The sequence below is a fragment of the Hyphomicrobium sp. D-2 genome, from assembly GCF_029872155.1.
Lineage (GTDB): Bacteria > Pseudomonadota > Alphaproteobacteria > Rhizobiales > Hyphomicrobiaceae > Hyphomicrobium_A.
Genome location: NZ_JARXLA010000008.1, coordinates 974,624 through 1,032,294, shown reverse-complemented (window position 1 = coordinate 1,032,294; position 57,671 = coordinate 974,624). Strand labels below are relative to the sequence as shown.

At 62.0% G+C, this 57,671-nt stretch carries 47 protein-coding genes, 1 tRNA gene and 2 pseudogenes (2 of these 50 running past the window's edge); 20 read left to right on the top strand and 30 right to left on the bottom strand.

Going from position 1 to position 57,671, the window contains the following annotated elements:
- From QEZ49_RS17190 to QEZ49_RS17180, 3 genes are all read right to left on the bottom strand, one after another.
- Positions 1-481 carry the beginning of a multicopper oxidase family protein gene (locus QEZ49_RS17190; RefSeq protein WP_280388556.1) on the bottom strand. 1,103 nt of this gene lie to the left of the window's left edge, so only the first 481 of its 1,584 coding nucleotides appear in the window; the start codon lies at positions 479-481; the stop codon falls past the left edge of the window.
- Between the two features lie 496 nt (positions 482-977).
- Positions 978-1,053, bottom strand: a tRNA-Glu gene (locus tag QEZ49_RS17185).
- Positions 1,054-1,137: 84 nt separating this feature from the next.
- Positions 1,138-1,701, bottom strand: a complete 564-nt coding sequence (locus QEZ49_RS17180; protein ID WP_280388555.1) for a hypothetical protein — start codon at positions 1,699-1,701, stop codon at positions 1,138-1,140.
- Positions 1,702-1,750: 49 nt separating this feature from the next.
- On the opposite strand from QEZ49_RS17180, the gene QEZ49_RS17175 reads away from it, so the two are divergent.
- From QEZ49_RS17175 to rpoH, 5 genes are all read left to right on the top strand, one after another.
- Positions 1,751-2,779, top strand: coding sequence for an RluA family pseudouridine synthase (locus QEZ49_RS17175; protein WP_280388554.1), 1,029 nt, complete (start codon positions 1,751-1,753; stop codon positions 2,777-2,779).
- Positions 2,780-2,809: 30 nt separating this feature from the next.
- Complete coding sequence (locus QEZ49_RS17170) at positions 2,810-3,337, top strand: type II toxin-antitoxin system antitoxin SocA domain-containing protein (protein ID WP_280388553.1); 528 nt, start codon at positions 2,810-2,812, stop codon at positions 3,335-3,337.
- Positions 3,327-3,659 carry a hypothetical protein gene (locus tag QEZ49_RS17165; RefSeq protein ID WP_280388552.1) on the top strand — a complete coding sequence of 111 codons (333 nt, stop codon included), beginning with the start codon at positions 3,327-3,329 and terminating at the stop codon, positions 3,657-3,659. Before QEZ49_RS17170 ends, QEZ49_RS17165 begins: the two co-directional genes overlap by 11 nt.
- Before the next feature lie 632 nt (positions 3,660-4,291).
- Positions 4,292-4,936 carry a hypothetical protein gene (locus QEZ49_RS17160; protein ID WP_280388551.1) on the top strand — a complete coding sequence of 215 codons (645 nt, stop codon included), beginning with the start codon at positions 4,292-4,294 and terminating at the stop codon, positions 4,934-4,936.
- Between the two features lie 431 nt (positions 4,937-5,367).
- Entirely contained in the window at positions 5,368-6,264 is an 897-nt protein-coding gene (gene rpoH / locus QEZ49_RS17155; RefSeq protein ID WP_280388550.1) for an RNA polymerase sigma factor RpoH, read from the top strand.
- Positions 6,265-6,378: 114 nt separating this feature from the next.
- Here the strand turns inward: rpoH and QEZ49_RS17150 are convergent, their stop codons facing one another.
- From QEZ49_RS17150 to QEZ49_RS17125, 6 genes are all read right to left on the bottom strand, one after another.
- Positions 6,379-7,683: a hypothetical protein gene (locus QEZ49_RS17150; RefSeq protein ID WP_280388549.1), complete on the bottom strand. Its 1,305-nt coding sequence runs from the start codon at positions 7,681-7,683 to the stop codon at positions 6,379-6,381.
- Between the two features lie 820 nt (positions 7,684-8,503).
- Positions 8,504-9,838, bottom strand: coding sequence for an N-acetylmuramoyl-L-alanine amidase (locus tag QEZ49_RS17145; protein WP_280388548.1), 1,335 nt, complete (start codon positions 9,836-9,838; stop codon positions 8,504-8,506).
- A 316-nt stretch (positions 9,839-10,154) separates the two neighbouring features.
- Complete coding sequence (locus tag QEZ49_RS17140) at positions 10,155-10,607, bottom strand: molybdenum cofactor biosynthesis protein MoaE (RefSeq protein WP_280388547.1); 453 nt, start codon at positions 10,605-10,607, stop codon at positions 10,155-10,157.
- Positions 10,608-10,611: 4 nt separating this feature from the next.
- Positions 10,612-10,863 carry a molybdopterin converting factor subunit 1 gene (gene moaD / locus QEZ49_RS17135; RefSeq protein WP_280388589.1) on the bottom strand — a complete coding sequence of 84 codons (252 nt, stop codon included), beginning with the start codon at positions 10,861-10,863 and terminating at the stop codon, positions 10,612-10,614.
- 111 nt (positions 10,864-10,974) lie between these two features.
- A complete protein-coding gene (pgsA, locus tag QEZ49_RS17130) occupies positions 10,975-11,565 on the bottom strand; it encodes a CDP-diacylglycerol--glycerol-3-phosphate 3-phosphatidyltransferase (RefSeq protein ID WP_068464699.1) in 591 nt (196 codons plus the stop codon).
- An 83-nt stretch (positions 11,566-11,648) separates the two neighbouring features.
- Positions 11,649-12,737: an extensin family protein gene (locus QEZ49_RS17125; RefSeq protein WP_280388546.1), complete on the bottom strand. Its 1,089-nt coding sequence runs from the start codon at positions 12,735-12,737 to the stop codon at positions 11,649-11,651.
- Positions 12,738-13,494: 757 nt separating this feature from the next.
- Between QEZ49_RS17125 and QEZ49_RS17120 the strand changes: the two genes are divergently transcribed.
- Entirely contained in the window at positions 13,495-13,743 is a 249-nt protein-coding gene (locus tag QEZ49_RS17120) for a hypothetical protein (protein WP_280388545.1), read from the top strand.
- Positions 13,744-13,972: 229 nt separating this feature from the next.
- Here QEZ49_RS17120 and uvrC read toward each other — a convergent pair whose 3' ends face one another.
- From uvrC to QEZ49_RS17105, 3 genes are all read right to left on the bottom strand, one after another.
- Positions 13,973-16,012: an excinuclease ABC subunit UvrC gene (gene uvrC, locus QEZ49_RS17115; RefSeq protein WP_348534831.1), complete on the bottom strand. Its 2,040-nt coding sequence runs from the start codon at positions 16,010-16,012 to the stop codon at positions 13,973-13,975.
- Between the two features lie 267 nt (positions 16,013-16,279).
- Complete coding sequence (locus tag QEZ49_RS17110) at positions 16,280-17,152, bottom strand: TIGR01459 family HAD-type hydrolase (protein WP_280388543.1); 873 nt, start codon at positions 17,150-17,152, stop codon at positions 16,280-16,282.
- 151 nt (positions 17,153-17,303) lie between these two features.
- A complete protein-coding gene (locus QEZ49_RS17105) occupies positions 17,304-19,265 on the bottom strand; it encodes an EAL domain-containing protein (RefSeq protein ID WP_280388542.1) in 1,962 nt (653 codons plus the stop codon).
- 566 nt (positions 19,266-19,831) lie between these two features.
- On the opposite strand from QEZ49_RS17105, the gene QEZ49_RS17100 reads away from it, so the two are divergent.
- Both QEZ49_RS17100 and QEZ49_RS17095 read left to right on the top strand, forming a co-directional pair.
- Positions 19,832-20,578 (top strand): SDR family oxidoreductase, encoded by a 747-nt coding sequence (locus QEZ49_RS17100; RefSeq protein WP_280388541.1) that lies wholly within the window; start codon positions 19,832-19,834, stop codon positions 20,576-20,578.
- 591 nt (positions 20,579-21,169) lie between these two features.
- Entirely contained in the window at positions 21,170-21,358 is a 189-nt protein-coding gene (locus tag QEZ49_RS17095; RefSeq protein WP_280388540.1) for a hypothetical protein, read from the top strand.
- A gap of 47 nt (positions 21,359-21,405) precedes the next feature.
- On the opposite strand, the gene QEZ49_RS17090 is transcribed toward QEZ49_RS17095, so the two are convergent.
- Complete coding sequence (locus QEZ49_RS17090) at positions 21,406-22,611, bottom strand: FUSC family protein (RefSeq protein ID WP_280388539.1); 1,206 nt, start codon at positions 22,609-22,611, stop codon at positions 21,406-21,408.
- Between the two features lie 274 nt (positions 22,612-22,885).
- On the opposite strand from QEZ49_RS17090, the gene QEZ49_RS17085 reads away from it, so the two are divergent.
- From QEZ49_RS17085 to QEZ49_RS17075, 3 genes and pseudogenes are all read left to right on the top strand, one after another.
- Positions 22,886-23,173: a co-chaperone GroES gene (locus QEZ49_RS17085; protein ID WP_280388538.1), complete on the top strand. Its 288-nt coding sequence runs from the start codon at positions 22,886-22,888 to the stop codon at positions 23,171-23,173.
- Positions 23,174-23,322: 149 nt separating this feature from the next.
- Positions 23,323-24,970 (top strand): annotated as a pseudogene (groL, locus tag QEZ49_RS17080) (chaperonin GroEL).
- A gap of 120 nt (positions 24,971-25,090) precedes the next feature.
- The gene (locus QEZ49_RS17075; RefSeq protein ID WP_280388537.1) at positions 25,091-25,756 is read left to right on the top strand and encodes a histidine phosphatase family protein; all 666 of its coding nucleotides are present in this window, start codon (positions 25,091-25,093) and stop codon (positions 25,754-25,756) included.
- Positions 25,757-25,935: 179 nt separating this feature from the next.
- On the opposite strand, the gene QEZ49_RS17070 is transcribed toward QEZ49_RS17075, so the two are convergent.
- Entirely contained in the window at positions 25,936-26,817 is an 882-nt protein-coding gene (locus tag QEZ49_RS17070) for a hypothetical protein (protein WP_280388536.1), read from the bottom strand.
- Positions 26,818-27,290: 473 nt separating this feature from the next.
- On the opposite strand from QEZ49_RS17070, the gene QEZ49_RS17065 reads away from it, so the two are divergent.
- From QEZ49_RS17065 to QEZ49_RS17035, 7 genes are all read left to right on the top strand, one after another.
- A complete protein-coding gene (locus QEZ49_RS17065; RefSeq protein WP_068460540.1) occupies positions 27,291-28,211 on the top strand; it encodes a LysR family transcriptional regulator in 921 nt (306 codons plus the stop codon).
- A 178-nt stretch (positions 28,212-28,389) separates the two neighbouring features.
- On the top strand, positions 28,390-28,899 hold the full coding sequence (locus QEZ49_RS17060) for an NAD(P)H-dependent oxidoreductase subunit E (RefSeq protein ID WP_280388535.1): 510 nt from the start codon (positions 28,390-28,392) through the stop codon (positions 28,897-28,899).
- Entirely contained in the window at positions 28,896-30,467 is a 1,572-nt protein-coding gene (locus QEZ49_RS17055; RefSeq protein WP_280388534.1) for an NADH-quinone oxidoreductase subunit NuoF, read from the top strand. Before QEZ49_RS17060 ends, QEZ49_RS17055 begins: the two co-directional genes overlap by 4 nt.
- Positions 30,468-30,508: 41 nt before the next feature.
- A complete protein-coding gene (gene fdhF / locus QEZ49_RS17050; RefSeq protein ID WP_280388588.1) occupies positions 30,509-33,394 on the top strand; it encodes a formate dehydrogenase subunit alpha in 2,886 nt (961 codons plus the stop codon).
- Between the two features lie 149 nt (positions 33,395-33,543).
- Positions 33,544-34,452: a formate dehydrogenase accessory sulfurtransferase FdhD gene (gene fdhD, locus QEZ49_RS17045; protein WP_280388533.1), complete on the top strand. Its 909-nt coding sequence runs from the start codon at positions 33,544-33,546 to the stop codon at positions 34,450-34,452.
- Between the two features lie 22 nt (positions 34,453-34,474).
- Entirely contained in the window at positions 34,475-34,681 is a 207-nt protein-coding gene (locus tag QEZ49_RS17040) for a formate dehydrogenase subunit delta (RefSeq protein WP_280388532.1), read from the top strand.
- 306 nt (positions 34,682-34,987) lie between these two features.
- Positions 34,988-35,452, top strand: a complete 465-nt coding sequence (locus QEZ49_RS17035; RefSeq protein ID WP_280388531.1) for a YbaK/EbsC family protein — start codon at positions 34,988-34,990, stop codon at positions 35,450-35,452.
- 107 nt (positions 35,453-35,559) lie between these two features.
- Here the strand turns inward: QEZ49_RS17035 and QEZ49_RS17030 are convergent, their stop codons facing one another.
- From QEZ49_RS17030 to QEZ49_RS17020, 3 genes are all read right to left on the bottom strand, one after another.
- Positions 35,560-38,994, bottom strand: a complete 3,435-nt coding sequence (locus QEZ49_RS17030) for an alpha/beta fold hydrolase (RefSeq protein WP_280388530.1) — start codon at positions 38,992-38,994, stop codon at positions 35,560-35,562.
- 2 nt (positions 38,995-38,996) lie between these two features.
- Positions 38,997-40,820, bottom strand: a complete 1,824-nt coding sequence (locus QEZ49_RS17025) for a GMC family oxidoreductase N-terminal domain-containing protein (protein ID WP_280388529.1) — start codon at positions 40,818-40,820, stop codon at positions 38,997-38,999.
- A 66-nt stretch (positions 40,821-40,886) separates the two neighbouring features.
- Entirely contained in the window at positions 40,887-42,830 is a 1,944-nt protein-coding gene (locus tag QEZ49_RS17020; RefSeq protein ID WP_280388528.1) for a metallophosphoesterase, read from the bottom strand.
- 461 nt (positions 42,831-43,291) lie between these two features.
- On the opposite strand from QEZ49_RS17020, the gene QEZ49_RS17015 reads away from it, so the two are divergent.
- Positions 43,292-43,807, top strand: a complete 516-nt coding sequence (locus QEZ49_RS17015) for a polymer-forming cytoskeletal protein (protein WP_068460557.1) — start codon at positions 43,292-43,294, stop codon at positions 43,805-43,807.
- Between the two features lie 461 nt (positions 43,808-44,268).
- On the opposite strand, the gene QEZ49_RS17010 is transcribed toward QEZ49_RS17015, so the two are convergent.
- The 3 genes and pseudogenes from QEZ49_RS17010 to cysQ all read right to left on the bottom strand — a co-directional run bounded on the left by QEZ49_RS17010 (position 44,269) and on the right by cysQ (position 47,880).
- Positions 44,269-45,732 carry a hypothetical protein gene (locus QEZ49_RS17010; protein ID WP_280388527.1) on the bottom strand — a complete coding sequence of 488 codons (1,464 nt, stop codon included), beginning with the start codon at positions 45,730-45,732 and terminating at the stop codon, positions 44,269-44,271.
- A gap of 215 nt (positions 45,733-45,947) precedes the next feature.
- Positions 45,948-46,415 (bottom strand): annotated as a pseudogene (locus QEZ49_RS17005) (DUF1134 domain-containing protein); the annotation flags it as partial.
- Between the two features lie 637 nt (positions 46,416-47,052).
- Positions 47,053-47,880: a 3'(2'),5'-bisphosphate nucleotidase CysQ gene (gene cysQ, locus QEZ49_RS17000; protein WP_280388526.1), complete on the bottom strand. Its 828-nt coding sequence runs from the start codon at positions 47,878-47,880 to the stop codon at positions 47,053-47,055.
- A 307-nt stretch (positions 47,881-48,187) separates the two neighbouring features.
- Between cysQ and QEZ49_RS16995 the strand changes: the two genes are divergently transcribed.
- Positions 48,188-48,829 (top strand): histidine phosphotransferase family protein, encoded by a 642-nt coding sequence (locus tag QEZ49_RS16995; RefSeq protein WP_280388525.1) that lies wholly within the window; start codon positions 48,188-48,190, stop codon positions 48,827-48,829.
- Positions 48,830-49,210: 381 nt separating this feature from the next.
- Here the strand turns inward: QEZ49_RS16995 and QEZ49_RS16990 are convergent, their stop codons facing one another.
- The 10 genes from QEZ49_RS16990 to QEZ49_RS16945 form a co-directional block, all read right to left on the bottom strand.
- Positions 49,211-50,212, bottom strand: coding sequence for a hypothetical protein (locus tag QEZ49_RS16990; RefSeq protein ID WP_280388524.1), 1,002 nt, complete (start codon positions 50,210-50,212; stop codon positions 49,211-49,213).
- A 138-nt stretch (positions 50,213-50,350) separates the two neighbouring features.
- Positions 50,351-50,683 carry a hypothetical protein gene (locus QEZ49_RS16985; protein WP_280388523.1) on the bottom strand — a complete coding sequence of 111 codons (333 nt, stop codon included), beginning with the start codon at positions 50,681-50,683 and terminating at the stop codon, positions 50,351-50,353.
- Positions 50,684-50,962: 279 nt separating this feature from the next.
- The gene (locus QEZ49_RS16980; RefSeq protein ID WP_280388522.1) at positions 50,963-51,262 is read right to left on the bottom strand and encodes a hypothetical protein; all 300 of its coding nucleotides are present in this window, start codon (positions 51,260-51,262) and stop codon (positions 50,963-50,965) included.
- A 169-nt stretch (positions 51,263-51,431) separates the two neighbouring features.
- Positions 51,432-51,644 carry a cold shock domain-containing protein gene (locus QEZ49_RS16975; RefSeq protein ID WP_280388521.1) on the bottom strand — a complete coding sequence of 71 codons (213 nt, stop codon included), beginning with the start codon at positions 51,642-51,644 and terminating at the stop codon, positions 51,432-51,434.
- A 220-nt stretch (positions 51,645-51,864) separates the two neighbouring features.
- The gene (rlmJ, locus tag QEZ49_RS16970; protein WP_280388520.1) at positions 51,865-52,734 is read right to left on the bottom strand and encodes a 23S rRNA (adenine(2030)-N(6))-methyltransferase RlmJ; all 870 of its coding nucleotides are present in this window, start codon (positions 52,732-52,734) and stop codon (positions 51,865-51,867) included.
- A gap of 287 nt (positions 52,735-53,021) precedes the next feature.
- Positions 53,022-53,504 (bottom strand): DNA polymerase III subunit chi, encoded by a 483-nt coding sequence (locus tag QEZ49_RS16965; protein WP_280388519.1) that lies wholly within the window; start codon positions 53,502-53,504, stop codon positions 53,022-53,024.
- A 552-nt stretch (positions 53,505-54,056) separates the two neighbouring features.
- Positions 54,057-54,341, bottom strand: coding sequence for a hypothetical protein (locus tag QEZ49_RS16960; RefSeq protein WP_280388518.1), 285 nt, complete (start codon positions 54,339-54,341; stop codon positions 54,057-54,059).
- 147 nt (positions 54,342-54,488) lie between these two features.
- A complete protein-coding gene (gene der / locus QEZ49_RS16955; protein ID WP_280388517.1) occupies positions 54,489-55,850 on the bottom strand; it encodes a ribosome biogenesis GTPase Der in 1,362 nt (453 codons plus the stop codon).
- 275 nt (positions 55,851-56,125) lie between these two features.
- Entirely contained in the window at positions 56,126-57,451 is a 1,326-nt protein-coding gene (locus QEZ49_RS16950; RefSeq protein ID WP_280388516.1) for a PQQ-like beta-propeller repeat protein, read from the bottom strand.
- Positions 57,452-57,527: 76 nt separating this feature from the next.
- Positions 57,528-57,671 carry the end of a tetratricopeptide repeat protein gene (locus QEZ49_RS16945; RefSeq protein WP_280388515.1) on the bottom strand. Its footprint extends 717 nt past the window's final position, so only the last 144 of its 861 coding nucleotides appear in the window; the start codon falls outside the window, past its right edge; it ends in the stop codon at positions 57,528-57,530.

Sequence of the window (57,671 nt, the reverse complement as noted above, 5' to 3'; positions counted from 1 at the left end):
CGTCGCCATGCTTGTGCGCGTGCTCGTGCTTCACGATTCCGCCTGCCGGCGGCACCAGCATGTAGATGTCATCTGCCGGCTGCACGGGCGGGATGGCCATGCCGTGATAGTGCACGTTCGACACCTGCCTATGCTTGACACCGAGGTCCGACTGACCCGTCTCGTTGACGAACTTCAGGCGCAGTTCATCGCCGCGGCGCAGCCGCAGCACCGGCGGGATATAGAGGTCGTTATAGACATTGGTGAGGAGCGTGCGCCCCGCGACCTCAACCCGCGCAGGCTTCGCCGTGAGCGTCACGTCGAGCACGCCGTTGACTGGTCGCAAACTGGGAGGCTCGGCGATCTCGGGGCCTACGGCTGAAACTTCGGGTAGTAGCGATGTGCCAGGCCGCTCCTTAAGCGCCGCGCGAAAGATCCCGAAGGTAAGCAACAGGCCGATTATCCAGACAGGAATCAGATAGCGCATGCCGCGACCTGTCATCGTTAGAACTCCGCGGATATCGTACACCGAGCATAGATACGGGAGCGCGATCCTCGTTGTACCCGGGGTTATTGACGTCGCGCATCGCTACTTGCCGTCAGGTATGCAGGGCGCGCGATCAGCCTCCCCAAGTTGGAATGCAAATTCTATACTACGATTCTCAACATTAATGTCCAATGCCGCATGGGCTGCGCGCTCAAGCTCCCGACCGAGCAGTTCGCGAGTTCAATGCCCATCATTGCGGGAGGCTGTTGAACCGCCGCCAAACTGATGTGGTAGCAGTCACCACCCTGCCCGTGTCGGTGAGGAGGTCGGTCGCGCGTTACACGAAGGCTGCTGAGCAGAGAAAGCTCGCCCGCTCGGCGATGGATCGCCTGGTGCGGGAGCAGCATGGCATCCCAACGTCGGGCCATACGGAAGGTTTGGGATTTGGGGAACGAGTTTGGGAAAAGCGACCCAAGATCCCCCTGAGATATCAAATTCTCACACGAATGAATGGCGCCCCGTAGGGGACTCGAACCCCTGTTCCCAACGTGAGAGGCTGGTGTCCTAGGCCACTAGACGAACGGGACAGCGCTGAGCGAACCTATATGGGACTAAGCCCCCAACAAGCAAGCCGTTTCTTTCAAGATTTGTGACGACCGCGCGCCATCGCGTCAATCGGGCGCGCGCGTTACGTCAACGATCGTCAACGGCCGTCCAGACGCCAGATCATAAACGGCAATGCCTTCAGCGCCCGCGCCCTCGAAATGAACCGCCAGACGGTCACCCGATATGGAGACGGAACGGATCACCGCACCCACTGGCAAGCTCAAAGGGGCAACAGTGGCGGGCAGCCGGGCGGTGTGAGCAGCCGACGAGGCGCCGGCCGATGCAGCTCCGGGATGAGCGGCGGAAGCTACACCCCCAGGAACGGTTGCAGCGTCACCGGTAGCGGCACCGGCGCCTGCTCCGGAAGGCATGTCGGATGCTGCCCCTGCTCCGGGCGGAACGGCAAGCCGGGGCGCTGGCGGCTGAACTGCCACGACGGACGGTTGCGCGTCGCGCGCTGACGCGAGATAGATGATGCGACCGGCAATAGCTGCAAGGCCGGCAAAGAGCAGAACCCCCAGCGCCACGACCACGATCTTCATAGTGCGCTGCAGGCGTGCTTCCTCCGGGCTCAACCCCGGAGCGGCGGCCACCGACGCTGGCGCAGCAGTTGTATCAGTCGTTGACATCTCGTCCTCCCGCATCGCGGAGGCCATCCGGAGGCCAGTACGCAAGGCTATGTCCACTGTCGAGGAATCACAAAGCGCAAATTCCCAGCAATTCGCAGTTGCTGAGGAGGAAGAAGGCATCCGCCTCGACAAGCTGCTGGCCCAGCGCATCGACACGTTGAGCCGTGCCCGCATACAGGCTTTGATCCGCAGCGGCAACGTCACCGGCCCCGGCGACAATGCTGGCGCGGCCGACGGCTCCTATCGGGTCAAGGCAGGCGACACCTTCACCGTAACGCTGCCACCGCCAGCACCGGCCGAACCGCAGGGCGAAAAGCTAGACCTCGACGTCGTCTATGAGGACGATGACGTTATCGTCATCGACAAGCCCGGCGACATGGTTGTGCATCCCGCTCCCGGCCATGCCGACGGGACGCTGGTCAACGCCCTGATCGCCCATTGCGGTGACAGCCTGAGCGGCATCGGCGGCGTGCGGCGCCCCGGCATCGTGCATCGGCTGGACAAGGGCACATCGGGCTTGCTGGTGGTTGCCAAGCACGATCAGGCGCATCAGGGGCTGGCGGATCAGTTCGCCGCCCACGGTGAGGATGGCCGCATGCATCGCGCCTATCTGGCGCTGGTGTGGGGCACACCACTGCGCCCGCGCGATACCATCGAGGCGCGGCTGGGCCGCAGCCAGAGCAACCGCACCAAGATTGCCGTGGTGCGCGGGGAATCCGGCCGCCACGCCGTGACCCACTATGAGCGCGTCCACACCTTCGCCACGCAGGCCGGGCCGGTGACGCTGCTGCGGGTGATGCTGGAGACCGGCCGCACGCATCAGATCCGTGTCCACCTTGCCCATGTCGGTCATCCGGTGCTGGGCGACATTGTCTATGGCAGCGGGTTCAAGGCCAAGGCGGCGCGGCTGGGCGAGGAGGCGCAGGAAGCGCTGGCGGCTCTGGACCGGCAGGCGCTGCATGCCGCCGAGCTGGGCTTCGAGCATCCGGTTTCCGGCGAAGCGCTGATGTTCGAGAGCGAGCCGCCGGAGGACTTCCAGCGCCTATTGGATGCGCTGGAGCGCGATCAGAAGGACTAACGCCACAGCAAGCAGTTATGCGCCGACTGCATGCGTTTAAAGCAAAACTTGACTTCTCTTTTGGGAAACATCAAGTCTCAACAAAGGGCAATCCAATTAAAAAAGGAGGTTGCTATGGCAGTTTCTGTCCTATCAGCCGCCAAGCGGGTGGCTCAGCGCTCCGGATGGTCGCTTTCAAATCTTGAGCTCCAAAAGATCATTTATTTGGCGCATATGTTCTATCTTGGGCGGACCGGACAGCCGCTTGTAAGAGGGCATTTCGAAGCGTGGGATTATGGCCCGGTGCATCCCGACCTATATCGAGTGGCGCGCATCTTTGGACGTAATAAAGTGGGCGACGTTTTTCATAGCGCTCCCGATTTGCCTTCTGGCCCAGAGCGACAGATTCTTGATGAGGCGTTTGACAACATCGGCGACGCTGGCGCAGGTCGCCTCGTGAACGCGACCCACCGCCCCGGTGGTGCCTGGGAGCGCAATTACAAACCAGGCGAGCGTCATTGCATTATCCCGACTGCCCACATTCTCGAAGAGTATCAAGGTCTGGGCAATGCCGGATAAGCAAAGACCTGAGTTTGGTGTTATTTTGCCTGACGAACCAGACCCACGAGACGAGCAAATTGCCGAACTTCAAGAGCGCCTTACTAATGAGCGCGACGCCCGCAACGAAGACCGTTTTATATTCATCGCTATAGTCGTCATCCTCTTCAACGTAGTGTTCTTCTCCGTCATGCCTACCTTTGGCGGACCAATAGCGCTCCTAGTGTTAGAGCTCCTCGTTCTCATCCCCCTCGCCAAACGCATGGGCATGGAAGAGGTCGTCCAAATCTTGAGCCGAGCCCTTGATAGGGTGGCGTCCAACGGAAAGAGTGGTGCCGAGTAAACAATCCACTTTTCGGACTGGGCTTCAAGTATCCGGTTTCCGGCGAGGCGCTGATGTTCGAAAGCGAGCCGCCGGAGGACTTTCAGCGCCTGCTGGACGCGCTGGAGCGCGATCAGAAGGACTAGGGAAAGCGCGCGTGGGAGCAAGGTCTAAGCCCGCACCTTTGCTCTGACGGGGATGCATCAGTGTGGGCGACACCACCGACCGCATTGCGTTTGATTGAAACGCATCGACTGCTGCCCGCCTCAGGCATGCACCGGCGGGGACTCCCTACGGGGAGCCGCCGAGCGCCAAAAGAACGCCGGCATCCATGCAGGTCTCAAGAGTGGCCTTCGGTTCCGGTTGCAGCGTGCTTGCCCAAACTGCGCTAGGCGCAAATCCGGAAGCTGGCGTAGATCCCGACCTGCGTCGGGAAGACGTTGAGAAGAGGCATGCGTCCGCATGTGCCGACTTGTAGGTTTCCATCAAAATCGGCGAGCGAGCTACCGCCGATTTGCAGCGCCTTCTGGATGCGTTGGAGCGAGATCGAACGGATTAGGCAAGGCGTGACAGACTGGAGGGCTTCCCGGTGCCTTTCAGCTTGAGCGCGTGCGTACGAGCTTGGCTTTGGTAGCTAGCAGTTTCACAGCGCGATGACGTTCAGCACTGACTGGACGCTCTGCGGCTCGATATTCAAAATTTCGACGTTTCCTGCAGCCACCAATGGTCATTCTGGTCCGTTCATGGGCAGGAAAAGGGTGGGCGCGCTCATGCCCGAGGATGCTCCCAAGACAACAAAAGGTTCGAGAATTGTTGCAGGCGTGATCGCAGCGGCGCTGTGCGCGGTTTTCATCGGCGCTTTAGTGACGGGCTATCTTCCGCACTACCGATATGGCCATTTCAGCAAATCGTCCGACCCGTTGTTTTTTTGGGCGTACACGGGACTGTTTGCAGCCGCGGCAGCATGTGCAGCGCTGTTCGCGCTCGGCTATTTCCGCCCCCCACCACGTGCGGCGTATGTCGCGCACGTGCGGCGTCGAACGGCCAGTGATTTTGCTTTCCTAACCCTGCTAGCCGCCGCTGGATCGGGGTACTACTGGCTGAGCAAATGGCTGGAGAACGCACTCAACCCTATGGGTGAGATGGCAGGTTGGCTCGCCCTTGGCATGCTTGGAATTGCCGCCTGGCCGCCGCTGCTGGCGCCGGGCGCGGCCCGTACTTGGCTGCGTGCCGCTGGTACGATTGCCATCATTGTGGCGGTGACGATGCTTAGCCAGCTGGCGATGGAAAAGCCTTGAATTCAAGGGCTTGCATAGGCACGCAGTGTAGTCCCGAAGCAAAAAACGGGATTTAAGGACAAATCCGCCCGCCGCAGAAAAGCCGGGGTTAGGTCCGTTCATAATTCGACCCGACAGGCCGGACCTTTTAGGCTATGTTACCGATTAGTACCATAGCGGCAACACTTCGGCGCATTTCGCCAAAAGTGCCGGCGGAGGCCCTTAAATCGGCCCTTCCCTGCGCTTGTGAGATGGGCCCAGTGCAACAATATAGCGTTGGGCTGCGTATAGGTAGCAGAGCGGGCACGGCGGGAAACGGCGCGACGGAAATCGCGGCTTCTCCCGTTATGTAAGAGGGATTTGCCACTTAAAGGTATTCAGTACCCTCAAACGGCTACCCGCAAAGGATTGAAAGAGGGACCGCCCGGGGCATTGGGCGGCTGGTAGAGGTTATGGCTAGACTTCCGACTATCGCACAGGGCTCGTTGGGCCTCACACGTTATCTGGAAGAGATTCGCAAGTTTCCAATGCTGGAACCGGGCGAAGAATTCATGCTGGCTAAACGCTGGCAGGAACATGCCGACCAGGATGCAGCGGAAAAGCTCGTCACCTCGCACCTCCGGCTGGTCGCGCGCATCGCCATGGGCTATCGCGGCTATGGCCTGCCCATTGGCGAAGTGATTTCCGAAGGCAACGTCGGCTTGATGCAGGCGGTGAAGCGGTTTGACCCGGACAAGGGCTTCCGCCTGGCAACCTATGCCATGTGGTGGATCCGCGCCTCGATCCAGGAGTACATCCTGCGTTCGTGGAGCCTTGTGAAGATGGGCACGACCGCTGCGCAGAAGAAGCTGTTCTTCAACCTGCGCCGCGCCAAGAGCCAGCTTCAGGCCCTGGACGACGGCGATCTGCACCCCGACCACGTGAAAACCATCGCCACGCGCTTCGGCGTGACGGAAGCGGATGTCGTGTCGATGAACCGGCGCCTTGGCGGCGATTCATCGTTGAACGCACCCGTGCGCGCCGACAGCGAAGCCGGCGAGTGGCAGGACTGGCTGGCGGATGACGCGCCAACGCAGGAAGACGTTCTGGGCGAAGAGCAGGAGCTGGATCAGCGCAAGAATTATCTGACCAGTGCGCTCTCAACGCTGAACGATCGCGAACGGCGCATCTTCGAAGCGCGCCGTCTTTCGGATCAGCCCGCAACGCTGGAAGATCTCTCCAGCGAGTTCGGCGTCTCGCGCGAGCGTATCCGTCAGATCGAGGTGCGCGCGTTCGAGAAGGTGCAGAAGGCAGTGCAGTCGGCCGCGGCCAAGGTGGAAGCGGCACAGGCTGAAGCTGCAACGCACTGATCGACTCGGCAGCGAGCAGGCGCACCAAAACCTGAAAAGCAAAAGAGCGCGGCCGATGAAGCCGCGCTCTTTTTTGTTGGGTTTTGGTGGGCGCGTGAGGCGCGCGCGATGTGATTACGGCGCGGTGACGCGCAGATCACTGACCATCCACGTGTCACCTTCCTTGCTTTCAGCCGAAGCGGCGAGAAGGCCGATGTGACTTGGCCAACGCGGTGCTTCAGTTTTGAAGCTGCCTGCGGGCTTGCCGTTGATTTCGACCGTAACTGCGTTGCCGACGATCTTCAGGCGCATCGTGTTGGTTTTTTTGGAGCCTGCGTTGGCGGCGGCAACTTTGGTCCACGGCACCGGACGCTTGGCAACGGCCTTGCCGTCGGCGATACGGGCGACCGTGAAGTAGCCGTTAGGCGCAAGCACGGCCTGGAAATAATTGCGGCTGTCTTCGGCCCAGAACACGAGCCCGGCATAGCTGGTGGTGGCGTTTGCAGTGTTCTTGGCCAGCTCGAAGTTCAGGCAGGTATCGATGTCGCCAAACACGAACACGCGGTTCCAGCGCAGCGCCGGCAGGCCCGACGGCGGGGTGAACGTTGCCTTGCCGTCGCCGATGCTGAACTGATCGTCCTTTTCGCCCCAGTTGGGATCGTGCACGGTGAAGGGCTCGTCGAACAGCACCTTGCCTGTTCCGCAGCCGGGCGCAACGGGAGCGGAAGCGATGGCGCCTGTAATCAGATGATCATGCGCGCCTGACAATTGCGCTTGCTGATCATCAGCAGCAGCGTTCGCGCTGACCTGAGCCTGCGCGTCGGCAACCTTGAAATCGGAGATCCGCCACGTGTCGACACCGGTCGGCGCGGACGAAGCAACGAGCCCGACGTGGCTCATGCCTTCCGGCGCCTGCCCCCTGAAGCGCGCAACGACAGTGCCGTTGATGCTGACAGCAACGGTCTCGCCCTCGGTGGCGACGCGCAGAGTGTTCTTCTCATTCGGGCCGAGCTTCAGCGTCGAAACCTGCCCCCAGTTCACCGGCGGCGTGGGCACGATGCGCCCGGCGACCTTGCGCGCAACGGTGAACATGCCATTGGGCGAGATCACCGCCTGATAGAAGTTGTCTTTGTCCGTGGCCCAGAACAGCAGGCCAGCATAGCTGCGCGAAGCATCACCGGTGGATGATGGCATCGCGATTGTTGCGCAGGCATCGACGCTTTTCGTTTCCAGACCTGCATTCCAGCGCGCGGTTTGCGTACCAACCTGCGGCGTAAAAATAGCGTCTGTGCCTTCGGTTTTAAATTGCGCGTCGGCTTCGCCCCACCCCGCTGTTCCGATCTGATAGGCGCCATTCGCCTGACCTGCGGATTCAACGCAGGCGGCTGCGGGTGTCGCCAAAATGAAAAGAGCAAGGGCTGTGTGATAGATCCGGAGCATTAGATCCTCGCGGTTGGGGCGATTCGTCGGTGGCTGAGTATGGCGCAGAAAAAGGCCATCAAACGGCCATAGAGCCTCCTTTTTTGTGCATTCGCGATATCCACGCGCATGCAACATTAAATTGCACGGCCGTGTACTCGTTTCTGCAAACGAATCACATACTGTTAATGGTTGAGAGGCTCCTCTCGCAGCTCGATTGCATCGGGTTGCAGTTAAGGCAGCGTTTGATTCCGCGTGCGCGTCAGAGATGGAGGGCCCATTGCCCCTAGACTCTGTGTGCAAGATCAGTCTTCAGACTGGCGCTGCCGGTCGGTGGAACACGTGGCGGGCATGGACAGGGCCGCCCCAGGGAGTGTTCACCGGTCGAGTTGTGGGCCTCCGCCGGCCCCTGTCCGCAAAGCGACATCTCCATCACCGTCACATCCATTGCCGCACCGGCGACGTGCTGTCCTTACGACAGGCCGCATCGATGCGTGTGGTGGATCTTGTTCAGCGTGACAGGTGCATGGAGCTGCCGCACTTACTGGAAGATGGAGTGGCTAATGCTGAAGCGTCTTCACCTCGCGAAGAACCCACGCATCGTATCTTCTTGTACGCGCGTCGCTCACCCGCTTCGGCTTGAACAGGATTGGCTATGGAGGCTGCTCTGGCGCAAGCAACAGATGCGCCCTCCAAGTAGGACTTAATGGGGCTCTAGCCGAGAAGGGTGTGCGATCCGACACTCGGCCACAAAGATTGAAGGCCGGTCCAATGGACCGGCCTTTCTTTTGTGACGCTCCCAAACGGAAAGCTCAGACAAGCGATGTGACCGAGACGAGGCTCACATCGGAAGCTGGGCAAGCTGGTTCGCAAAGTAATTGTCGACGGCGGACTTGATCGAGTCCGAAACCTTGTTACGCCATTCGGAAGACTTGAGCTTCCTGGCATCTTCCTTGTTGGTGACGTAAGCGAGTTCGATCAGCACCGACGGAAACTGCGCGGTCTTCAGCACCCGGAATGATGCCTGCTGATCCGGCTTGTTACGCATCGTGGTGCTGCTGCCCATATTTTCAATGACGGTGCGGGCAAAGACGCTGGTGCGATCGCGGGTTGCATCAACTTCACGGCCAGCAAGATCGGCCAGGATGTTCTGCACCATGCCGACATCTTTTTTGGAGCCGACCTGCTTCACCTGTTCGATCTCGTCATCCGATAGAACATCGCCCGCCACTTCACCCCGGGTGGAGCGACGCAGACTGTTCGCAACGGAATCGCGCAGCGAATAAATGGTGGCACCGCTGGCATTGGTGCTGGCGTAATCGCAATGCACCGCGATGAACAGATTGGCGTTGTGCTTCTCGCCGAATGCAACGCGATCGCCCAGCGGGATGAACACGTCTTCGTCGCGCGTCAGCAGCACCTTGTAGCGGCCCGTGGCTTCAAGTTTCTTGGCCAGCAGCTTGCTGAACGCGAGCGTGATTTCCTTTTCTACCGCGCCATTTTTCATGGCGCCGGAATCGTGACCGCCATGGCCGGGATCGATAACGATAACCGGCTTGAACGCGCGCTCAGCGCGCACATCCGGCGGCACGGCGGGACGCGGCAATGGCGGCTGCAAACCGGCAGCACCCAGCGCATAGGTTGGCGGCGGAATGCTAGGACGCGTTGCTGCGACTTGCGTCGCCGCTATTGGTCCAGCTGCATTTTCCTCAGGCTGCGGAATGCTGGCGGTGATGGGCGTAAAGGAAGCGATCTCGACAACGAGATGCTGATCCTTGCCCGCAGCCGGCTTTTCAATCCGCGCGCTGGAAACAATGACGGGTTGCGTCACGTAAATGATGATGCGCGAGTGCTCCGCGCCTGAAAGACCGGCCTGGAATGACTTGATCAGGCCAACCGGACCTTCCGCCGGCTGCGCAGGAAGACGCAACGACGTCTCCTTCACCTGCACGACAACGCGGTTTGGATTGTTGAGCGAAAACACTTCGAACTCGGTTTGCTTCGGCAAACCGACGACAAAGCGCGTGCGCTGCTCCGGCGCGCTTGCAACCGAAGTGGCGGCAGATGCGTTTGATGAACCGGTGAAGAGGCTGTCCGCGCTCTGCAACAGTTTCTGGGCACCATCCAGCAGTCCTTGCGCCTGCAGCGGAGATTGCGCGCAGAGCAAGGCACACATGCAGAACATGCCGCGGCGCAAGCGCCACGCATTTCTGTGAACCATGACGTCAGACCCCCGTCTACGCGATACAAATTCCAAGTGGTGGGACGGTCAAGGTTGCCTGAAAAGATGGCCTTTTGCGGTCCTCCTTCAGGCATTGTTAGGGTTATCGCATATTAAGCCTTAATATTTCCCTAACGGATGCGTAGTTAGCAGCATCGATCTGCAGAAATTGCTGTGTTCTGAAGTGCGCGCGCAGTGGCGAGTGCGGCAGCACAAATTGCGCCGCCTGCGCGTCACCACATCAATGCGAGTGCAAATCTAGAGGGCCGGATTAACCCCAGCGTCCGGCGGCGTTGTCGTCGGTTTCGCGCGCATCGACCCACGCGCTGTCGCCATTTAGCAGCATTTCTTTTTTCCAGAACGGCGCGCGGGTTTTCAGGAAGTCCATCAGAAATGCGGCGGCCTCAAACGCTGCCTGACGATGCGCCGATGCGGCAATGACCAGCACGATCTGCTCGCCGGGGCGCAGTTCGCCAACACGATGGATGAGCGTTGTTGCCTGCAGCGGCCAGCGCGCGTGCGCTTCAGCCTCGATGCGAGACATCTCTGCTTCTGTCATGTCCGGATAGTGTTCGAGCGTCATCGACGTGATGCGCTTGTCGCCCTCACCTTCACGCACGCGGCCGGTGAACGTGACAACCGCGCCGATATCGGTGCGCGCGCCGATCAGCTTTTCCGTTTCGGCAGCGACATCGAAGTCGTCGGTCTGGACACAAACCGCCACGCGATCAGCCTCCGGTTACCGGCGGAAAGAACGCAACCTCGCGCGCTGTGCCGAGTAGCGCAGAAGGCTTCACATGCGTGCGATCAACGGCTGCGCGAACGACGTTGCGGCGTGCAAAAGCTTCACCGTATTCCGGGCCACGCTGCTCCAGCCAGTCGACCAGATCTGACACCGTTACGACGTCAGATGGCAGCTCGACCGTCTCTGCGTCGCGGCCGATTTTCTCGCGTACCCAGGCAAAATAGAGAAGCCGCACATTGCGCGGAGCAGCGGTCATGTCTCACTCGCTTGCTGTTCTGATCGGCCTTGCAGGCCGGATGCGCGGCGCCATGCATCGCAGAGCACCGCGCCGGAAACCAAAAGCGCTTTAGCGCTCCATCGCGTGCACGACACCGGCCTTTAGATAGTCATAGCCGGTCCACAATGTCAGTAGCGCCGCAATCCAAAGGATAACGATGCCGCCGGTCATGATGCCGGGCACGATCTTTTCGGCCGCGGGGCCCGCCAGCAGTACGCCCAGCGCGATCATCTGCATGGTAGTTTTCCATTTGGCGAGCTGCGTGACGTGGATTTTCACGTTCAGCTCGGCCAGGAACTCGCGCAGACCGGACACCAGAATTTCACGGCACAGGATGATGACAGCGGCCCAGATTGACCAGCCGCCGATGGTGCCATCGTGCACAAGCATCATCAGCACTGCGCCGACGAGCAGCTTGTCGGCAATCGGGTCAAGCATCCGGCCAAGGGTCGATTGCTGTTCCCAAATGCGGGCGAGATAGCCGTCGAGCCAGTCGGTTATGCCGGCGAAGACAAAGAGCGCGAACGCCGACCAGCGCGCAGTATCGCCCTTCAGAAAGAAGAGGCAGGCGACGAGTGCGGGCACGGCCAGGATGCGAACGTAAGTTAATACGTTCGGCAGGCTCAGGTGCATGGATCGGGGTGCAGCAGCTTGTACCATCAGCCTTGGTACACCATCACAACGCGGGTCCGTCAATGGCGCCGACGGGCGGCTAACCATCGCCCCGCGCGTAAAGTGCTAGACTAGCGACATATCGGCGTTTTGGAACGGCGGATTTTGATATCCAGATGAAAATGATCGCGATGGGCCTCATTCGCCTCCGGGCCCAGCACAGTTGTGAAAAGACCGCACGAGCCTTCATGTAACCGTTTGAGGAACATGGCTTCTTTGCTGGTGGCCGGCTTTGGGATAGCGGCCTGGACGTCCTTGGAGGCGGAGCCAGCCTTTTCAGCCGGTGCCGGCGCGGCCTTGGGATCAGCCCCGTTTTTCGGTGTCGCCGCGTCTTTCTGAGGACCGGGATCCGGCTTTTCCTGGGGCGTCTTGCCCGTCTCGCGACGGTATTCGGTTTTCTGCAGGTTGGCGGGCGACTTTTGCCCCGATTTGGCTTCAGCCGCTTCGGCGCTCAGCGGCGGCACCGTCGCCTTGCCCTTCAAACTGCTCGCGGCGCCCGCAACGGCCACCGCTTTGCGGGCCTCGGCCTTTTTCTGGGCCGCAACGATATCCCGATCCGTGGGGCCCCAACCTGACAGCACCTTAACCGTGCGGCCATCGGCCGTGACGAAGGCGGAGATGTCGATGGCGTTGCCGGTGGCGTGCTCGCTGAGGGTAAGCTTCGGGTTGTTGTAGACATTGCGGCACGAGTACGAAGCGCCAATGATGCGCTTGACGCGCGTGCCGAGCACCTTTTCGGCCGAGGGTTGCAGCACCTTCTCGATCCAGTCGTTCAGCGATGCAGCCAGACGGCAGTTCATGGTCGGCGGCGGCGAGAACTCAACCCTGCGCGAGCCGCCAAGGCGGCGCAGTGCCAGCGGCGCAGGCGTGCCACAGGCACCGTTTTTCATCGGTTCGGCCAGCTCGATCTCGGCCGCTGCCGGAGCCAGAACCTGCAGGCAGGTACGCAGTTCCGTGGCAAGCTGTTCGGGCGTCCATTCATCCGGAGGCGGCGCTGCCTTTACGATCGGCACCAGTTCGCGGGTCTCAGAAGCGTTCGCAGCACCGCTGGAACCGGCAACCTGGTCCGTCGCGGCGGCCGTTTTGGGTGTTTCCGCCGCCGGCGGTGGAGTTGCAGCAGCTCGCGGCGCAGCTGTGACGGCAGGGCTGGGTCCGTTCACGTCAATCGCCGCTTGCTGCGACCCACCCGCCTGCTGGGGCGTGTCATCCGGCGCTCGATCCGGCAATAGAGCTGCCGTTCCCTCAGCCCGGCGCAATGGCGTGGGCAACGCCTGATCCTGCACCGACACCGCAGCGGCAGCAGTCCGCTCGCTCTGCTCAAGCGGCAGCCCAGCATCTGGCGGCGGCGGGGAAGCGCGGCGCGCGGCGGCAGATGGGCAAGCGCAACAAAACCCGTGAATGCCGCTGCGGACATCCACGAGGACAGTCGCGTCAATGTTCTGTCGGCCGAAATGCCGCTCGTCATAGCCCCATCGCGTGATTAGCGCCCATCAGACAGTTGCCGCTTTTCCTGAAAGCGCGCCAGAGCGTTGTTCCCCATTGTCCAGCATGGGGCGCAAGCGCGGCAAAAATGCGATTGAACGCCAATTTAGAGACAATCCAAATCGGTCGACCGGCTTGGCACGTCAGAGAAATTTGCCACTCAACGGTTTTTGGATCTACCGCGTGCAGCCTGCCTGACCATGTTCGCAAACGGACGGGCACGGCACTCGCGATGCATCTGAACGCGATGGGTTGCATACATTTTTCCCGCCGCAATTCAACCGTCACACCGCTCGGATAAAACGCCTTTGCGCAGCACACGCCGTGCAATCGACCGACAGTACCCTTGCATCCATGGGGCCGTTGACCGAAACTCCCGGCGCACGCGCACAATTGAACGCTCGCAAATGCGAGCAAAGAAGGGGGGGCATTGTCATGCCTGACTTGCCGTTTGATCTGGCTACCGTCGACTGGATCACAGTCGCTACTTATGCCGGCATCGCATTTCTCGCCGCCATCGTCGGCAACATCATCGCGCTCGGCAATCGCTTTGCCGCGTCGGTGCTGACGGCGCTGTTTTTCGCAGTGTTCTACGTACTGTGGGCCTATTGGATCGCCGACATCGTTGCCCCGAAGGCAGCATCGGCGGTGACCGAACAGCCAGCGGCTACATCGCCCTACTAAGGCGTGATGCGCCCATCGGCGCGGGCGCACAAACCATCTGAATGATTGCGGCTGTTGCCCTGCGGGCAGTGGCTAAGTGATGTTTTTTTCCAAAACGGATCGGCCCTCGAAGCCGTTCCGTTTTTGAAAATTGCAGGTGGCATCAGGATTTACCGCCAGCGATTGCGCTGGTGACGACCGGATTGCGTTAGCGGCAGCGGGGGATTGCGCGACTGCAAGCGGACCCGGGTCAGCTGCGGCGCTCATGGAAGTGATCGTAGATCCGGCGCGCCATTTCCGCTGAAATTCCATCGACAGCTTTCAGATCCTCGACGCCGGCACGCGACACGGCCTTCGCCGACCCGAAGTGGCTCATCAACGCCCGGCGACGGCGCGGACCAATGCCCTCGATCTCATCCAGCGGGCTGGCGGCTATCGCCATCGAGCGACGGGTGCGATGCGAACCGATGGCGAAGCGATGCGCTTCATCGCGCAGGCGCTGCACGAAATACAAAACCGGATCACGCGGCTCCAGCATGATTGGCCGCTCGCGAAACGGGAAATGGAAATGCTCGCGCCCCGCATCGCGATCAGGGCCCTTGGCGACGCCGATGAGGTGAATATCGTTGAGGCCGAGCTCTGACATTACCTCACGAGCAACGGCCAGCTGCCCGGCACCACCGTCGATCAGAACGAGATCCGGCCGATCGGGGAACACATCGTCTTCCGATGCATTTGACTCCGACGTCTCGCCGTCCATTGCTGCCGCCGATGCGTTATCGGCGGCGATCATGCCTGCAAGCTCTGCCGCCTCAACATTTTCCACCAGTCCGGCGTCGGCTTTTCTGGCTTCCTTGTTTTCAGACGCAACAAGACGCTTGAAGCGGCGCGTCAACACTTCGCGCATCATGCCGTAGTCATCGCCCGGCGTGATGGTCTGCGACTTGATGTTGAACTTGCGATACTGGCCTTTCACGAAGCCATCCGGCCCGGCGACGATCATCCCGCCGACAGCGTTGGTGCCCTGAATATGGCTGTTGTCGTACACCTCGATGCGGCGCGGCATCTCCGGCAAACCGAACCGCTCCGCCACACCCTCCAACAGCCGACGTTGCGACGAACTCTCGGCCAGCTTGCGGCCCAGTGCCTCGCGCGCGTTGGCGAGCGCGTGATCGACAATACCGAGCTTGGTGCCACGCTGCGGTACCTGAATTTCAGTTCTGCGCTCGGACTTGATGCACAGCGCTTCAGCGAGCAGTTCACGGCTCGGCACATCATGCGACAGCAGGATGAGACGCGGCACCGGCTTGTCGTCGTAGAACTGCGCGATGAAACTATCGAGCACCTCTTCCACCGACAGCGCGCGATCAGCCTTGGGGAAATAGGCGCGATTGCCCCAGTTCTGCCCGGTGCGGAAGAAGAACACCTCGATGCATGTCTGGCCGCCTTCCTGCGCGGCGGCAAACACGTCCGCTTCCTCAATGCCTTCCGGGTTGATCGACTGATCAGCGGTGACATGCGCCAGTGCCGACAGACGGTCACGATAACGGGCCGCGCGCTCATATTCGAGACACGCCGCCGCTTCCTCCATCAGGCTTTGATACATGCGCCGCACGTTCTGGCTTTCGCCGCGCAGAAAGCGCACCGCCTCGTCGACAAGATGACCATATTCATCGAGGCTGATCTCGCCGGTGCAGGGCGCGGCACAACGCTTGATCTGATGCAACAGGCACGGCCGCGTGCGGCTTTCATAAACACTATCGGAACACGAGCGAAGCAGGAACGCGCGCTCAAGCATGTTGATGGTACGGCTGACGGCACCAGCCGATGCGAACGGACCGAAATAATCACCCTTGCGATTGCGTGCACCGCGATGCTTCAAGATTTGCGGCGCGGGTGTGTCGCGGGCAATCAGAATGTACGGAAACGATTTGTCATCGCGCATCAGCACATTGAAGCGCGGGCGAAAACGCTTGATGAGATTGGCTTCGAGCAGCAGCGCTTCCGCTTCCGTCCGCACGGAAACAAATTCCATGCTCGCGGTGGTGGCGATCATGCGCGCGATGCGATTGGTGTGCCCGCCAAGCCGCGTATAGTTCGACACGCGCGCCTTGAGGCTGCGCGCCTTACCGACGTAGATCACATTGCCTTCCGCATCCAGCATCCGGTAGACGCCGGGCGCGGCGGGCAGCAGCTTGAGATAGCGCTGGATGACTTCCGGGCCGGTCACGACTGGAACCGCAGCACCGTCGCCAGCCGCATCGCCGTCGGCGGCAAGTAGGGCTGAGATGGGCTCGGGTACCAATTCGGTATCAGCAGCATCAACGATTTCCGCCGAAACCGATGAAACAGCAGGCGGCAAGGAAGGCGTCGAAGAAGGCAACGGCTCACGCGCAGCCGCCAGCACATCGGCCGTTTCCGGCTGTTCTGACTGCTGGTCCTTCACCGCGTCGTGCCGCGGAAGACCCTCGTGTTTTTCCTTGTCCGGCATCGTCGATAGATCGGGCTGACAGCGCGCGCAGTCAAGCGGCAGCAGCTGCTTTGCCTGATGTTATGGCTATGGCGCCAGCTTTGCCATTGCCGCCACAGGTCGCCCCGCTCCGGCGGGAAACAGGCGAACAATTGCCGCCTCGTCAAGCGCGCCATCGACATGGACACCGGACGCGATGAACACCGCCCGGATGCCCGCGTTGGCCGCACCCGCTATGTCGGTGCCGATGCCATCGCCAATGGCGAGCAGTCCGGCGCGATCGGAACTGCCGGGCTTAAGCTGTTCAAGTGTTGCGAAGGTCAGATCGTAAATCGGCAGGTACGGCTTGCCGGCATAATCAACGCGGCCACCGATGTCTTCGTAGGCGCGCGCCACGGCACCGGCGCAATAGATCATACGCCCGCCACGCTCCACCCGTAGATCTGGATTGGCGCACACCATGGTGAGGCCGCGGCTGTGACAGCGCGCAAGCAGGTCCGCATAGTCAGCGGGCGTTTCGGTTTCATCGTCATAAAGGCCGGTGCAAACGATGGCCTCGGCGACATCGGCGTCGACAAGCTGAAGATCGAGCCCGGCCAGCGTTGGCAAATCGCGCTGCGGTCCGATGTGCAGCACCGGCCGACCGCGATACTGCGCAATCAGCGTGCGCGCGACATCGCCGGAAGTGACGATGGCATCCCAGCACATTCGCGGCACACCGATGGCATCGAGCTGGGTCGCGACGCTGTCATTCGGGCGCGGCGAATTGGAAACCAGCACGACAATGCCGCCACTGTCGCGGAAGGACTGACAGGCCTTGCATGCATCGTAAAACGGCACGACGCCGTTGTGCATCACGCCCCAGATATCAACGAGCCATGCACCCGTTCCGGCGGCAACCGGCGCGATTGAGGTGAGCAGCGGAATGGCGGGCGGATTTTCAGCGGGCGTGTTTGACATGGCGCTTCACCAGAACAACTCCGTCGCCAAGGGAAGCGAGGGCCGTCTGGTGCCGAAATGACAAAGCGCCCCAGGGCCGCTAAGGCCGTGGAGCGCTTCGTATCAGATCTGGCGTAACGAGCGGTTGACCCGCCCTCGCCAAGCAACCCAATCAGGCTGCGGCGGTACGCGCTGCGTAACCGACGCCAGCAACAGTTTTCGGCTCACCGAACAACGAACCCTGGCCGAGAACGACGCCGCTGGCAGCAACCTTGCCGCGCAGGGCTTCATTGTCGACGCCATTGACGATCAACGTCAGGCCATAGCCGGCCAGCGTGGTGCACACTTCGCTGGCGGGCATGGAACCGCTCGGAACATCGAGACCGGCTATCAGTGTGACGGCATCGACCTTCACAAAGCCGAAGCCTACCTCTTCAAGCCCAGCGAATTCGCCGTCGAAATCGGTCACAGCCTCAATGCCGAAACGGAAGCCGAGGTCACGCATATCGGTAAGCGCGCTCCACTCCGCGTCACCGAACGTGCGGACATCGGCCTGCGCAAACGTGAGGACGACCTCATTGGCGAGGCTCGCGCGCTCCTGATAGGCATCGGCCAGTTCGTCAAGGAAACCATCATTCGCCAGCGACACAGCCGTGATGGGAACGAACAGCGTCGGCTCCCGGCCCTTGTCTGCAAATGCACGGGCGACATCCGCAGCACGGCGCAGGCGCGCGCTGTCCAGCAACGGCAGCAATCCGGCAACCGCAAGCTGAGGCTCACGGGTGGAGGCGGAAAGCGGCACGCCGCGTTCATCGCACGGACGGGCCAGCACCTCGTGATAGTGCACGCGGCGATCCGCGATGCCGACAACAGGCGCAATCGCGACATCGATACGTCCTGCCGTTACCGCATCGGCAAGCGAAGCGATACGTGTGTGCGATGGTGTGATCGGTGGCGGAGCTGCGCCGCCATCCTTCTTTTTCGACGCACGCATTGCGTTGGCGGTCGTCTGCAACGCATTGAGCGAGGCGCGCAGTACGCTTTCCTGACGCTGCGGCGGCAGACCATCGAGCGTCGGCTCCAGGCTGATATCGACCTCTTCGGCGAGGCGCTTGATCATGCCATGCACTTCGTCAAGATCGGCGTCACGGTCGGAGGACAACGTGGGTGGTTCCGCGCGCTGAAGTTCAGGCAGCGACGGCTTGCTGCTCTGGCCGAACGGACGCGAAGCGGCACCAACGGCCGGCGGTGGCGGCGCTGCGGACCAATCCGGCAGCGACGGCGCAGCAGCGTCCAGCTTGAACTTAGGCAGCGGCGGTGCAGTCGGCTTGGAAGTCGCGGTGGCATCCTTGGCCTGCGGCTTGACAGGCGGAAGCTTCGGCGCGGCCTTGCTTTCGAGTTTGGCCGCCAGCGCGCCACCATGTTCAGCGCCGAGCGGAGCACCCGGACGCTCCGACATCAGGCTCGGCTCGCGGGAAGGAACCGGAGGCGTGGCAGGCCCGGCATCGCGGTTGAGAACGCGCGGCAGATCCTGACCGAGCGGCAGCTCCTTCTGCTCTGCCACCGGCAACGGCTTGGGCGGCGGCAGCGGCGAGAACGGCTTGGTGGGCGCTGCGTTTGCAGCAGGCTTGGCGCCCGCGACCAGGATCTTGCCCGCCGCTGTAGCCTTCGGTGCCGGTTTAGCATTGCCAGCGGCAAACAGCTCATCGGGCTTCATCGCCTTGCCGTGACCCAGCGCCTTGGCGTCAGTGCCCAGCGAGGGGATCGGCGGCGGCATTGCGGGCGAACGCTCATCGAACGGCGACGCAGGAGCTGCGCTGGCACGCATTCCCGGCAGACGGTCAGCAGCACCGCCGAAGCCCGCGCGGGCGGCTGGAGGCGGCGTCGGCGCTTCACGCAGACGGTCAACCTCATCTTCAAGCTGCGTGACGGCCTCAAACAGAACCTGCTCATTCTCGAAGCGCCGACGCAGCGCATCGAACAGAATAAGCACAGTGCACAGGGCCGCAGTTGCACCCGCCGCCGTCCAGAACGGCCAGCGGAACTGCAGATAGGTGCCGACGAAAAATGCCGCTGAGATCAGCGCGATGGCTCCCATCACGATGACACGGGCCAAGCCGCTTTGTTTCGGCATTTTACCCTCGCTGTTATCGATGCTCGCCATTTGAAGTGACGCGCCCCCTACCGATTCGTTGCTCTAGCTTGAGCTTTCGTCGGCGCCTGCGCGGCGCAATCCCGGCGCCGATGCTTTCACCAGCTTTCTGGCAACAGGTGCGGATCCATCTGCAACAGCGTGACCCGAAACCCCCACCCTGTGGAGATTTCCCACGCCCTGTGGAAAAATCGATCTCTGGGCCGAGTATTTCAAGGGAGCCCGGCACGCTTTGAGCGCATCTCGGGGTCCGCCATGGGCCCACGTCGCCGCTGCGCCGCAGCATCATCTGTTGTAGGGGCCGAAACAGGGGAATCGGAAGAAAGCGAAAAGGCAAAGCTGGCAATCCACAGCAACCGCTGATTTTTCAGACGTTTTCTGACCCGCCTGGGGATTGCCATCACGCGCCCCAGTCATGCCGCATACCCGCCCAAGGCCGACCGGATTCCCGGTGTCGTTTAGAACTCGTTAGCCGAATCGACGTGGTATCTGTCGTGTCGGGCCGTTCCCAAACAAGTCCCGGCGTATCAAATTAAGAGGGAATGCTCATGCTTATGACGGTGATGGGTCGCGATTCCAGTGCATCCTATTACGGAGAACTTGCCGGCGTTCGCGCGCTGATCACCGGTCTGTCGCCGACGTGCGGGGTCGATATCGCCCGCAAATTTGCCGACCATCGGGCCCGGTTGGTGGTGCATGCCGATGCCATTTCACCCGAGATGGACGCCCTCACCGCGGTGCTGGCCGAGCGGGCCAGCGAGGTGAAACTGTTCACCGACGCCTGTCGCGACACCGAAAGCGCCGTCCGCTTTGCCCAGACCGCAGTGCAGGCCTATGGCAGCCTCGACGTGGTGATCAACCTGGTCGACATTTCCGAAGATGAGATGGCCGCGCACTGCGACATGGCCGACGTTGAAGACCTCGTGGCCGAAAAGCTGACCATGCCGGTGCACGTGACGCGCATCGTTGCCAACCGCATGCGGCTAACTCTCAACGAAGGCATGGTGCTGAACGTACTGAAGCTGCCGGCGCCGCGCACCTATGCGCAGGCCGCGATGGCGGGCATCGCACGCCGTGCGCTCGCAGCCGTCACCCGGGGCGAAGCGCAGCAGTGGGCACCGCAGGGCATCCGCGTCAACGCGGTAGCTCCGACGACGACTGTGGTGGACGAATTCACCCCGCCGACCAGCGAACCGGATATCGCGGCGCTGGCGCTCTACCTCGCCACCAAGCCCGCGCGTTCGCTGACGGGGCAGGTGTTCGACGCCGCCGGAATGGCCCGCCGCGGCTGCTGATATCAATGCGGCACTGGGCCCGGATGGAAACAGAATAAAGGTGCAGCGCGCGTCCACGTCAGGCTTTAGCTTGAACATGCGCGCTGCAAATCAGATTTTCTTGGCGCTCCAGCAATCAACTCTATTGCTTTTGGGCCCGTTCTCAACATAGAGGGGAAATTAGCAGGGGCGTTGCAGAATTCGTCCAGCCTGGCCGTACGGGCTTCGAGAGTACGGACGTCTCAGCGCTGCAGCGTGAGGCCATATAGCGTCCGCATTTGACGCACAAAGGGCAGCGCGTACGCTAGCGCTGTGCCGGCTCCGGGAAAAAATGACCGGATCGACCACCCGATACAGGTGCTTGCAGCAACCTGCCTCGACAGATCTGAGACATCGCACGCACGTCACGATTGCTTGCACTCGTAAGCCACTGGCTTTGCGATGCGCGTCCGCGCGGGGACTTGAACGCCAACTAAAGCATCCCGTCAGCGACGCTCCTCTCTCAGATGCCGTCGGCACTCGCATGTTCCTTCCTCTATCGACACACGCCGCGAACTTTTTCGCGGAGGGCAGAGCAGCACCGCTCTGCCCTTTTCGAGAAAGAGGACCAACATGACCGACGAACTGGGCACAGCAGACCGCAAGCAAACAGCCAGCGCCTTCGATCTGCTGACCTCTCTAAAGGCATTGATCGCAATGGCCGAAGGGCAAGGGCAGGACAGCGATCTCGATAAGCTCAAAAGCTTCGTAGTGGCGCTGGAGCTTTCTGCGCGAACACCTGAGCAAGACAGCAACCAATAACGATACCTACAATTCGCTGACGCCGAAGTCTCACGGGTCAGACGCTTCTACACGCTTGTCATATCGGACGAGGGTGGCTCAACTCCCCTCCGCGCCCCGCTGCCGAAAAGCTTTGCACGCAATAGATGGAATGCGTGCGTGAACGGGCGGAGGAATGGCAGCGTCGTGCCTGCCAGGGCATCGAGTTCGGCGGAGCGGTCAGCCAGATCGCGCAGGTTGAGACGCAACTGCCCCAGCGCGAAATCAAACGCCATCAGCCGGATCACCTCGTCCATCGTCATGGCGCGGAACTGGCCACTCGCCCGCATGTGCTCCAACTTGTGTTCGATCTCTGCCAGCGCGACCTCGACATCCGAAAGATCCGGCGGCGTGTAGTGTCCGCCATTGCCTGCGAGCTGTACGGCCAGACTATCAAGGCCCGTCTTGAGCGCGGCGATGTCCGGCGAAAGAAGCTCAACGGCAAGCGACGGCAGCGGTTGCTGCACGGCGCGCAGCAGCATGATCTCGGTGTGCCACAGGCGGCGAAGCGCGCGCTGGATGGATTCTGGATCGGGGGAGTCGGCGATGTGCCCGGCAACCTCCAGCCGCGCCTCCTTTGCCAGCGCGTTGCCGGAGGCAAAGCCCTTGCGGATGCGCTCGCCAAAACCAGCCGCCTCGTCGGCGCTGAGTGGAACCGTGCCCAGCGCCGCTTCGAGCGTCCGATCCAGTAGCTGGAACAGCGGTGCAATCGAGCGGCTCACGTGTTGCGCATACGCGTTGCCCGCCCGCGAGGGAAATACAAAGAGTGTTGTCGCGATGGCGATCACGCTGCCGATCGAAACCTCAAGCATGCGGTTGATTGCCGACGCGACCGGCGTCGAGACGCTCGGGTCACCCAAGATGACAATGGCCGCCGTGACACAGGCGATGCGTAGCGCCGGACGCTGGGCAGCGAAAAAGGCCAGCACCAGAACGGTGACGGCCAAACCCGCAAACCGCAGTTCGTGCGCGTCCGCCAGCGCGACCGCGACGGCGCCACCCACCAGCACGCCCAGCAAACTGCCGCCGAGGCGCTGCATTGCGAACGCCAAAGATGCGCCTACATTTGCCTGTGTAACGAGGATGGCCGTCATAACCGCCCAGAACCCCTGGGGCAGTCCGAAGGCATCCGTCACCAGATAGGAGAGACAAGCCGCAATTGTGGTCTGGATGGCCTGCCGGACTCGGGGCCAGGTTGCCTCTCCAACGGAGCCAGCGGCAGAGGTATCGGGCACGCAAACGCCTCCAGATTGCAAAATTAGCACGAAAATTAACGGCCCGTTGGTTCGCTTGCCGATATTGGACGGCCTGAGCAGTTGAGCGGCCCGGCCCGGAATGCCCCGAGACCAGTTGAACTTACCCGGCCATTCTTGACAGTCCCCTCACCCGCGCTTATCACCGGCCTGCGCTGGCACTCTATGCTAGACAGTGCTAGCAGGGCCGTATGGCTTACCCTCGCAACGGCAGGGTCACACACCGCCAATTCCGCTATTTGGAGCGATAATTCCCATGAAGTTCCGTCCTCTGCACGACCGCGTCGTCGTCAAGCGCGTAGACAGCGAGACCAAGACTCCCGGTGGCATCATCATCCCCGACACCGCCACTGAGAAGCCCCAGCAGGGCGAAGTCGTCGCCGTTGGCCCCGGCACGCGCGACGAGAGCGGCAAGCTGATCGCAATCGACCTGAAGAAGGGTGACAAGGTTCTGTTCGGCAAGTGGAGCGGCACCGAAGTCAAGATCGACGGCCAGGAGCTGCTGATCATGAAGGAAAGCGACGTGATGGGTGTGCTGGAGTGATCTGACGGCGGGCGCCCTGCGAACGACAGTGTCCATCGGGCACAGCTTGCAAAAGCGCCGGCCAATTGATCTTCCACCGACCAGTTTCCTCCCTCGACGCCGATGCTTTTTCACCGGAAGAGCCGGCGTAATCTCAAGGAATTCTCCACATGGCAGCTAAAGAAGTACGTTTTTCTGCCGACGCCCGCGAGCGCCTGCTGCGCGGTGTCGACATCCTCGCCAACGCTGTGAAGGTCACGCTGGGTCCGAAGGGCCGTAACGTCGTGATCGAGAAGTCGTTCGGCGCTCCGCGCACCACCAAGGACGGCGTTTCGGTGGCCAAAGAAATCGAGCTTGAGGACAAGTTCGAGAACATGGGCGCGCAGATGGTGCGCGAAGTTGCCCAGAAGACCAACGATCTGGCCGGTGACGGCACCACGACCGCAACCGTTCTGGCTCAGGCCATCGTGCGCGAAGGCCTGAAGGCCGTTGCTGCCGGCATGAACCCGATGGATCTGCGTCGCGGTATCGACAAGGCCGTTGCTCAGGTCGTCGAAGAGATCGCCAAGCGCTCCAAGAAGGTGAAGAACTCGGGCGAGATCGCCCAGGTCGGCACCATCTCCGCTAACGGTGAGAAGGAAATCGGCGAGATGATCGCCGAGGCCATGCAGAAGGTTGGCAACGAAGGCGTCATCACGGTTGAAGAGGCCAAGAGCCTCGACACCGAGCTGGAAGTCGTCGAAGGCATGCAGTTCGACCGCGGCTATCTCTCGCCGTACTTCGTGACCAACGCCGAGAAGATGACCGTTGAGCTTGAGGACCCCTACATTCTCATCCACGAGAAGAAGCTTTCGAACCGGCAGCAGCTTCTGCCTGTTCTTGAAGCTGTTGTGCAGTCGAGTCGTCCGCTGCTCATCATCGCCGAGGAAGTTGAAGGCGAGGCTCTCGCAACGCTCGTCGTCAACAAGCTGCGCGGCGGCCTGAAGGTTGCTGCGGTGAAGGCTCCCGGCTTCGGCGATCGCCGCAAGTCCATGCTGGAGGACATCGCGATCCTCACCGGTGGTCAGACCGTTTCGGAAGACCTCGGCATCAAGCTTGAGAACGTGACGCTGGACATGCTCGGCCGCGCCAAGCGCGTTTCGATCACGAAGGAAGACACGACGATCGTTGACGGCTCGGGCAAGAAGAAAGACATCGAAGCCCGCGTTGGCCAGATCAAGGCTCAGATCGAAGAGACCTCGTCTGACTACGACCGCGAGAAGCTGCAGGAGCGTCTGGCCAAGCTTGCCGGTGGCGTTGCTGTCATCCGCGTCGGCGGTGCGACCGAGATCGAAGTTAAGGAAGCGCAAGGATCGCGTCGACGACGCGCTCAACGCAACCCGCGCTGCTGTTGAAGAGGGTGTTGTTCCGGGCGGCGGCGTGATGCTGCTGAAGGCTGGTAACGCTCTCGACGTGAAGGGCGATAACGCCGACCAGGAAGCTGGCGTTGCTATCGTCAAGCGCGCGCTGCAGGCTCCGATCCGCCAGATCGCCAACAACGCCGGCGTTGAAGGTTCGATCGTTGTCGGCAAGGTGCTGGAAGGCAAGGGTTCGGCGTTCGGCTACAACGCCCAGACCGACGAATACTGCGACATGATCGAAGAAGGCATCATCGATCCGGCCAAGGTTGTTCGCGTAGCTCTGCAGGACGCAGCTTCGATCGCTGGCCTGCTCATCACCACCGAAGCAGCCATCGGCGAAGCGCCGAAGAAGGACGACGGCCACAGCCATGACCACGGCGGTGGCATGGGCGGAATGGGCGGCATGGGAATGATGTAATCATTTCCGTTCCGGTCAAAAGCCGAAACAGGTTGGCCGCTCGCAGACATCTGCGGGCGGCCATTTTGTTTGCGCCGCGCACCACAACTCTACTGCACCGAGCCAAACTCAGCCTGAGCCATGAAAGACATCTTCGTCGTCACGCACACGCAATCGCAGCACCACGTCGATGGGCTGGTAGGCGGCTGGCATGACACACCGCTGACCGATAGCGGGCGCGCCGATGCGCAACGCATCGCAGCACATTTGCGGGCGGTTGCCGACAGTGCGGCACAGCCGGAAATCTTCACATCCGATCTGATGCGCGCAGCGCAGACGGCGTCGATCTTTGCGGATGCCTTTGCACCCTGCACGCCGCTGGCGATGCCCGACCTGCGCGAGATCAGCTACGGCCGAGCCGAGGGCAAACCGCAACAATGGCTGGACGAACGGCTAACGCCTGCTCCGGACGACAACCGGCTGGATCATCGCTATGCCATTGCAGGCGCGGAGACTCGGCGCGAGTTCGCCACGCGGATCTATCGCGCCATGGACGGCATCATCGCGCGCCCAGCCGAGTTGCAGATCATTGTCACGCACGGATTTGCGCTGACATTCGTCGTCGCGGCGTGGATCGGCATGCCGTTAGAAGCTGCCGGCTTCGTCAATTTCACGGTGCCGAGCGGTAGCGTCACCCATCTGCGGCAGGACGATTACTGGCGCAATCGCGCCGTTATATCGCTTGGCGATGTCTCTTTCCTGGCGCTCGGCGACTCCGCTACGCGGAGCCGGCCGCCGAGCGCGTAGGATCTGTTTCGCACCTGCGACACCCCTGCGGAGAGCCGGCCGCCAGCGCTGATTGGTGCGCGGAGCCCGCCGCCGGTGCATGACGGTGCGGTTCAACAAATCATGGGCAAGGGGCACTTCAGGCAGCGCGACGCAGTCGAGTTAGTCGCCCCAGCCGCGCGATCTGATCTCGTTGGGCATCAGGACATGGCGGTCCGGTGCTGTCGCGCTGTTGGAACTGCTGTTGTTGAAATAGTACAGCGGTCCAGACGGCTTGGACGTGGCGAACTGCTTGGCGCCGCCGGGGCCTTCCGTGCCGCAACGGCCGGAGCTGCGGCGCGCTTCTCACCGCGCTTCTGCACCGCGACCTTTCCGGCATCGTCAGCATCGGGCTGCTTGTTCAGCACACGGGCCTTTTGTGCGGTTTCAGGCAGCACCTTGCGCACCGGACGCTCAATATTCACAGCACGCCTTAGTGGCGCAGTTTCGGTGGCGGCCGGTGAAGCTGGCGCCACAGGCGCAGCGGCAACGGAGGACTGAGGCGCCGCATCGTCCAGCACGCGCGCGATCGGATCGCTCTCTGCGTCGGCACCGTCAGCATCGCCTGCGATGGCGGACGTCACAGGCTCTTCGATCGGTTCAAGATCAATCGGCGACAGCACATGCTGAACAGCCGCCGGGCCAGCTGGAGTAGCGGCCTGATCAATCGCAGCCGTCGCAGCGGGTGCAGCTGGAACGTCCTGCTGCGTTACATAGCCGGATGCGGCGGCAGGCGGCGTTGCGGTTGGCTGCGGATCGGCATCCCCGTCGAACGCGAAGCGGTGGCTGAGTTCCTCAGCACGCGAACGTGCCGAAGTTGAAGCGGACGTGGAAGCAGCACCGGCATTACCCGCAGGCTGCGAAGGGATCACGGCATCAGCGGCCGGAGCAGCATCGAAACGGTTGCGCCAGGCTTGCTGCAGATCCGGCAGGCGATCGACATCCAGAAACGAAGGCAGCGAGCTGGCGGCATGGTGTGCATCTTGCGTTGGAGCCTGCGCTTCCATCGCATCGGCTGCGGACACAGCAAACCCAATCGCCATGACAGCGGCGAAACCACGACCGCATGCGGCCCGGCACTTTTTCGCGTGTGCATTCATACGCTACACCCCCGGCCGCCAGGACCGGTTGCAGGGGCGCTCCACCCTGGAGCCACCCAGAAACAAATTGAACTGGGCAACGCTGCGCGTCCCCACACCCTGGGGGTCGCCCGCAAATATCGTGCCGCCGTTGGCGCGCGCACCTTAGCGTCTGCGCCGAATGGAGATCGCGGTTTACGAGCCGCATTCGACCGGGGCACAACCCCGGGCTAGACCAGGGTGGCAATATTAAATCACCCAAAGGCAATAACATGACGTTACCGAACGTCTCAAATCCGCAATCGTGGGTTGCTCACGGAAATGCTTTTTGCCGTTAACGCGCTGAAGACTAAAATGATGGACAAGCGTTCGAATTTGTGGACCGGTCGGTACACAATACCAACGCACATCGTATCTCCGCTGGGGAGGGGGTAAAAATGGACATCCGGCAGCTGCAGTATCTGGCAGCGCTCGCCCGTGAAAAGCATTTCACGCGCGCGGCCACCGCATGCAACGTCACCCAGCCAACGCTTTCAGGCCGCATCCGCCAGCTTGAACTTGAGCTTGAAGTGCCGATCGTCGAACGCGGCCAGCGTTATCAGGGACTTACGCCCGAAGGCGAGCGCGTGCTCAAGTGGGCGCAGGTGATCCTCAAGAACTGGCAGTCGATGCAGGAGGAGATCAACCAGCTCAAGGGGCTGGACCGCGGTCTCTCGGGCCGCTTGGTGCTGGGCGGCATTCCATCGGCGCTGCCGCTGGTGCCAAGGCTGACGCAGAAGATCGGCGAGATACATCCAGGCATCGAGTTCATCGTGCTGTCGCAGAGCTCTGAGGAGATCTTGCGCGGGATCGCCGATTATTCAGTGGATGTCGGTATTACTTATCTCGACAATGAACCCATCGAGAAAATGCTGGCGACGCCGCTCTACACCGAGCGCTACTGCCTGTTTGTACCGGAAAATCATCCACTTGCTGGGCGGGAGGCCGTTACCTGGCAGGAGGCTGCGCAGCAGCCGCTGTGTTTGCTCACAAGTAACATGCAGAACCGCCGCATCATCGATCGGGCGTTTGAGCGGGCGAATTGCCAGGTAAATCCGAGACTTGAGACAAACTCGGTCATCAACCTGTGTGCGAATGTCAGGCTGATGGGTCTGGCAAGTATAATGCCGCTATATATATTAGAAGTGTTGGGCAATACGTCGGGCGTGAAAGCTATTCCGCTCGTCGAGCCAACGGTTGAGCACAGCGTCGGCCTGGTGGTGGCGGACCGCGATCCGTTATCGCCGCTCATTGATGCCCTGCGGGAAACCGCAACCAAGCTGACGCTTGGCGAGATGGAAACTGGCTTCAACAGCTGATCGCGGCATTCCGCGATCTGGCCTGAGGGTGAAAATGCCATTGCATCAGTGGCTAATGCGCGTTATTGCGCCGCACCATTGATGATCTCGATTGACGCATCGAAACGACCGATTTGATTGCGCGACATCAAGTTGAGACAACTCGGTTTAACGAAACGAGAGCCGCGAAGGCGATTGAATGACTAAGTCTACTTTAAATGTCAAGAATGTTGCCCCCGCTGGCAGCGACGAGCTCGCGCGTACTATTTGCGCAGCACATGACAATCGCCCGGATGCGCTGCTCGAAATCTTCCACGATCTCCAGCATGACCTTGGTTATGTTCCGGAAGAAACGCTGACGGTTATCGCCGATATCCTTAACCGCTCGCGGGCGGAGATCTATGGCGTGCTGACATTCTACCATGAGTTCCGCCGGACACCGGGTGGCCAGCACACGATCAAGATCTGCCGCGCTGAAGCCTGCCAGGCCATGCACACGCAGGAACTCTGCCGCCACGCCCAGGACAAGCTGCGCGTGAAGTTCGGCGAGACGACCGCCGACGGCAAATTCAACCTTGAGGCAGTCTACTGCCTCGGTAACTGCGCGCTTTCTCCCGCCATGATGATCGACGGCGATCTGTATGGCTGTGTTGATAAAGAGCGCTTCGATGACATTATCGCCGATATCGATCGGGGAGCTGCCGCATGACCAAGGCTCGCACCGCAATCCGGGTTTACGTTCCGCGCGACGCAGCGGCCCTTTCGATGGGCGCCGATCCTGCAGCGCGCGCCATCGCTGCCGAAGCCAAGAAACGCGGCGACAAGGTTGAGATTGTCCGCAACGGCTCGCGCGGCATGCTCTGGCTTGAGCCGCTGGTGGAAGTTGAGACGCCGGAAGGCCGCATCGCCTATGGCCCGGTGAAGACTTCCGACGTTGAAGATCTGTTCGGCACCGGCTTCCTTGAGGGCAAGGCGCACAAGCTGTGCCACGGCCTGACCGCCGAGATCCCCTACTTCAAGAACCAGGAACGTCTGACGTTCGCGCGCGTCGGTCTCATCGATCCGTTGTCGATTGAGGACTATCGCAAGTACGACGGCTATGTCGGCCTCACCAAGGCGATGGCGATGGAGCCGATCGACATCGTCGATCAGGTGACCAAGTCCGGCCTGCGCGGTCGTGGCGGCGCGGCCTTCCCGACCGGCATCAAGTGGAAGACCGTCCACGATACGCACAACGAGCAAAAGTACATCTGCTGCAATGCCGACGAAGGCGACAGCGGCACCTTTGCCGACCGCATGCTGATGGAAGGCGACCCGTTCTGCCTCATCGAAGGCATGACGATCGCTGGCATCGCCGTGGGTGCCACCAAGGGTTACATCTACGTCCGCTCCGAATACCCGCACGCCGTTGATACGCTGCGCGAAGCAATCCGCATCGCCAACCGCGCCAACTGGCTCGGCCGCAACATTCAGGGCTCGCCCTATCACTTCGATCTGGAAGTGCGCATGGGCGCGGGCGCCTATGTCTGCGGTGAGGAAACGTCGATGCTGGAAAGCATCGAGGGCCGCCGCGGTCTGGTGCGTTACAAGCCACCGCTACCCGCCATCGAAGGTCTGTTCGGCAAGCCGACGGTGATCAACAACGTGCTGAGCCTTGGCTCGGTGCCGATCATCCTCGACAAGGGCGCCGACTATTATCGCGACTTCGGCATGGGCCGTTCGCGCGGCACGCTTGCGTTCCAGATCGCTGGCAACATCAAGCAGGGTGGCCTGGTCGAGAAGGCATTCGGCGTTACGGCGCGCGAGCTGATCGAAGGTTACGGCGCCGGCACGCTTTCGGGTCGTCCGATCCGCGCCGTGCAGTTCGGTGGCCCGCTCGGAGCGTACCTGCCGGAGTATCTGCTCGACACGCCGATGGACTACGAAGAGTTCACCAAGGTGGATGCGCTTGTCGGCCACGGCGGCATCGTGGTGTTCGACGACACCGTCGACATGGCTGCAATGGCGCGCTTTGCGATGGAATTCTGCACCATCGAATCGTGCGGCAAGTGCACGCCGTGCCGGATCGGCTCGACGCGTGGCGTTGAAACGATGGACCGCATCATCGGCGGCATCGAGCGTGAACGTAATATCACGATCCTGAAGGATCTCTGCGAGACGATGACCGACGGCTCTCTGTGCGCCATGGGAGGGCTGACGCCGATGCCCGTAATGAGCGCACTGCGTCACTTCCCCGAGGATTTCCACCGCCCTGTTCAGGCCGCGGCGGCAGAATGAATGAGATGCGAGGCAACGCCATGACGAGCGAAACCCAGCCACTGACGCTTATCAAAGAAAAAGACTTCGGCACCAAGGCCGCCCACGCGGTCGACAACAGAATGGTGACGCTGGAGATCGACGGCCGTGAAGTGACGGTGCCGGACGGCACGTCCATCATGCGCGCGGCGGCGGAGCTTGGCATCATGGTGCCGAAGCTGTGCGCCACCGACAGCCTCGATCCGTATGGCTCGTGCCGTCTTTGTCTCGTCGAGATCGAAGGCCGCCGCGGCACGCCCGCATCGTGCACCACGCCGGTTGCTGCAGGCATCAAGGTGACGACGCAGAACGACCGCCTGGCCAAGATCCGCAAGGGCGTGATGGAGCTTTACATCTCCGACCACCCGCTGGACTGCCTGACCTGCGCTGCCAACGGCGACTGCGAACTGCAGGACATGGCCGGTGAAGTTGGCCTGCGTGAAGTCCGCTACGGTTATGACGGCGCCAATCACGTGTTCGCCCGCAAGAACGGCGAGCAGAACGAGATGCGGCAGCCGAAGGATCTGTCGAATCCTTACTTCCAGTTCGAGCCCGCCAAGTGCATCGTCTGCTCGCGCTGCGTACGCGCCTGCGAAGAAGTGCAGGGCACGTTCGCGCTGACCATCGACGGCCGTGGCTTTGCCTCGCACGTTGCAGCCGGCATGGACGAGGACTTCCTCGCCTCCGAATGCGTGTCGTGCGGCGCCTGCGTACAGGCCTGCCCCACCGCCACGCTGATTGAAAAGTCGGTGGTGGATCATGGCCAGCCGGAGCACTCGATCGTAACAACCTGCGCCTATTGCGGCGTCGGCTGCTCGTTCAAGACCGAGATGCAGGGCGAGCGCGTTGTTCGCATGGTCCCCTACAAGGACGGGGGCGCCAACGAGGGCCATTCGTGCGTGAAGGGCCGCTTCGCATTCGGTTACGCGACCCACAAGGACCGCATCCTGAGCCCGATGATCCGTGAGAAGATCACCGATCCGTGGCGCGAAGTTTCCTGGGACGAAGCCATCCAGTACGCCGCCGACCGCTTCAAGGCGGTTCAGGCAAAGTACGGCAAGGATTCCATCGGCGGCATCACCTCCTCGCGCACGACCAACGAGGAAGTCTACGCCGTGCAGCGCATGATCCGCGCCGCGTTCGGCAACAACAACGTCGACACCTGCGCCCGTGTTTGCCACTCGCCTACCGGCTATGGCCTGAAGCAGACGTTCGGTGAAAGCGCCGGCACGCAGGACTTCAAGAGCGTCGACCATTCCGACGTGATCCTGGTCGTTGGCGCCAATCCGACCGATGCGCATCCGGTGTTCGGCTCGCGCATGAAGAAGCGCCTGCGCGAAGGCGCGAAGCTGATCGTCGTCGATCCGCGCCGCATCGATCTGGTGAAGAGCCCGCACGTAACGGCTGACTACCATCTGCAGCTCCGCCCCTCGACCAACGTCGCCGTGCTGAACGCACTGAGCCACGTAGTCGTGACGGAAGGCCTGGTGGACCGCAGCTTCATCAACTCGCGTTGCGACAAGGAAGACTTCGCCCGTTGGGAGAAGTTTATCTCCGACGAGAAGCACTCGCCTGAAGCAACGGAAGACCTGACCGGCGTTCCGGCTGCCGACATCCGCGCAGCAGCGCGCCTGTTCGCCACCGGCGGCAACGGCGCCATCTACTACGGTCTGGGTGTTACCGAGCACAGCCAGGGCTCCACGACCGTGATGGCGATTGCCAACCTCGCCATGGCAACGGGCAACATCGGACGCGACGGCGTTGGCGTGAACCCGCTGCGCGGCCAGAACAACGTGCAGGGTTCGTGCGACATGGGCTCGTTCCCGCACGAGTTCCCCGGCTATCGCCACGTGTCGGACGAAGCTACGCGTCACCTGTTCGAAAAGCAGTGGGGCGTGAAGCTCTCCGGCGAGCCGGGCCTGCGCATTCCGAACATGTTCGACAGCGCCGCCAGCGGCACCTTCAAGGGCCTGTTCGTGCACGGCGAGGATATCGTTCAGTCCGACCCGAACACGAACCACGTCACCCACGCGATGGAATCGCTGGAGATCTGCGTCGTCCAGGACCTGTTCCTGAACGAGACGGCCGCCTACGCACATGTGTTCCTGCCGTGCACTTCCTTCCTTGAGAAGGACGGCACCTTCACCAACGCCGAGCGCCGCGTGAACCGCGTGCGTCCGGTGATGCGTGAGAAGCAGGGCATGGCCGAGTGGGAAATCGTGGGTCGTCTGGCGACCGCCATGGGCTATCCGATGATGTACACATCGGCATCGGCCATCATGGACGAAATCTCCGCGCTGACGCCGACGTTCCAGCACATCTCGTTCAAGCGTCTGGACGAAGTCGGCAGCATCCAGTGGCCGTGCAACGACGAGGCGCCGGACGGCACCCCGATCATGCACATTGAGGAGTTCACGCGCGGCAAGGGCCGGTTCATGCTGACGGAGTTCGTTCCGACCTCCGAGCGCTCGAACCGCAACTTCCCGCTGATCCTCACCACGGGCCGCATCCTCAGCCAGTACAACGTCGGCGCCCAGACGCGGCGCACCGAGAACGTTGTGTTCTATGGCGAGGACATTCTGGAGATCCACGCGTCCGATGCAGAAATGCGCGGCATCCGCGATGGCATGACGATCTCGCTGACCAGCCGTATGGGCGGAACGACCATGCGCGCCAAGATCTCCGAGCGTGTGCCGCCGGGCGTGGTGCACACCACGTTCCACTTCCCGATGAACGGCGCTAACGTCATCACCACCGAGAACTCGGACTGGGCAACCAACTGCCCCGAGTACAAGGTGACGGCGGTGCAGGTGACGCCGTCCAACCGTCCTTCCGACTGGCAGGACGAGTGGGAAGTGCGCGAGCGCGAGAACAAGCGCATCGAGAAGCCGCTTGTCGCCGCCGAATAGGCGCGGCAGACATTCGAAGAGAGAAACGGCGGGCGCGTGAGTGTTTGAAATTTTCAAAAGCTCACGCGCCTTGCTTTTCTGCGAGGATCGGCGTCGGTTAGCCATAGCAGGTGGCCGTTCTGTCGATTGCCACGCGGAGCCTCACGCCGATGACTACTGCGCAGCCGATGACAAAAATGGCCGCTGCAATGGCCGATAATCTCAAGACCGATGCGCCACGGGCTGATGAACCGGATGCCGCCGGACAGGGACGCCCTGCCAGGCAGCCGTTGGCTGCGGCGGATATGTGCTCCGTTCCGCTGGAGGCCATAGCGGTCGATGCGGCAGGCAACGCTGAACCGCTGGTGTGGCAGCTTCCCGAGGAAGTGGCCGTCGCCGTGCAGATCAACACCGAGCCCTACACGGTGATGATGGCGACCCCCGCCAACCTGACCGACTTCGGCATCGGCTTCGTGCTGGCGGAAGGCATCGTCGAGCGTCGCTCCGATATTCTTGGCGTGCTGGTGATGCCGGTCGAGAACGGCTTCGCGGTTGATATCGCCATCGATGAGGAAGCGCTGGCTGAAGCGCGCATGCCGCGCCGCTCGATCGAAGGGCGTTCCGGTTGCGGGCTGTGCGGGGTTGAGAACATCGCCGATGTGGTGCGCGTGACCAAGCCGGTGCCGCATACCGTTCGGCCTTCGGCGGCAGCAATACTGAAGGCGGCGCGCGAACTGCCCCGGCGGCAGACGATGAACCGCTTCAACCGCACTGTGCATGGCGCGGCCTGGGTTACGCTGGATGGCGAGATCTTGCTGGTGCGTGAGGATGTCGGCCGGCACAACGCGCTGGACAAGCTGATCGGCGCGATGGCCGATGCAAACGTGGAACTGACGGGCGGCTTTGTGCTGATGACGAGCCGCTGCAGTTTCGAACTGGTGCAGAAGTCGGCCACCTATGGCATTGGTGCGCTGGTTACGGTTTCGGCGCCAACGGCGCTGGCATTGGAAATTGCCCGCAAGGCAAACCTTTTCGTCGCCTCACCCGCCGGTGAGCGCGTTGTAATTCTCAACTCCTGAACGACCGGAAAGCTCTATCGCTATGGAAAACCGCGACATGATCCGCATGGCCAACCAGATCGCGGCCTTCTACGAACCCTATACGCGCGCCGAGGCCCTGAAGGGCATTCACGGCCACATCCACAGCTTCTGGGAGCCACGGATGCGCAAGCAGATCTACGAATACATCGACGGTGGCGCGGAAGGTCTCTCGCCGCTCGTCACTGCGGCGCTCAGCGACAAAAAGTAAGCGGTCCGGCCAAACTCGGTTCAGCCTGCCTGCCTTGGGCGCCGGGCGCACGCTCCGCGTTGATATGGCAGGCAGCCGTGTTGCTGATTGTCGTCGGCATGCGCTTTCCGCTCGGCCGTCTCCTCAGCATCCCGCCTGAACAAGCGGAAAACTGTCGCCCCTCGCGCAAGCCTTGATTAGGCAACGCGCGCATCTCGCCACGATTAACTTGCAGCGCCGTGGCTCCTGCCTATCATCAGCGCACAGACGTATGCCTTGAAGAGTGTTTGCGGGGCTGCGCGCTGCTGAGTTGGGAGGAGGATTGCCATGGGCATCGCATTGACGCTGCAGGAATACCTCGACGACCGCCACGTCCCCTACGTCATCCAGCGCCACAAGCGCACGCACTGCGCCGTCGATACCGCGCGTGCCAGCCACGTTCCCGGCGAGAGGATCGCCAAGGCTGTCGTGCTGACGCGCGAGGGCGGGTACATATTGGCGGTTGTACCGGCGACCGCGCGCGTGCGCCTCGACGTGATTGAGAACATGCTGCGGTGCCCGGTGACGCTGGCCAACGAAGATGAGATTACCGAGCTGTTCCCTGACTGCGATCTGGGTGCCGTGCCACCGCTGGCCGAGCCCTACGCCGTCGACGCGTTCCTTGATGAAAGCTTCGACGATCAGCCGAACGTCTATCTGGAAGGCGGCGACCACCGCAGTCTGGTGCGCATCTCGGGTGAAGCGTTTCGCGATCTGATGAAGGATGCCACGCGCGCACGCATCGCTTTTTGATTGCGCTCGGCGACTCTCCTTCGGAGAGCCGGCCGCCGAGCGGAGCAGCTGTTTGATTGCGCTCGGCGACTCTCCTCCGGAGAGCCGGCCGCCGAGCGCGTAGTGCGCTAGATGTCGGCCGTCTTGTCGAGATGCGCGGCGATCAGCGGATAAACATCGTGCGAGGCGTTTTTGCCGAAGATGCAGTCGATGTGCCCATACCCCGGAATGACATGACGGTCGTAAAGCTGCCGCCCGTTGACCGCCGCCAATCGATCAATTGTGCGCGCGGTGCTTTCCGGCCGGAAGCAGGCGTTATCGCCACCGTGCACAAATAGGATCGGCAACGCCATGCGCTCCAGATTTGGCAGGTAAACATCGCGGCCTTCAGCATCCAGCAGCTTGCCTTCGCGCGTCAGCAGCGCGAGGTGACGGAAGGCCTCGATATTCGCTTCACCGAACATCTCCGCCAGCCCTGACGTGATCGTCGCGTCGTTCAACTGCGCAAGGTTGTAAAGCCTGCCGTACAGCGCCGTGATGCGATTGCTGGTGGCTTCGCGCGTGCGCTCGGAACGGGGCACCGGCACGATCATCTGCAGAACTTTATCCAGCACACGTTCACGCAGCGGATCGGCCGTGGTGGCACGCGCATTCACAACATCGATGCCGATGGCCTCAAACAACTCCGGCGCACGCAGATAAGCCAGCATACGCTGCGGGAAGAACGGCACCACGTAGTCGGTAGAGATCTGCGAAATCACAGCTGAGCGCACGCCCTCAAGCCCCGCCAGCATCGACATCGTGAAGGTGGTGGCGCCGAAGCAATGGGCGATGACCTGCACCGTCGGCGCACGCGTGATGCCGCGCACCTTCGCCAGCGCTGCCGGATAATCGCGGATCGCCACATCATCGGCGCTCCACAGTTCATGCGCATACGGCAGATCGACACTGGCGCGATAGTCGAGCAGCCAGCAGTCGTACCCCTCGGCAACGAGATATTCGAGCAGGTTGGTCTCGATGGTGTCGATGGAGAAGATGAGGCTGGAGACGCCCAGACCATGCATCAGCACCACCGGACCTTTGGCGCCGCCGCGATAACGCGTGAGCTTCAGCGTTTTGCCGTCTTCCGTACGCACCAGATGCACTTCCGGTTCGGGCACGCGCAGGGTGCGTTTCTTGCGCGGGTTGAGCGCGTCATAACGGCCGGTGCGTGCCAGCACGCCGCCGTAGGTGTCGAACAGCTCGCGACTGAAGAAGCGCCCAAACTTGCCGACTGCGCGCATGCGATCGGCAGTGTTGGCGCCGCCCGTTCCACGCAGCGTCTGCATCTGCACGTAGAAGTCGGACGGTGCGATCTCCAGCATGCCCCGCGCCAGCGGACCGAACTGACCCTGGCCACCGCGCGCAATGTCGATGTTGAGACGCGTTGTATCGCGCCACAGATCGAGAGTTGCATCGGAGCGCACGACCTTGTGGCCATCGAAATAATATTCCGAACCATCGCGCGCTGCGAGCGAGAAGCGATAGTCGAAACGTTTGGTTTCGACGGCGGCTTCGTCAACGCGCATCAGATTGAATTTACCGTCGAATATTTCCAGCGGTTCGGGCGAGAGCGCCGAGCATTCCACCGTACCGACGATGCGGCCCGAACGCTGAGGGTCAGCGACGAAACGATCAACGTCATCGATGATGACCGTGAGCGTGAAATTACACGGATGGCCTTCTTCCTTGCCGCGCCGTGCTGCCGTTTCATGGGGCAATGCAACGGCCGGCGAGACGAAGCCCGCCATACGCTCGGTGAACTCGACGCCGGCCGGGCGGGTTGTTTCACGCCCCTGCGGCGCGGCAACCAGCAACGGCAGATCGTGACGCTGCGCATCGGAGAAATCCCAGCCGCGATCCTTCGCCAGATGGATCATCGCGCGTTCGGACAGTGCCGTGATCGTCAGCAACGGATTGACGCCGAGCGGGCGCGGAATGACCGAGCCATCGCACACATAAAGGCCGGCGTGCACCGCGTTGGCGGGCGCATCGGGCCGCGCATCGAACACCTGGCACTTGTGATTGACAACGCCGTTGGTGCGGTCGTGCCCCATCGCACAGCCGCCGAGCGGATGCACAGTGATGAGGTTGTTGCCAAGAATTGTTTCGGTGAGCGGATTGCGGATGTAGTTGCCGCCCGTCGCCAGCGTGGCGCGGCGCAGCGTGCGATCGACCTTGTCGAAAATCGACTGTTGCGCCACCTTGGGCCACACCAGCTTCAGCCGTCCGTTATCAAGCGCGATGCGGCCCTTGCCATCATCATGGCTCATGACGAGATAGGTCTGCGTGTTGTTGACCGCGCCCTGATAGGCGCCGAACAGCAGACTTTCGCGACGGCGTTTGCGCTCCGCCAGAAAATCGACGACGCCGCGATCGGTATCCTCGCCCAGCTTGTCGCCGCCGATGGTCAGCAGTGCGGGCAGGATGGGCGCGAGGGCGGATGGAAGCGAGCCTTCCTCAATGACGATGCCGTCTTCAAGGTTCTCGGTGTTACGCAGATCGATCATGCCGGAGATGCACGGACCAACCGGACCGGTATCGGCCACCGGCGGATCGCCCACACCGATACCGTTGATGCGCACATCGTTGTTGTAGGCGAAGGCCAGCACATCGCCGTTGCCGGTGAAGCGTTCGCCGAGCTGATCGGAAACCGCAAGCCCCTCCTGACGCGAACGCAACAGGATTTCGGTCGAGCCGAGCGTACCCGCAGCGAGCACAACGACATCGGCGGTGATCGACTGATCAGCGGCGGAAAACTTTTCGCGGTCGTGGCCGATTGCTTCGAAGAAAATGCGCCAGCGGCCGCGCTCCGGCAGCACATGCGTAACGCGCATTTCGGTGAAGATCTCAGCGCCATGCTGAAACGCATCGGCGATGTATGTCACCTGCACGGTGTTTTTGGCGCCGACGTTGCAGCCCGAACAGCAGTCACCGCACAGCGTGCATGCGGGCTGTTCAACGCCCGCGTAATTCACCTGCTTCTTCAGCGTTACGTTGATCGGCGGGCGCGTGATGTCTCGGTGGAACGCGTTGCCGCTGATGCCAAGAGCGTGCAGCTTGTCCAGCTTCGGCCCTTCGTACGGCACCGGACGCAGCACATCCATCGCGCGCGCGAAGCCCTCCTGCCGGGTCTGATCCTGCGCCAGCTCCGGCGGCCAGACGGGGTCGTCCCACACGCGCGGATCGGGCGGCAGCGAGACGTTGGCGTTCACCAGCGAACCGCCACCGAGGCCGCAACCGACGAACACGTGGATGTCCTTGCCGAGCCGCAGATCATACAGCGCCGAGGGCGAACCCGAGACGCGCTGACCTTCGCGCGAGACCTGAAACTGCTCCTGCGCCTCGATCATGCGGTCGGGGAAATCGCCGATGGCAAACTCCTGTCCGCGTTCCAGCACTGCAACGCGCTTGCCGGCTCGCGCCATGCGCGAGGCGGTAACGCCGCCGCCATAGCCGGAGCCGACAACGACGACGTCATAACGCAGCTTCAGATCAGCAACAGACTTGGACAGGCGCCGCATTATTATTCTCCATTGGCCGGTTGCGGCGCGCGTCTAAGCCAGCGCGCAAACCAGGGACGCTGAGAGGAAGGCGCCGCGATAGCCACCGCTGCAACCGTCGCCGCATCTGGCGATGGCACCTGCATCGGCGCGCTTTCCTCGCGCATTTCCCAACCGTATTCTTCTGCCATCAAAATCATCGCGCGCTCGGCCAGCGCCGTGATCGTCAGCAAGGGATGTATGCCCAGCGGGCACGGAACAACCGCGCCATCGCAGACATAAAGCCCGCGATGGATCGCGTCGGGATTGGCTTCGACGCTGGCGTCGAACACCTGCCCCTTGTGATTGACGACGCCGGTCGCGGAACTCTCTCCCATCACACAGCCGCCGAGCGGATGCACCGTCATGGGATTGCCACCCAACGCCTTCTGCGACACCGGATTGCGGATATAGGTGCCGCCCGTGGCGTAGCTGGCGCGGCGCAACGCCTGATCGATACTCTGGAACGCGGCCTGATTGAGGGCACCATCCCATTCTATCGTGAGACGATCATCATAAAGATGCATGACACCGTCACCGGCATCGTGACCGACGGCCAGAAATGTCTGCGAGTTGTGGACAGCGCCGCTGTAAGCGCCATTGACGAGACTGGCAACGGTGTTCTGCAACCCGTCAAGTTGCACCGCCGACGTACGCTTCTCACGCTCGCCAAAGATTGCCGCTGTTGGAGCCAGCATGGCGGGCAAGCCAGCCGCGAACGAGCTGGGCAGCGCACATTCGCAAATCGCGATGCCATCGCGCACATCCGCCGTATCGCGCATGTCGATCAACGCGTTTACCGCCTGGCCAACGGGAGCCACCTGCGCCTTCGGCGGATGACCGATACCGATGCCATTCACCGGAATGTCGTTGTTATAGGAAAACGCGATCGCATCGCCGTTCGACGTGAAGCGATGCCCCAGCCATGGCGAAACAGCCAGCCCGTGCTGCTGCTGCGAGCGGAGCAGGATTTCTGTTGAGCCGAGCGTACCAGCAGCCAGCACCACCACTTCGGCGGTGATGAAATACTGCTGGCCGCGCGCGGCATCGGCGTCCGTCGGCGTTGCCGACACGCGCCAGCCGTCGTGCTCGTCCTTCGCCAGCGACAACACCTGAACGCCGGTAAAAACCTCCGCACCGAAGGCAGCCGCATCGGCGATGTAGGTGCAGGCGGTTGTCGTCTTGGCGCCGACATTGCAGCCGCCGCAGCAATCGCCGCAATCCGTGCATGCGGGCTGCTCAACACCCGCAGCATTCGGGCCGGACTTGAAGGCGACATGCAACGGAATGGGCTTCACGTTGCGGTCGAAAGCTTTTGCCGCCAGATCCAGTGCCGCCACCTTCTGATAGCTTTGCGCCTTTGCCGACGGTTCAGGCCGCAGCATATGGCGCGCCCGCACGAAGCCTTCCGCCAGCAGGCGGTCGGTGCGCAGCGGCAACGGCCATGCTTCGTCCTGAAACACGCGCGCATCGGGCATCAGGCACACATTGGCGTTGATGAGCGACGTGCCGCCCAGACCGCAGCCCATCAGCACATCGACATCCTTACCGACACGGACATCGAACAGCGCCAGCGGTGAGCCGATCCTGCCGTGCGTGCCGGTGAGCTGCGTTTCGGCGCTGGCGGCCGCGACGCCATCGGGGAAATCGCCGGGCAGAAACTCGCGCCCTCGCTCCAGCACGGCGACCTTGCGGCCACAGCGCGCCAGACGCGACGCTGCAACGCCTCCGCCGTACCCGGAGCCAACCACGACAACGTCGTAGTGCGCCCTGAGCCTGGAAGCGGGCATCGAAAGCCGCCCCTGCATACGCCTTTACTCTCCCCAGATCGGCAGCGCGGAACCTATTGGCGGCACCCGCACGGAACAAACAAATCAAACGCCAAATGATGACCCGCGCGGACGCGGTCGCTTCAAATCGCCGACACGAATTTCAATCGGGCTCTCGATCAGCTCGGGACGCATCGGCCGCGACGTCACGATCGACGGCCCGCTGGAATCTCCCAGGCCGCGATCCTTGGCGTGCTTCCACGCCCAGCGCCGTGGCGCACGTCGCAGCCCGATCGGGTAGATCGTGACCTTGTTCGGCTCCACCTTGATGCGCAGGAAATTCTTGAAGTCAGGGATCGCCATTGAAGCGAACGCCTGGTCGCAATGCAGCCCCATGAAACAGCAGATCGTGAGATAGGCACCCCACACAAAGCCCGCCGCTATGCCGCCGATGAAGATCATCGTCAGCGGGAAGATAACGATGGTGCGCAGCAGCTCGCGGACATCGGGCGATGTACGCAGATCAAGATTCTGCAACACTTCACGCGCCTGCGGCCACGCGGTTTCCACCATCCAGAACGAGAAGTAGGACACGGCATAGTAGAGCGCGATCATCATCGCGATGTGCGCCAGCCAGTGCAGCGTGCCCAGCGCGGCCTTTGCCTTTCCGCCCCACTCGCTGTCGGAATAAAAGTACAGCACCACCCACAGACCGAGACACCATATGCCAAGCACGACGTTGGTTGCCGCCGCCAGCGGTGCCAGCAGGAAGATGCCGGGCCACCAGTGGAACTCGGGATCATAAAGTAGCGTCTCGCCCACGGTCTTGCCGCCGTAGGGCGTGGTCGAGAACATCCAGATGATGACCCAGTAGATGAAACCAAGCGCAACCGAATAACCGTAGTTGCGGAACGGGAAGCCGAGCGTCGACAGACTGAGGCGGCGGCAGGTGCCGCGCGAGGGCCAGCACGAAGGCTCGTCTGTGCGCTCGCCGTCTTTCATCTTGCAGCGCAGATCGAGCTCGATCGATTCACCGGTGGCGGTGGTGATGGTGCGCTTGTCTTTCAGATAATGGGTGGGCGAGAAGTACGCACCGCCGCCGCCGGACGTGAAGAAGCTGGTGCCCGTTTCCGCCGAATGGAAGCGGCTGTAGTGATGCAGATCGCCCGACAGCACGGCCGGAATGCGCGCGCCGGCATCGGTGGCGATCTTGGTGATGGTGGCGAGATTGTCTTCGCCCTGCAGGCTTTCGTCGCGGTCGTAGTTCCAGCTCGGCTCCGGCGTGCAGAGGATGACCTTCGGCGCCTCGGTCGGATGGCGCTTCATTTCCTCGGCGACGCTTTCGAAATAGAGGATCTGGCCGGCGTCGAGATACTGGGCCAGCTGGATGTCGGCGCCCCAGATCCACCAGTTGTGCGGCAGACGGATCGCGAAATAGCTGCGGTGCTGCGGACAGAGCCAGCCGCCGATGCGGTTCTCGCTGGCGTGGCCAAACCGCGCCTTACAGAACATGTGATCGAACGAGCTGAGACCGTCGTACCAGTCGTGATTGCCCGGCAGCACAAACAGCTTGCGGCGCCAGCCACCATCGGCAGCGGGCGGTAGCGCGGTGGCATACGGCATCGCGAAACGCTCGCGATAGGCCTGACGGGTGGGGAATGGATAAACTTGGTCGCCGCCCATGATGAGCAGCTTCGGTGCCGGCAACGTGCCCGCGCCCTCCAGCGTCAGTTGCGGCGCACTGATGAGCGACGCGACGGCGTAGGTGGAATCGAACCCGTCGCCAAGGTCGGCCACATAGTCGAACCACACCGAGTTGCCGTCACTAAGCTGGCGCAGATCGGCATAGTCGTAGCGGCTGATGACAGACTTCATCACCTCCGGCGCGAAGCCGTCGATGGTTGCCTGCATGATGCGCTGGTCAGCGTACTGACCGAATATCTCCGACACGACCGAACGCCAGCCGGTGCTGACAAGATGCGCAGGACTGTACCAACGCACCATCTTCGGCAGTGCTTTGATATCAATTTCCCCCGAGCCGCCGGCCATGCCGCACTCCCCCTTCAACGCCACAATATTTTTTAGAACGGCACCCCGGCACGCCCCCATTGGAACGAGTTCAGGTTGGGTGCGGAGAGGAGTCTACAATGGCGGCAACGCCATGGCGGCTAGTGTTGCAGCTCGATCTCAGGGCAGATTTTTTGCACGGGCCGGGCGCGCCATTCCTGAACGGTCATCCCAGAGCGGATGGCATCATTGCACCCGATCCGCTGTTGAAACTGTTCGTCTGTCAGCGACAGTTCTCGGTACGACGACGGCGTGCGGATGCGAGCCCGGACATCAACCGGACGCGCAGCGACGGATGACGCAACGGATTAACGTTAAATCTATCCAAACCCCTGTATGGCCTCACTGGCAACCATGAGCCCCGATAGATTTCTCGACATGCCAAGGGCATCAGAGCATGTTCCGCGCGCATGGTTTCATGCGCCCGCCATAGGAGGTACGTTGTGTTCGGCCGCGGATTTAACCCAGATCAGAAGCCGGTAAATGCGCCGGGCACACCAATCACCCCTTCGGCTGGCATTGCCACACCGCCATCCGCAGGCATCCGCGAAGTGGCCCCGGCAAATCCCATGATGTCCCCCGCCAAGAACGCCTCCGTCATCGGCCCCGACCTTGCGATCGTCGGCCAGAAAATCACACTCATCTGCAAGAGCGCGCTTGTCATTTCCGGCGAGATTGCCGGTGACGTGCATGGCGACGACATCACCGTCAGCGAGACGGGCAAGGTGACTGGCACACTGGTGGCCCGCAACCTCTCGATCCACGGCGAGATCCACGGCCAGTTGCGCGGCGAAACGGTGGCGCTGTATGCCACCGCGCGCATCAATGGCGACATCACCCAGAAGAACCTGATGATCGCGGAAGGCGCGCAGTTCGATGGCCGCGTGCGCAAGGCCAAGGACGCCAGCGAATGGCAGCCTGCGCCGGACGCCGCCACGTTTGCTGCTCACAACGGCTGATACCCGGGACGAGGGCGCGGAACGGCGCGGGACACATCTCTCCGCTACCTGCCTCGCCAGCGACGCGCTGCAATCAACATCTAAGGGTGCTGCATGGGAATGCGGCGCCCTTTTTTTGCACCGGCGACACTGCTCTCTTCGTCATCGGCGACTCTCCTCCGGGGAGCCGGCCGCCGATGATAATTCTCCCTCGCACCGGCGACTCCGCTGCGCGGAGAACAGGCCGCCAGCGCTGATTGGTGCGCGCGGACCGCGCTCCTTCTCCCCCCGTCATCCCGACAACGGTCGGGATCCACGCCAGTTTGCGCATGGTTTTCGGTCAAAGAAGAATGCAGCCGTATGATTGGCGCGGCACATGTGCGGGCCGCCGTCGGAGCGGGTGTCCGAAGCGATCACGGAAGCTTTTTTAGACCGATGTTTCACGCTTCGGGCTGATAGGGTCCGAAGCCATCATGGTCTGGTCAGGCGGAATTCTTGTCGAGGCCGGTGATGCGATCGAGTAGCCGTGCCTTGCGCGGGCGCTGGATGTCACTGTCTTCGCCAATGGCGTCTGACACATGCTCGATCGGGGCCTCAAGCGCAGCCGCATCCAGCGCCTTCAGGAAGCCGCCGACACGGCGGGGCTCTGCGGCACCCTCACCGTCCGCGCCGGACGGCATTGCGGGAGGTTGAGTAGCAGAAGACGCAGCAGCTGGATCAGTTTCACCCGCCGCACGGACGAGCCGGGCGACGCGGGGATCGTTGATCCGCTCCGCCAGCGGACGCTTCAGCGCCTCAGCGCTTTCCGCCCCGCGCGATTTGGTCGTCGGCACCGAACCCAGACGGCGCATCTCTTCCATGAAGTAGGCAGCCTGACGGGCGAGCTTCTCGTTACTGGAAGCAACCTCGGCCCGCAGCGCCTGGATCGTGGTGGCCTGCTCTTCGGTCAGCGCCGAAACCGCCGACAGCCGCGCCTTCATGGCGATCTTGCTTTCCTTGACGCCGCGATCGTCCTGATCGCTGGCCTCATAGGTGACGAGCGCAGCCTTGAGGCGCGAAATCTCGGCCGCCTGATCCTGATTGATCGACTTCAGGCGGCGAAACTCCGCCTGCGCCTGATTGTCGAGCTTATCGACGGGAATGTCCTCAGCGGAGCGCATCGAGATCGAACCGTTGCGGCCGATGACCTTGGCCGGACGCACCGGATCGGCCGATAGCGTAATGCTGCCGGGCTTTGCATCCGCAGTGGCGCCATTGACGGCAGCCGCCTCGGCCTTGGCAAGCTGCGACTGCAGCTTCGCAACCAGTGCCGCCTGCTCACGCGCCTTGGCACGCAGCGCTTCAATCTCGGTACGCAGCGCCACTTCGCCATCATAACGCGGATCGGCAAAACCTTCGCGGCTACGGGCCGCGCGAGTGCTCAGCGCTGCCTTCAGGCGATGGACTTCATCTGACTGCTGCGCGTTGATCTGGGTTGCTTCTTCAAGCGCGCGGGTCTGCTTGTCGCTCGACTGGGTCAGCGTGACGATCTCGCGATCGCGCTGGAACAGCAGCTTGCGGGCTTCCGACAGGCGGCCTTCCACCTTCGGCAGGCGATCCAGAATTGTCTGTTCAAGAACCCGGCGCGCGTTTTCATGTTCTTCCAGCGCCGCGCTCTGATCGGCAACGTCGCCTTCAAGCTCACTGATGATGGCGTCGCGGCGGTTCAGCTCCACCATCTGGCGGGCCGAGGCATCGGCGGCCTCTTCCACCTTCTTCTCAAGCTTATGGATCTGAATGGCGAATTCAGCCCGCAGGCGATCCTTGTCGGCCCGGATCTCCGCCTCGGTGACGGGCATGGACGCCTTGAGCGCGCGGGTTGTGAGCCGGGCGACCCGCTTTCGATAAAGCGGAGCGACGAACAGCGCCAGCAGCGCTGCCGTGAGGAAGCCCAACGCTGCGAGCATGACCATCTCAATCGTGATCACGCCTGCGCCCTCGATTGCGCGTAGCTAGGCAACGCACGCCCCTCGCTGCCGGTCCCGGTGCCGGCCATCAAATCACACTCGCGGATTATCCGACGAGCCCGCCAGCTTAGCAACGCCTTCATTGCCAAAGCCAACATAGCTCTGCATCCCCCGCCCAGCGCCATCAGGAAGCCGGCCGGTGGTCGCACGGCGACTCAGAACGGATTCCACGTCGGAGAGCGGGTATACTTCAAATATCCAACATTGGCACCTAGGCGGAGGCCGATTCCCGAACGGATCGGCGCCAAGGTTACATTGCCATGGGTCTGATACTGGATGCCCACGCCGCCGACGACATACGCCGAGCCCTGCACACCGCCATAACGCTCATAGATTTGATCGGGATGCTGCAGGTTGTAAACCAGCACCATGGTCTTGGAGCCTTCGCCGCCGAAGTCATAACCGATTGACGGACCTTGCCAATATACCCGGTGCGTGCCCGCATCCTTGGTGTAGAGCGTGCCCTCGCCATAGCGCAGGCCGGCGATGAAAGCGCCACCCCCGTCGTTACCGAGAATATAGCCGTTGGGCCGGCCGGATTTGCGGAAGGCGTGCTCGATTACGCTGGCAAGCCCCTTGGTAACCGAGCCAAAAAAGCGACCGCCAGCCTCGACGATCTCATCCTGCGAATAGCCGCCCCCACCCCGCGGGCCGTCATCGGCGTAGCGTGGTGGCGGCTCATAGAGTTCGCCGGGCGCACGGTAGGGTTCGCCATAACCGCCCGGATCGGTGTCGCCATAGGCCGGTGGGGGTCCTGGCGGCGGCCCATCGCGGCGGGCACCAGGTTCGCCATCATAGCGTCGATAGCCATCGCCCTCGGAATAGGCGCCACCTGGACGGTAGGGCGCCTGCCCCGCAGCACCGCCGGGAGGCGGATCATAGCCATCCTGCGGCGGGACATAAGCGTCATCCGCAGGCGGCACGTAAGCATCGTTGCCAGTGCGTCCGCCTGAATAGGCACCATAGCCCCCTCCGGACTGCGCAAAGGCAGACGGCGCGCCTGCGCAAACCGCAACGATCGTCAGCAGCAAAAGCGTTGCAAACGCGGCCTGCATCTTGGCTGGCATGCTGATGGAAAAGTGGCGAGCGCCCGTTAGCACCATGATCATCCGTTATTTGCGCCGGGCTCTCGCCAGCATTAGCGGCATCCACAGCGGCAGTTGTTCGTTCAGGCCGCGCTTATAAGCGCGCGTATCACAGAACAAACTCGTGCAACGGAAAGTTCGCAAAAGTGTGGCCGCAGCGCGCTACAGCGTGGCCTTATTGCGGCACCGGCAGCAATGGCTCGCGCCCCCACGCAATGAAGTGCGGATTGGCGTAACCCTCAGTGCTCTTCCCATAGGAAAGCGGTTCGCCATCGAGCGTAGTGACACAGCCGCCCGCAGCGTTGAGGATCGCCTGCCCTGCCGCCGTATCCCACTCACTGGTTCGGCCAAGGCGCGCATAAAGATCAGCCTCGCCGCGCGCGATGAGACAGAACTTCAGCGACGAGCTTGCGCGCTTCTTTTCAGTGATCGGAAGCTGCTGCAGAAATTCATCCGTATTCTGCGCGGCGTGAGAGCGGCTGGCAAACGCCACCAGCGCAGCGCGATCGGGATCACGCGTTGCAAGCCGCGTCAGGCTGCAGGACGCAAGCGTTGCATTGCTGTCGTCGGGCTTGATGTGCGCTTCGAACGCTTCCTGCGGGCTGAGCGTTGCAAACAGTTCCGAACTTGCCGGCGCATAGATGATGCCGAACACCGGGCGATGGTCGACAACAAGCCCGATGTTGACGGTGAATTCGGGGCTGCCGCTGATGAACGCGCGGGTGCCGTCCAGCGGATCCACCAGAAAGAACGTGCTGCCGATTTCAGGTACGCGTCCGGCCGCAACCTCCTCTTCGGCAATCACCGGAATGCCTGGCGCGACCTGACGCAAAGCATTGATGAGCACCTCTTCTGCTTCCTGGTCAGCAACGGTAACCGGCGTCCTGTCGGCTTTGGTCTCAACTTCGACGCCGGACTTGAAGTGAGACATTTCAATACGTCCGGCGGCGAGAACGGCGGGCAGCAATGCCTCGACCAAGCCGCGGTATTCATCTAGCTTCATGAACCGCTCGTACCTTGATTCGCTTATCCGGCTCCGCGCCGTTGGGTTGCGGTCGGGATGCGGGATGGATGCCACTGCTGCTTCGTGGACAGGAGTAACAGCATAACCGGGCATACGTTTGCATGACGTTGCGGCGCGTGTAACAGAAGGCAAGAACACTTCGCAAGCGGCCAATACCTGCTGGTTGTGCCTTCAGGCTGTGCTCGCGGATGCGAAATCGCCCTTCGTTCGCCCAACGGCCGTGCACTTTGGACAGCTGTAACCGCTGTGTCATGCGGAACCGCGAATTTTCGCTTAGGGGGCATTGATGGGCGAGCGCGCCAATCCGACCGACCTTGAACTCGCTGCACTCATCTCCAGCAAAATCTGTCACGACGTCATCGGCCCGGTAGGTGCCATCTATAATGGCCTCGAGATCCTCGATGAGGATGACGATCAGGAGGCCAAGAATTACGCTCTGGACGTCATTCGGAACGTCACTGAACAGGCCTCAGCGCGCCTCCAGTTTTGCCGTTTTGCTTTCGGTGCGGCGGGCTCTGCCGGCGCCATCATCGACCTTGGCACCTGCGAACAGATTTCGCGCGGCTTCATTGGCAAGGGCAAGCATACGCTGGTCTGGAAGGTGACGCCGGGCCATATGCCCAAGGACAAGGCCAAGTTGCTGCTGAACCTTCTGGCCAGCGCGATCACCGCCCTGCCGCGCGGGGGCGAGATCGACGTGCAGATGGCGGGCACGATGGAAAAGCCGAACTTCCTGCTGCGCTGCAAAGGCACCAACGCACGCGCCCCGCTGCACCTGACGGAATTCATCGCTGGCGAGAACACTCCGCCGCTCGATGCGATGACGATCCAGCCCTATTACACGTGGCGACTGGCGGCTGCCGCCGACATGCTGCTGGCCATTCTGCAGGATGGCGACGACATTCTGTTGTCGGCGAAATCGACCTGATGGCGACGCGCGGCAAGCCGGATCAAAAGCCCGGTTGCCTAGGCAGTCGCCGCAGCCACAACCGCTCCTCGACCGCCAAAGACGATCATTTGATAAAAGCCGCCTCAACTCCACGGGGCGGCTTTTCTTGCGCTGCATGTGCGGCGCCTCGCGCGTTGGCGGCGGACACCTTAGCGCCCGTGCATCCCGCGAGGTCGTGGCAGCGCGCTCCAGCGAAAGCGCCAATAAAAAGCGCCCGCCTTTCAACCGAAAGGCAGGCGTTTTGAAATCAACGATGTCTCAGACTTACCGCTGCCGGTCCGTGAGCCGGAACCGCTTAAGCGCAACGTGCCAACTCAGCCAAACGAACCGGCGATTAATCTCGCCCGTAACGTGTTGGGCTCACTGCTGATCAAGCGGCGGGACGGATGCGGAAGCATGAGCGGGCTTCTGACTGGCTGTGCTGGCTGCGACCGCAGCGGCTGCTGCGGCCTTGGCCGCATTGGCCGCAGTTTCAGCAGCCTGGGCAGCGCGCTCAGCAGCGGCGGCGGCAGCGGCAGCAGCCGATGCGGCAGCGGCGCGATCCTGAGCCGAAGGCATTGCAGAAGCCGGAACAGACGGAGCGCTCACCATGCCAGCACCGCTCTGTAAGGCGCCGGTTTCAACCGTGGCCGCCACCGGCACTTCCGGTACCGCGATAGCCGTAGCGGTAGCGACAGCGGGCTGCACCAGCGGCTGGGCTACTTCAGCGGCGACGTCATCCAGCGGCTGCGGCGGCGTATCAACCGCGGCGGCCTCAACCGGCGGCTGTTCCGGCTCGCCGACAATCACGTCGGCAGCAGCGTGGGATTGGGAAGCATCAGCAGCACCTTCTGGCGCAGCGTCAGCATAGGTTTCGGACGGCGCGGGCTCATCCTGCTGTCCGGCAGCGTCGGCCTGGACAGCTTCGCCAGCCGAGGCGTCATCGTCGGCAGGTGTGCCAGCAATTGCCGCTGCGGTCTGGGGAGCTTGCTCGCCAAGTGCTTCAGCTTTGCGCACCGGCGTGCCGGGATGATCGCCGCCTTCTTCGCCGGTAGCGGACTGCTGACCAACCTTGCCGGCATCGCCGCCCCAGCAAACAGTGGCGCTGGCGGTGCAGGTGTATTCGTCGAACAGAATGACGTCGATGAAGAGCTCACAGCTGACGCTCTTCTTGCCCGTTGAATAGTTGGTCACGCCGTTCTGGGACGCCCACTCGGCGATGTGCTTGTCGAGCAGGTTCTTGGCGTCGTTGGTCGGGCCAACCTTGCCGTAGTCGTTGACCGTGAAGCCAAATTTCTTGCAGGCGGCATTGGCTGGTGTCGCGAGTGCCGCGACGGTGCCAAGGAACACCGTAGCTAAGGCGAGTTTAGGCTTAGCATGCATTGAATTTGTCCCCCGTAGGCGCAGAAACCTGTCCCGAAATTACAAAGCGTTATACCGGGGGCCGCAACCCCTTACTAGGCGACGCCCCAGCAAACATGTGTAAGGACAATTGCAGCGCAGTACGTCCTGCGCACTGCATCAGTTCATGTATGGTGAATTGCCGCCGTTGGGGCCGATTCCGGAGTCGAAGAAGAAGCCGCTATCGAACGGACCGCCCGGCGTCTGCTTGTTGATCGACGGATCGATGTAACCGCCGTAAAGCGCGAAATAACGGGCGATTTCTTCCGGTGTAGAGCTACGCTCAACGGCGTATGCGCGGCTGCGCGGAGCACGGCGTGCGCTCTTCTTTGACTTCGAGTATTCGCCAGCATGGGCACCCGGAGCAATGTATTCACCGGCACCCGACAGAGTGGCCAGCATCAGGAAGCCAGCGGCAGCGCAGACCCCCACGCAGATGCGAGAAAGGCTCATGATTTTAAGTCCTTATCGTTCTAACCACCCCAATGTGGGCCTCAAGATAGCCGAAAACACTCCGCCAGCGCGCAATTCCCGACCTGGGACGGCTTTTTTGGCGAACGTGTCACCCGACAACCACGCTTGCAGGCCGCTAGCTGCGACACGATCCGCCTTCGACAGCGTCGAAAGTGGCCATGGCACGGCATGGGCCATCGATATCATCGCCTCGATTCGGCGACCGATTCGTTAACGGACGAAAAAATCCCGTACCATTTTGATACGGGACCCATTTCGTCAGCTCGTTTTGCAGATGGTGGAAGTGCCCCGGCAGTTATAGCCCATGCCACCCGGCGAACACTTGTAAGCGGGCGTGCTGACGCGATAGCCCGGCGTTGAACCGCTTGCCATGAAGGCAGCCCAGACGCCCCAATCGAACGACTGCAGGATTGCTTCCTTGACCTGAAACTCGGCGCCATCGATGGTCGTGGCGGTTCCGGACGCTGATTTCTTGAAGCATTTCGCTTCCGCGTCACCGGAAAATCCGGCGCACAAAACGGCAAGAGCCAGCGCGGCCCCAAAGGACAACTTGCGCATCGTCAGTTCTCCATCATCACCTACAACATCAGGTGGACGGAGATTGCCTCGAGCGCGCGCCCTTGCCCATGGCCAGCGCGCGCCCAATCGAGATTGGTGGGGGATCCGTTGCCATACGGTGACGCTCCAAAGGGCCTGGAGCGTCAGAGGATGCCGGATAACTTAAGCGTCAGGAGTACTGGAGATTGACCGCCTTGGGGCCTTTGCCGCGCTTGTCTGGCTCGGTTTCAAACGAGATGCGCGCGCCTTCGTCGAGGTTTGGAATACCCGCGCGTTCAACCGCGGTTACATGGACAAATACATCTTTCCCGCCGTCGTCGGGAGTAGTGAAGCCATAGCCCTTCTGGGCATTATAGAATTTCACAGTGCCGCTCTGACGCATCGCGAAATCTCCTGCGTGTATCGTGAAATAAAAAAGCGCGGCCCGTCAGGGTCCGCGCCATGAAATGCTCGGGAAACCATTCGCAATGCGGTGAAAATAAGCGCGGGTAGATCGACATGCGCGCCACGATCTCAATGCCAACTTCCGATTCCGCGGGGACGACTGTGCCCCAAGCGCGCGAAGTATCAGTGAAATTTATGGGGTAGGCAAGCTTTGCTGGTTATTTTTGTCGCACCCTAACGCGATCGTTACCGAGATCGTCATAATTGAAGTGCGCACCGGCACCCTGTGCCAGAATTTTCACCAGCTCCGGCATCAAATTCTGCAGGATTCCGCCGAGAGTGAACGGCGCATTGACGATGACGAGCCCCGCGCCATTCAAGCGGGTTTCATCGGCGCCATCGCGGATCATCACCTCAAGCGCGACGGCTCTGGGCAGATCCAGTTCGGCAATGCGCCGACGGAACTCGGCCACCGGCCGCTGCTCCTTGATCGGATACCAGAGCAGGAACGTGCCGGCCGCAAAGCGACGTAGCCCCTGCTGCAATGCCTTGATCAACCGATCCAGCTCGCCCGGCACTTCGAACGACGGATCGACCAGCACAACGGCCCGCCGTTCCGGCGGCGGCAGTAACGACTTAACGGCTGTCCACGCATCCAGCCCCATGACCTTCACCTGCCGATCACGGGCAAACAGATCCTCCAGCGCAAGCCGATCCTCCGGATGAAGCTCGTTGAGGATCAGACGATCTTCGCGACGGATCAGATCGCTGGCGATAATGGGGCTGCCCGGATAGCGCAGCAGCTCGCCCTGCGGATTGAGGGCGCGCACGCAATCCAGATACGGCGCCAGAACTGCGCGGTTCTCGGGCGTCAGGTCCGCGCGCATCAAGCGACCAATGCCGTCGCGCCATTCGCCGGTTTTCTGCGCCTCAATGGCGGTGAGGTCGTAAAGCCCGATGCCCGCGTGCGTATCGATGACGCGAAACGGCGCTGGCTTCTGTTTCATGTAGTCGAGCACGAGCGACAGCACTGCGTGCTTGATCACATCGGCAAAGTTTCCGGCATGGTAGGCGTGGCGATAATTCATGGGCTCACGCTTCGGCGTGCCCGCGCAGACTGTCAAGGCAATTAGGCTCTGACTGTCGCGGACATGCCCATCTGCATTCTTCTGCGCCCGGGAGCATGATGAAGCTGGCGCAGATCCCGACCGTTGTCAGGATGACAGTGTGAGGCACTGTGCAGCGCTTCCGCCCTCGCACCAATCAGCGCTGGCGGCCGGCTCTCCGAAGGAGAGTCGCCAGCGCAAAAAACAACCACGGCCGGCTCCGCGAAGTGGAGTCCCTGGCGCAAAGAAAGAAGCCCTTGCAAAGGGCGTCACGCCTTGCGTTCCCACTTGCCGCCGCTGCTCTGCTGCCAATAGGTGACGGGACATCCGGCGCCCTTGGCCGCTTTCCATTGGCCGCGCGCAATCTGCACCGCGTCGCTATCGTTGCCGTCGAACATGTAGACGATGCGCACAAAGCCGGAAAACGCCTCGGCCTCGGCGCCATCGACCAGAAAACGCACGCCCGCTCCGTTCGGCGTTTCGCCCGTGGTGGTGAGATACACCGGCTGCTCGGCGGCATGGCCATCCTTCGCGGTGCCGTGCGGAACAAAGCTGTCGTCGCGAAACGTCCACAACGCCTGATCGATAACCGCCAGCCGTTCCGCCGAGCCAGCCTGCACAACCGCGCGCCAGCCCCGTTCCAGCGTCTTCTCGACCAGCACCGGCAGCACCTTCTCAAGCGGCTGCTGTTCCAGATGATAGAAGAGTACTTCCGTTGCCGGCGCTTTATCCGCTGCTGCCTGATCGGTCATCTCGAAACAAACCCTCACGCCCAAGCCGGTGCCGACGTTCGCTCAGCGTCATGTCCAATGCACCAGACGGACGAAAACGCATCACGGCGAGCGCGTCAAACGCAACCGACATGACATCGCGTTCATGATCGCAGCACTGACGAGGGCGCAAAGCAGAGTTGCTGCGCTGCAAGGGCGAATTACCCTTGCGCCTTCTAACCCTCTTTCCTACTTATGAAAGTCCGGAACGGCGCCAGACGTGCGGCTGTCGTCCGTGTGGACGGTGAGCCAGGCAGCATCTTCGGGTTCGCTGCCGCTCCCGTCCGCTGAATATTCCCACCGGCTCACACAGACTGGCTCATCCAGACCGGCTCAATCCATGCGCTGAGAACGACGCGCCGCTTGGCTGCATGCTGATGCATTGCCCGCTGGCATCTCTCGCGCGTCGCCGGTGCTAGTCGTTTATCGATCCGGCGCGCCCGACAAATTTGCAGGGCGCGCACCATGTTGTTGCTGTCAGATTGCGGAGCGGATTGCTGTGCCCCGAAGCCCGCGAATGGACGCGGCGGCCGATTACTTCTTGGCCAGATAGCGGCGCGGCACCATGCCGGCATCGACGAGCGCGCGCACGCAACGCGGCGACAGCGACTTGCGCTTCGACGTCATGCAGCTGCGCAGCTCCGGCGTGCCGATGGAGTAAGCAGCGCACAGGCGATAGTAATCGCGCTCGCAAGCGGAGTTGACCTTGGCCGTATACGCATCGGCCGGAGTAGCGAACGCTACACCGAAGACTGCCGCTGCACCCGCAACGACTGCGCAGAAAACCGGGCGCACCCGGCTGTGTGAGCACCTGTCCATTGGTCCCTGTTCTCTTTTTTGAGTTTGCCCCGGGCTCACTGCCCGCGCGCCTGCTTTCGTCCCCGCCACAGCCACGCGAATCAAAGTTAACGCAGGCCCCGCAGTTAGGCCAGTAACAGCACAGCACGCTGGCCCAAAAAAGTACTCTCAGCGCTTATGCTTAGCGTAGGGATTTTCGCCTTTGCGCAGATTGAGCCGCACCGGAACACCGGGAAGCTTGAACGCCTGCCGCAAGCTGTTGGTGAGATAGCGCAAATACGACTGAGGCATTTCATCCGGGCGCGTACAAAACGCGACGAAGGTTGGCGGACGCGTCGAAGGCTGCGTGATGTAGCGGATCTTGATGCGTCGCCCGCTGACCGCCGGTGGCGAATGACGCGCCAGCGCTTCTTCGAGCCAGCGATTGAGGTCCGCCGTCGACACGCGTCGGTTCCAGGTGTCGTAGGCTTCCAGCACCGCAGCGGACAATCGCTCGACACCCTTGCCGCTCAATGCCGACAGAGTCACCAGCGTAACGCCCGGCACCTGCGCAAGGCGATCATTGAGTGTTTCGCGCAGCGCCTTCAGCGCCTGCTGCTTGTCTTCGACCAGATCCCACTTGTTGACCGCGACGACGAGCGCGCGCCCTTCCTCGGCGATGCGATCGCCGATGGTCAGATCCTGATGTTCGAACGGGCGCTCTGCATCGACGAGCAGCACAACCACCTCGGCGAAACGAATGGCGCGGATGGCATCCGATGCACTCAGCTTCTCGGCCGTTTCGGTGATCTTGGCCTTGCGTCGCAATCCTGCGGTATCGAACAGGCGCACCCGGCGACCGTGCCATTCGACATCGCTGGGAACGGAGTCGCGCGTCAGCCCTGGCTCGGGTCCGGTGATCATGCGCTCTTCACCCAAGATGGCGTTGACCAGCGTCGACTTGCCTGCATTCGGCCGCCCGACGATGGCGACGCGGATAGGCCGCTCGGTTGCGGGCAGCGGCTCGGCCGCGTTCTCGCGGTCTTCCTTGAGGCCCAGCGCCGACAGCATCTCTACCATCAGATCGCCCAGGCCCTCGCCATGCTCGGCGGAGATCGCAACCGGCTCACCGAAGCCAAGTTCAAAGGCGGCGTAAAAACCGTCTTCGCCAGCGCGGCCCTCGCACTTGTTGGCGACGAGAATGACGGGACGTCCAGAGCCACGCACAACGCGGGCGAACGACTTGTCGTCCGGCGTGATCCCGTCGCGAGAGTCGATCACGAACAGCACCAGATCGGCAGCCATCAACGCCGCCTCGCTCTGCTGGCGCATACGTTCGGCAATCGAGCCGCGCTTGGCCTCTTCAAGTCCGGCGGTATCGACCAGCCGGACGGAGTGACCGCCGATGTCGGCCTGTTCCTCACGCCGGTCGCGCGTGAGGCACGGCATGTCGGACACCAGCGCCGAGCGCGTGCCGGTCAGGCGGTTGAACAGTGTCGACTTGCCAACGTTGGGGCGGCCGATAATGGCGATGACGGGTTGTGACGACATGGGGAACTCGGCCGGCCGAAGGTTTGATTGAAGGCTGCGCGGGCGCGCATGCTCCCGTGCTTATGGCGTATTCGCTGCAATCAGCATAGCCGGACCGCCCGTTCAGATACGTTAAGCCTCAGATCAGCCGTCAGCGCCCGGTGCGGAAGTTGGCGGAGCAGCGCAGGCTTGCAGCGGATTGCAAACGACATCCGGCGCGACGCATGGGACATGCGCCGCCGCTTCAGTTGCATAAGCTGTTTCGGCAGGATTGGGGGCGTTGCCCTCCGCTGGGATCAGCTGATCGCCAGCAGATTGGCCTTGTCGGTCAGCACGTACATGCGCCCCTGAGCCACGACCGGCGCGATAAACACCGGTTGGCCGAGCTCCTTCTGGGTCACGATGCGGCCGGTAGTTGCCTCAACACCCACCAGCGCGCCACCGGCTGACGTGAGCCACAGCGTTCCACCGGCCAGCGTCGGCCCTGCCCACGGCCCGTTGCCGGGCAGCTTCACGGTCCACTGCGTCTTGCCGTCGTTGCGCGACAGGCCCATCAACTGACCCTGCGTATCGACGACGAACACGCTGCCACCCGCAACCCATGGCGTCTGAATGCTCGGGATATTTGCGGTCCACAGACGCTCGCCACTGTCAGCGTGGGTGGCGACCATGCGGCCGGCATGCCCGACGGCAAACACGATCCCACCATCAATGGCAGGGCGTGCCGCGTCGCTCATCGACGCAATCTGGGAGGTCATGCGCGTGCGGGCCAGATTTTCCGACCAAAGCGACGAGCCGTCCGCAATGCTGAGCGCCAGCAGGTCGCCCGATGGATAAGGGACGACCACCACGTTGCCATCCACGGCAGGGCTGGCGTTGTTGATCAGACTTGCCTGCTGCGGCAGACCGCGCACCGACCAGAGCTCACCGCCGTCCGCACCAGCCAGACAGAAGAAGCGACCGTCGAGCGCAATGACATAGACCCGGTCGCCAACCGCGGTCGGCGAGGAGCGGATCGGCGCCTCAAGCTGCTTTTCCCAAATGGCCTTGCCGGTTTGCGGATCGAGCGCGACGACATTGCCGAAGCCGCTGGCGGCATAAAGCCTGCCGTTATCCATGGCCAGACCGCCGCCGAAGCCGCCGCCATCGGAGCCACCACCAAGGCCGAGCGAGAACCAGCTACCGCCGCCGGTTTCGCGCTTGGGCTTCAGCGAGGTGCGCCACAGGGACGAGCCGGAAGTGGAGAAGGCGCTGACGTTGCCTTCGGCATCGAGCGCGTAAATGTTGCCGCCGTAGATGATCGGGCGGGCGGTGAGGCGGCCGGAGCCGCTGGAACCTGTGCCTGCGTTCGCAGTCCAGGCGGTATTGGTGCCACCGTTGAAGGCGAGATTACCCGGCGCGTTGCTGGGCTCGCCACCGGGCTGGCTCCAATTGTCATTGATGCGTGGCGCCGGCAGCGTGATCGGCGTGAAGGCATCGGCCAGTTCGCCCGTCTCGGGGCCCTTGGGCGCCATGACCGGAACACGCCGGCCAGGCAGAGGCACCTGCTTTTCAGCGAACGGATTGAGGTCACCAAGCTTGGGCAGCGAGGGGCCATCGCCCGCACAGCCGGAGAGCAGCACGATGGAGCAAATCCCTGCTCCCGCCCAACAGCTCCGGTGTAGCCAGTCCCTCATGTGCCCCCGCTTGGCCTTCAGCTCAGTCTTTTTTGGCCGGTTCTGATGGCGATGTTGCACCCTCTGATGGCGTTGGCGTGGCAGCCGAAGACTGATCGGCATTTTCCACTGCCGGTGCAGGCGCAGGCGTCACTTCCGCAGGCTTAGCCGCGTCGGCAGCCTTTGC

Bases quoted from the DNA above. Each gene is read 5' to 3' on its own strand.
- QEZ49_RS17180 (WP_280388555.1), bottom strand. From the start codon at position 1,701: ATGTCAACGACTGATACAACTGCTGCGCCAGCGTCGGTGGCCGCCGCT.
- QEZ49_RS17175 (WP_280388554.1), top strand. From the start codon at position 1,751: ATGTCCACTGTCGAGGAATCACAAAGCGCAAATTCCCAGCAATTCGCA.
- QEZ49_RS17170 (WP_280388553.1), top strand. From the start codon at position 2,810: ATGCGTTTAAAGCAAAACTTGACTTCTCTTTTGGGAAACATCAAGTCT.
- QEZ49_RS17165 (WP_280388552.1), top strand. From the start codon at position 3,327: ATGCCGGATAAGCAAAGACCTGAGTTTGGTGTTATTTTGCCTGACGAA.
- QEZ49_RS17160 (WP_280388551.1), top strand. From the start codon at position 4,292: ATGACGTTCAGCACTGACTGGACGCTCTGCGGCTCGATATTCAAAATT.
- rpoH (WP_280388550.1), top strand. From the start codon at position 5,368: ATGGCTAGACTTCCGACTATCGCACAGGGCTCGTTGGGCCTCACACGT.
- QEZ49_RS17150 (WP_280388549.1), bottom strand. From the start codon at position 7,683: ATGCTCCGGATCTATCACACAGCCCTTGCTCTTTTCATTTTGGCGACA.
- QEZ49_RS17145 (WP_280388548.1), bottom strand. From the start codon at position 9,838: ATGTGTGCCTTGCTCTGCGCGCAATCTCCGCTGCAGGCGCAAGGACTG.
- pgsA (WP_068464699.1), bottom strand. From the start codon at position 11,565: ATGGTACAAGCTGCTGCACCCCGATCCATGCACCTGAGCCTGCCGAAC.
- QEZ49_RS17120 (WP_280388545.1), top strand. From the start codon at position 13,495: ATGCCTGACTTGCCGTTTGATCTGGCTACCGTCGACTGGATCACAGTC.
- QEZ49_RS17110 (WP_280388543.1), bottom strand. From the start codon at position 17,152: ATGTCAAACACGCCCGCTGAAAATCCGCCCGCCATTCCGCTGCTCACC.
- QEZ49_RS17105 (WP_280388542.1), bottom strand. From the start codon at position 19,265: ATGCCGAAACAAAGCGGCTTGGCCCGTGTCATCGTGATGGGAGCCATC.
- QEZ49_RS17100 (WP_280388541.1), top strand. From the start codon at position 19,832: ATGCTTATGACGGTGATGGGTCGCGATTCCAGTGCATCCTATTACGGA.
- QEZ49_RS17095 (WP_280388540.1), top strand. From the start codon at position 21,170: ATGACCGACGAACTGGGCACAGCAGACCGCAAGCAAACAGCCAGCGCC.
- QEZ49_RS17085 (WP_280388538.1), top strand. From the start codon at position 22,886: ATGAAGTTCCGTCCTCTGCACGACCGCGTCGTCGTCAAGCGCGTAGAC.
- QEZ49_RS17075 (WP_280388537.1), top strand. From the start codon at position 25,091: ATGAAAGACATCTTCGTCGTCACGCACACGCAATCGCAGCACCACGTC.
- QEZ49_RS17070 (WP_280388536.1), bottom strand. From the start codon at position 26,817: ATGGCGATTGGGTTTGCTGTGTCCGCAGCCGATGCGATGGAAGCGCAG.
- QEZ49_RS17065 (WP_068460540.1), top strand. From the start codon at position 27,291: ATGGACATCCGGCAGCTGCAGTATCTGGCAGCGCTCGCCCGTGAAAAG.
- QEZ49_RS17060 (WP_280388535.1), top strand. From the start codon at position 28,390: ATGACTAAGTCTACTTTAAATGTCAAGAATGTTGCCCCCGCTGGCAGC.
- QEZ49_RS17055 (WP_280388534.1), top strand. From the start codon at position 28,896: ATGACCAAGGCTCGCACCGCAATCCGGGTTTACGTTCCGCGCGACGCA.
- fdhD (WP_280388533.1), top strand. From the start codon at position 33,544: ATGACTACTGCGCAGCCGATGACAAAAATGGCCGCTGCAATGGCCGAT.
- QEZ49_RS17040 (WP_280388532.1), top strand. From the start codon at position 34,475: ATGGAAAACCGCGACATGATCCGCATGGCCAACCAGATCGCGGCCTTC.
- QEZ49_RS17035 (WP_280388531.1), top strand. From the start codon at position 34,988: ATGGGCATCGCATTGACGCTGCAGGAATACCTCGACGACCGCCACGTC.
- QEZ49_RS17030 (WP_280388530.1), bottom strand. From the start codon at position 38,994: ATGCGGCGCCTGTCCAAGTCTGTTGCTGATCTGAAGCTGCGTTATGAC.
- QEZ49_RS17025 (WP_280388529.1), bottom strand. From the start codon at position 40,820: ATGCAGGGGCGGCTTTCGATGCCCGCTTCCAGGCTCAGGGCGCACTAC.
- QEZ49_RS17020 (WP_280388528.1), bottom strand. From the start codon at position 42,830: ATGGCCGGCGGCTCGGGGGAAATTGATATCAAAGCACTGCCGAAGATG.
- QEZ49_RS17010 (WP_280388527.1), bottom strand. From the start codon at position 45,732: ATGCTCGCAGCGTTGGGCTTCCTCACGGCAGCGCTGCTGGCGCTGTTC.
- cysQ (WP_280388526.1), bottom strand. From the start codon at position 47,880: ATGAAGCTAGATGAATACCGCGGCTTGGTCGAGGCATTGCTGCCCGCC.
- QEZ49_RS16995 (WP_280388525.1), top strand. From the start codon at position 48,188: ATGGGCGAGCGCGCCAATCCGACCGACCTTGAACTCGCTGCACTCATC.
- QEZ49_RS16990 (WP_280388524.1), bottom strand. From the start codon at position 50,212: ATGCATGCTAAGCCTAAACTCGCCTTAGCTACGGTGTTCCTTGGCACC.
- QEZ49_RS16985 (WP_280388523.1), bottom strand. From the start codon at position 50,683: ATGAGCCTTTCTCGCATCTGCGTGGGGGTCTGCGCTGCCGCTGGCTTC.
- QEZ49_RS16980 (WP_280388522.1), bottom strand. From the start codon at position 51,262: ATGCGCAAGTTGTCCTTTGGGGCCGCGCTGGCTCTTGCCGTTTTGTGC.
- QEZ49_RS16975 (WP_280388521.1), bottom strand. From the start codon at position 51,644: ATGCGTCAGAGCGGCACTGTGAAATTCTATAATGCCCAGAAGGGCTAT.
- rlmJ (WP_280388520.1), bottom strand. From the start codon at position 52,734: ATGAATTATCGCCACGCCTACCATGCCGGAAACTTTGCCGATGTGATC.
- QEZ49_RS16965 (WP_280388519.1), bottom strand. From the start codon at position 53,504: ATGACCGATCAGGCAGCAGCGGATAAAGCGCCGGCAACGGAAGTACTC.
- QEZ49_RS16960 (WP_280388518.1), bottom strand. From the start codon at position 54,341: ATGGACAGGTGCTCACACAGCCGGGTGCGCCCGGTTTTCTGCGCAGTC.
- der (WP_280388517.1), bottom strand. From the start codon at position 55,850: ATGTCGTCACAACCCGTCATCGCCATTATCGGCCGCCCCAACGTTGGC.